Source organism: Streptomyces sp. SID12488, from assembly GCF_010548275.1.
Lineage (GTDB): Bacteria > Actinomycetota > Actinomycetes > Streptomycetales > Streptomycetaceae > Streptomyces.
Map to the genome: position 1 here is coordinate 1 of NZ_JAAGLT010000020.1, position 54,378 is coordinate 54,378.

The 54,378-nt window shown below is 69.8% G+C and carries 56 protein-coding genes and 3 pseudogenes (1 of these 59 only partly in view); 31 read left to right on the forward strand and 28 right to left on the reverse strand.

Annotated elements, in window-relative coordinates; translation table 11 throughout:
• Window positions 1–155 precede the first annotated feature (155 nt).
• From G3I56_RS26820 to G3I56_RS26830, 3 genes and pseudogenes are all read right to left on the reverse strand, one after another.
• Window positions 156–407 (reverse strand): annotated as a pseudogene (locus tag G3I56_RS26820) (alpha-1,4-glucan--maltose-1-phosphate maltosyltransferase); the annotation flags it as partial.
• A gap of 6 nt (window positions 408–413) precedes the next feature.
• Window positions 414–557, reverse strand: coding sequence for a maltotransferase domain-containing protein (locus G3I56_RS26825; RefSeq protein ID WP_164413251.1), 144 nt, complete (start codon window positions 555–557; stop codon window positions 414–416).
• 41 nt (window positions 558–598) lie between these two features.
• Entirely contained in the window at window positions 599–895 is a 297-nt protein-coding gene (locus G3I56_RS26830; RefSeq protein ID WP_164413253.1) for a DUF5133 domain-containing protein, read from the reverse strand.
• 260 nt (window positions 896–1,155) lie between these two features.
• Between G3I56_RS26830 and G3I56_RS26835 the strand changes: the two genes are divergently transcribed.
• Together G3I56_RS26835 and G3I56_RS26840 are read left to right on the forward strand one after the other, a co-directional pair.
• The gene (locus tag G3I56_RS26835; RefSeq protein WP_164413255.1) at window positions 1,156–1,659 is read left to right on the forward strand and encodes a pep a2; all 504 of its coding nucleotides are present in this window, start codon (window positions 1,156–1,158) and stop codon (window positions 1,657–1,659) included.
• A gap of 85 nt (window positions 1,660–1,744) precedes the next feature.
• A complete protein-coding gene (locus G3I56_RS26840) occupies window positions 1,745–2,257 on the forward strand; it encodes a hypothetical protein (protein WP_164413257.1) in 513 nt (170 codons plus the stop codon).
• Window positions 2,258–2,266: 9 nt separating this feature from the next.
• On the opposite strand, the gene G3I56_RS26845 is transcribed toward G3I56_RS26840, so the two are convergent.
• Together G3I56_RS26845 and G3I56_RS26850 are read right to left on the reverse strand one after the other, a co-directional pair.
• The gene (locus G3I56_RS26845; RefSeq protein WP_164413259.1) at window positions 2,267–3,082 is read right to left on the reverse strand and encodes a VOC family protein; all 816 of its coding nucleotides are present in this window, start codon (window positions 3,080–3,082) and stop codon (window positions 2,267–2,269) included.
• Between the two features lie 280 nt (window positions 3,083–3,362).
• A complete protein-coding gene (locus G3I56_RS26850; RefSeq protein WP_164413261.1) occupies window positions 3,363–4,223 on the reverse strand; it encodes a SigB/SigF/SigG family RNA polymerase sigma factor in 861 nt (286 codons plus the stop codon).
• Between the two features lie 599 nt (window positions 4,224–4,822).
• Here G3I56_RS26850 and G3I56_RS26855 point away from each other — a divergent pair.
• Window positions 4,823–5,380 (forward strand): hypothetical protein, encoded by a 558-nt coding sequence (locus G3I56_RS26855; protein WP_164413263.1) that lies wholly within the window; start codon window positions 4,823–4,825, stop codon window positions 5,378–5,380.
• A gap of 71 nt (window positions 5,381–5,451) precedes the next feature.
• Here G3I56_RS26855 and hemC read toward each other — a convergent pair whose 3' ends face one another.
• Entirely contained in the window at window positions 5,452–6,387 is a 936-nt protein-coding gene (gene hemC, locus G3I56_RS26860; protein ID WP_164413264.1) for a hydroxymethylbilane synthase, read from the reverse strand.
• 80 nt (window positions 6,388–6,467) lie between these two features.
• Here hemC and G3I56_RS26865 point away from each other — a divergent pair, with 80 nt between their 5' ends.
• Window positions 6,468–6,761, forward strand: a complete 294-nt coding sequence (locus G3I56_RS26865) for a hypothetical protein (RefSeq protein ID WP_164413265.1) — start codon at window positions 6,468–6,470, stop codon at window positions 6,759–6,761.
• Window positions 6,762–6,802: 41 nt separating this feature from the next.
• Window positions 6,803–6,970: a hypothetical protein gene (locus G3I56_RS26870; protein ID WP_164413266.1), complete on the forward strand. Its 168-nt coding sequence runs from the start codon at window positions 6,803–6,805 to the stop codon at window positions 6,968–6,970.
• A gap of 27 nt (window positions 6,971–6,997) precedes the next feature.
• Here the strand turns inward: G3I56_RS26870 and G3I56_RS26875 are convergent, their stop codons facing one another.
• Complete coding sequence (locus tag G3I56_RS26875) at window positions 6,998–8,032, reverse strand: zinc-binding dehydrogenase (protein ID WP_164413267.1); 1,035 nt, start codon at window positions 8,030–8,032, stop codon at window positions 6,998–7,000.
• Window positions 8,033–8,266: 234 nt separating this feature from the next.
• A complete protein-coding gene (locus G3I56_RS26880; RefSeq protein ID WP_164413268.1) occupies window positions 8,267–9,190 on the reverse strand; it encodes an SGNH/GDSL hydrolase family protein in 924 nt (307 codons plus the stop codon).
• A gap of 592 nt (window positions 9,191–9,782) precedes the next feature.
• Between G3I56_RS26880 and G3I56_RS26885 the strand changes: the two genes are divergently transcribed.
• The 3 genes from G3I56_RS26885 to G3I56_RS26895 all read left to right on the forward strand — a co-directional run bounded on the left by G3I56_RS26885 (window position 9,783) and on the right by G3I56_RS26895 (window position 11,848).
• Complete coding sequence (locus G3I56_RS26885; protein WP_203690768.1) at window positions 9,783–10,307, forward strand: MarR family transcriptional regulator; 525 nt, start codon at window positions 9,783–9,785, stop codon at window positions 10,305–10,307.
• A 173-nt stretch (window positions 10,308–10,480) separates the two neighbouring features.
• Window positions 10,481–11,140, forward strand: coding sequence for a response regulator transcription factor (locus tag G3I56_RS26890; RefSeq protein WP_343240057.1), 660 nt, complete (start codon window positions 10,481–10,483; stop codon window positions 11,138–11,140).
• 186 nt (window positions 11,141–11,326) lie between these two features.
• Complete coding sequence (locus G3I56_RS26895; RefSeq protein WP_164413270.1) at window positions 11,327–11,848, forward strand: MarR family transcriptional regulator; 522 nt, start codon at window positions 11,327–11,329, stop codon at window positions 11,846–11,848.
• A 45-nt stretch (window positions 11,849–11,893) separates the two neighbouring features.
• Here the strand turns inward: G3I56_RS26895 and G3I56_RS26900 are convergent, their stop codons facing one another.
• Both G3I56_RS26900 and G3I56_RS26905 read right to left on the reverse strand, forming a co-directional pair.
• Window positions 11,894–13,528 (reverse strand): trehalase family glycosidase, encoded by a 1,635-nt coding sequence (locus G3I56_RS26900; RefSeq protein ID WP_164413271.1) that lies wholly within the window; start codon window positions 13,526–13,528, stop codon window positions 11,894–11,896.
• Between the two features lie 139 nt (window positions 13,529–13,667).
• Window positions 13,668–14,441, reverse strand: a complete 774-nt coding sequence (locus tag G3I56_RS26905) for an SDR family oxidoreductase (protein WP_164413273.1) — start codon at window positions 14,439–14,441, stop codon at window positions 13,668–13,670.
• 123 nt (window positions 14,442–14,564) lie between these two features.
• Between G3I56_RS26905 and G3I56_RS26910 the strand changes: the two genes are divergently transcribed.
• The 4 genes from G3I56_RS26910 (at window position 14,565) to G3I56_RS26925 (ending at window position 18,697) form a co-directional block, all read left to right on the forward strand.
• Window positions 14,565–15,278 carry a TetR/AcrR family transcriptional regulator gene (locus G3I56_RS26910; RefSeq protein WP_164413275.1) on the forward strand — a complete coding sequence of 238 codons (714 nt, stop codon included), beginning with the start codon at window positions 14,565–14,567 and terminating at the stop codon, window positions 15,276–15,278.
• Window positions 15,279–15,362: 84 nt separating this feature from the next.
• Window positions 15,363–15,743, forward strand: coding sequence for a hypothetical protein (locus G3I56_RS26915; RefSeq protein ID WP_164413277.1), 381 nt, complete (start codon window positions 15,363–15,365; stop codon window positions 15,741–15,743).
• Window positions 15,740–16,204 carry a peroxiredoxin gene (locus tag G3I56_RS26920; RefSeq protein WP_164413279.1) on the forward strand — a complete coding sequence of 155 codons (465 nt, stop codon included), beginning with the start codon at window positions 15,740–15,742 and terminating at the stop codon, window positions 16,202–16,204. The genes G3I56_RS26915 and G3I56_RS26920 overlap by 4 nt, the downstream gene beginning before the upstream one ends.
• Window positions 16,205–16,327: 123 nt before the next feature.
• A complete protein-coding gene (locus G3I56_RS26925; protein ID WP_164413281.1) occupies window positions 16,328–18,697 on the forward strand; it encodes a SpoIIE family protein phosphatase in 2,370 nt (789 codons plus the stop codon).
• A gap of 30 nt (window positions 18,698–18,727) precedes the next feature.
• Here G3I56_RS26925 and G3I56_RS26930 read toward each other — a convergent pair whose 3' ends face one another.
• The 3 genes from G3I56_RS26930 to G3I56_RS26940 form a co-directional block, all read right to left on the reverse strand.
• Entirely contained in the window at window positions 18,728–19,162 is a 435-nt protein-coding gene (locus tag G3I56_RS26930; RefSeq protein ID WP_164413283.1) for a cupin domain-containing protein, read from the reverse strand.
• Between the two features lie 123 nt (window positions 19,163–19,285).
• Window positions 19,286–20,770 (reverse strand): MFS transporter, encoded by a 1,485-nt coding sequence (locus G3I56_RS26935; protein WP_164413284.1) that lies wholly within the window; start codon window positions 20,768–20,770, stop codon window positions 19,286–19,288.
• Window positions 20,771–20,888: 118 nt separating this feature from the next.
• Window positions 20,889–21,311, reverse strand: a complete 423-nt coding sequence (locus tag G3I56_RS26940; protein WP_164413286.1) for a DUF3291 domain-containing protein — start codon at window positions 21,309–21,311, stop codon at window positions 20,889–20,891.
• Window positions 21,312–21,420: 109 nt separating this feature from the next.
• Here G3I56_RS26940 and G3I56_RS26945 point away from each other — a divergent pair, with 109 nt between their 5' ends.
• The 4 genes from G3I56_RS26945 (at window position 21,421) to G3I56_RS26960 (ending at window position 25,090) form a co-directional block, all read left to right on the forward strand.
• Window positions 21,421–22,059 carry a MerR family transcriptional regulator gene (locus tag G3I56_RS26945; RefSeq protein ID WP_164413288.1) on the forward strand — a complete coding sequence of 213 codons (639 nt, stop codon included), beginning with the start codon at window positions 21,421–21,423 and terminating at the stop codon, window positions 22,057–22,059.
• Window positions 22,060–22,426: 367 nt separating this feature from the next.
• Window positions 22,427–23,479: a hypothetical protein gene (locus tag G3I56_RS26950; protein WP_164413290.1), complete on the forward strand. Its 1,053-nt coding sequence runs from the start codon at window positions 22,427–22,429 to the stop codon at window positions 23,477–23,479.
• Between the two features lie 113 nt (window positions 23,480–23,592).
• Window positions 23,593–24,183, forward strand: coding sequence for a TetR/AcrR family transcriptional regulator (locus G3I56_RS26955; RefSeq protein ID WP_164413292.1), 591 nt, complete (start codon window positions 23,593–23,595; stop codon window positions 24,181–24,183).
• Window positions 24,184–24,316: 133 nt separating this feature from the next.
• Window positions 24,317–25,090, forward strand: a complete 774-nt coding sequence (locus tag G3I56_RS26960; protein ID WP_239135122.1) for an IS6 family transposase — start codon at window positions 24,317–24,319, stop codon at window positions 25,088–25,090.
• A 52-nt stretch (window positions 25,091–25,142) separates the two neighbouring features.
• Here the strand turns inward: G3I56_RS26960 and G3I56_RS26965 are convergent, their stop codons facing one another.
• On the reverse strand, window positions 25,143–26,753 hold the full coding sequence (locus G3I56_RS26965; protein WP_164413294.1) for a CocE/NonD family hydrolase: 1,611 nt from the start codon (window positions 26,751–26,753) through the stop codon (window positions 25,143–25,145).
• Window positions 26,750–27,310 carry a TetR/AcrR family transcriptional regulator gene (locus G3I56_RS26970; RefSeq protein ID WP_239135113.1) on the reverse strand — a complete coding sequence of 187 codons (561 nt, stop codon included), beginning with the start codon at window positions 27,308–27,310 and terminating at the stop codon, window positions 26,750–26,752. Before G3I56_RS26970 ends, G3I56_RS26965 begins: the two co-directional genes overlap by 4 nt.
• Window positions 27,311–27,497: 187 nt before the next feature.
• On the opposite strand from G3I56_RS26970, the pseudogene G3I56_RS26975 reads away from it, so the two are divergent.
• From G3I56_RS26975 to G3I56_RS26985, 3 genes and pseudogenes are all read left to right on the forward strand, one after another.
• Window positions 27,498–27,916 (forward strand): annotated as a pseudogene (locus G3I56_RS26975) (transposase); the annotation flags it as partial.
• A 76-nt stretch (window positions 27,917–27,992) separates the two neighbouring features.
• The gene (locus G3I56_RS44800) at window positions 27,993–28,094 is read left to right on the forward strand and encodes a hypothetical protein (protein ID WP_343240058.1); all 102 of its coding nucleotides are present in this window, start codon (window positions 27,993–27,995) and stop codon (window positions 28,092–28,094) included.
• Between the two features lie 88 nt (window positions 28,095–28,182).
• A complete protein-coding gene (locus tag G3I56_RS26985; RefSeq protein ID WP_164413298.1) occupies window positions 28,183–28,698 on the forward strand; it encodes a hypothetical protein in 516 nt (171 codons plus the stop codon).
• A gap of 221 nt (window positions 28,699–28,919) precedes the next feature.
• Here the strand turns inward: G3I56_RS26985 and G3I56_RS26990 are convergent, their stop codons facing one another.
• Window positions 28,920–29,744, reverse strand: a complete 825-nt coding sequence (locus G3I56_RS26990) for a helix-turn-helix transcriptional regulator (protein ID WP_239135114.1) — start codon at window positions 29,742–29,744, stop codon at window positions 28,920–28,922.
• A gap of 205 nt (window positions 29,745–29,949) precedes the next feature.
• Here G3I56_RS26990 and G3I56_RS26995 point away from each other — a divergent pair, with 205 nt between their 5' ends.
• Window positions 29,950–30,738 carry an IclR family transcriptional regulator gene (locus G3I56_RS26995; RefSeq protein WP_164413302.1) on the forward strand — a complete coding sequence of 263 codons (789 nt, stop codon included), beginning with the start codon at window positions 29,950–29,952 and terminating at the stop codon, window positions 30,736–30,738.
• A 6-nt stretch (window positions 30,739–30,744) separates the two neighbouring features.
• Here the strand turns inward: G3I56_RS26995 and G3I56_RS27000 are convergent, their stop codons facing one another.
• Entirely contained in the window at window positions 30,745–31,374 is a 630-nt protein-coding gene (locus tag G3I56_RS27000) for a hypothetical protein (protein WP_239135115.1), read from the reverse strand.
• Between the two features lie 200 nt (window positions 31,375–31,574).
• On the opposite strand from G3I56_RS27000, the gene G3I56_RS27005 reads away from it, so the two are divergent.
• On the forward strand, window positions 31,575–32,576 hold the full coding sequence (locus G3I56_RS27005; RefSeq protein WP_164413304.1) for a TauD/TfdA family dioxygenase: 1,002 nt from the start codon (window positions 31,575–31,577) through the stop codon (window positions 32,574–32,576).
• Window positions 32,577–32,591: 15 nt separating this feature from the next.
• Here the strand turns inward: G3I56_RS27005 and G3I56_RS27010 are convergent, their stop codons facing one another.
• Genes G3I56_RS27010 through G3I56_RS27020 form a run of 3 tightly spaced genes read right to left on the reverse strand, consistent with a single transcriptional unit; the run spans window position 32,592 to window position 36,106 of the window.
• Complete coding sequence (locus tag G3I56_RS27010) at window positions 32,592–33,623, reverse strand: LLM class flavin-dependent oxidoreductase (RefSeq protein WP_164413305.1); 1,032 nt, start codon at window positions 33,621–33,623, stop codon at window positions 32,592–32,594.
• 30 nt (window positions 33,624–33,653) lie between these two features.
• Window positions 33,654–35,195 carry a metallophosphoesterase gene (locus G3I56_RS27015; RefSeq protein WP_164413307.1) on the reverse strand — a complete coding sequence of 514 codons (1,542 nt, stop codon included), beginning with the start codon at window positions 35,193–35,195 and terminating at the stop codon, window positions 33,654–33,656.
• A 20-nt stretch (window positions 35,196–35,215) separates the two neighbouring features.
• On the reverse strand, window positions 35,216–36,106 hold the full coding sequence (locus G3I56_RS27020; protein ID WP_164413309.1) for an MHYT domain-containing protein: 891 nt from the start codon (window positions 36,104–36,106) through the stop codon (window positions 35,216–35,218).
• Window positions 36,107–36,378: 272 nt separating this feature from the next.
• On the opposite strand from G3I56_RS27020, the gene G3I56_RS27025 reads away from it, so the two are divergent.
• The 3 genes from G3I56_RS27025 (at window position 36,379) to G3I56_RS27035 (ending at window position 40,654) form a co-directional block, all read left to right on the forward strand.
• The gene (locus tag G3I56_RS27025; protein WP_164413311.1) at window positions 36,379–37,500 is read left to right on the forward strand and encodes a substrate-binding domain-containing protein; all 1,122 of its coding nucleotides are present in this window, start codon (window positions 36,379–36,381) and stop codon (window positions 37,498–37,500) included.
• A 197-nt stretch (window positions 37,501–37,697) separates the two neighbouring features.
• A complete protein-coding gene (locus G3I56_RS27030; protein ID WP_203690772.1) occupies window positions 37,698–38,729 on the forward strand; it encodes a hydroxyacid dehydrogenase in 1,032 nt (343 codons plus the stop codon).
• A complete protein-coding gene (locus G3I56_RS27035; RefSeq protein WP_164413313.1) occupies window positions 38,726–40,654 on the forward strand; it encodes a DUF2264 domain-containing protein in 1,929 nt (642 codons plus the stop codon). The genes G3I56_RS27030 and G3I56_RS27035 overlap by 4 nt, the downstream gene beginning before the upstream one ends.
• 86 nt (window positions 40,655–40,740) lie before the next feature.
• Here the strand turns inward: G3I56_RS27035 and G3I56_RS27040 are convergent, their stop codons facing one another.
• Window positions 40,741–40,947: a hypothetical protein gene (locus G3I56_RS27040; RefSeq protein WP_164312011.1), complete on the reverse strand. Its 207-nt coding sequence runs from the start codon at window positions 40,945–40,947 to the stop codon at window positions 40,741–40,743.
• Between the two features lie 82 nt (window positions 40,948–41,029).
• Complete coding sequence (locus tag G3I56_RS27045) at window positions 41,030–41,650, reverse strand: L-threonylcarbamoyladenylate synthase (RefSeq protein WP_164413315.1); 621 nt, start codon at window positions 41,648–41,650, stop codon at window positions 41,030–41,032.
• 166 nt (window positions 41,651–41,816) lie between these two features.
• Between G3I56_RS27045 and G3I56_RS27050 the strand changes: the two genes are divergently transcribed.
• From G3I56_RS27050 to G3I56_RS27060, 3 genes and pseudogenes are all read left to right on the forward strand, one after another.
• Window positions 41,817–42,179: a DUF6479 family protein gene (locus G3I56_RS27050; RefSeq protein ID WP_203690774.1), complete on the forward strand. Its 363-nt coding sequence runs from the start codon at window positions 41,817–41,819 to the stop codon at window positions 42,177–42,179.
• Between the two features lie 45 nt (window positions 42,180–42,224).
• Window positions 42,225–43,052: a methyltransferase domain-containing protein gene (locus G3I56_RS27055; protein ID WP_164413316.1), complete on the forward strand. Its 828-nt coding sequence runs from the start codon at window positions 42,225–42,227 to the stop codon at window positions 43,050–43,052.
• Window positions 43,053–43,152: 100 nt separating this feature from the next.
• Window positions 43,153–43,781 (forward strand): annotated as a pseudogene (locus G3I56_RS27060) (DUF6629 family protein).
• 48 nt (window positions 43,782–43,829) lie between these two features.
• Here G3I56_RS27060 and G3I56_RS27065 read toward each other — a convergent pair.
• Both G3I56_RS27065 and G3I56_RS27070 read right to left on the reverse strand, forming a co-directional pair.
• Window positions 43,830–45,434, reverse strand: coding sequence for a cation acetate symporter (locus tag G3I56_RS27065; RefSeq protein WP_164413318.1), 1,605 nt, complete (start codon window positions 45,432–45,434; stop codon window positions 43,830–43,832).
• Window positions 45,428–45,787: a DUF485 domain-containing protein gene (locus G3I56_RS27070; RefSeq protein WP_343240066.1), complete on the reverse strand. Its 360-nt coding sequence runs from the start codon at window positions 45,785–45,787 to the stop codon at window positions 45,428–45,430. The genes G3I56_RS27065 and G3I56_RS27070 overlap by 7 nt, the downstream gene beginning before the upstream one ends.
• A 520-nt stretch (window positions 45,788–46,307) precedes the next feature.
• On the opposite strand from G3I56_RS27070, the gene G3I56_RS27075 reads away from it, so the two are divergent.
• On the forward strand, window positions 46,308–46,649 hold the full coding sequence (locus G3I56_RS27075; RefSeq protein WP_164413320.1) for a YkvA family protein: 342 nt from the start codon (window positions 46,308–46,310) through the stop codon (window positions 46,647–46,649).
• A 69-nt stretch (window positions 46,650–46,718) separates the two neighbouring features.
• Here the strand turns inward: G3I56_RS27075 and G3I56_RS27080 are convergent, their stop codons facing one another.
• A complete protein-coding gene (locus G3I56_RS27080) occupies window positions 46,719–48,083 on the reverse strand; it encodes an FAD-dependent oxidoreductase (protein ID WP_164413322.1) in 1,365 nt (454 codons plus the stop codon).
• A 250-nt stretch (window positions 48,084–48,333) separates the two neighbouring features.
• Between G3I56_RS27080 and G3I56_RS27085 the strand changes: the two genes are divergently transcribed.
• Window positions 48,334–50,388: a DUF1996 domain-containing protein gene (locus G3I56_RS27085; protein ID WP_343240059.1), complete on the forward strand. Its 2,055-nt coding sequence runs from the start codon at window positions 48,334–48,336 to the stop codon at window positions 50,386–50,388.
• 19 nt (window positions 50,389–50,407) lie between these two features.
• On the opposite strand, the gene G3I56_RS27090 is transcribed toward G3I56_RS27085, so the two are convergent.
• A complete protein-coding gene (locus tag G3I56_RS27090) occupies window positions 50,408–50,698 on the reverse strand; it encodes a zinc-ribbon domain-containing protein (RefSeq protein ID WP_164413326.1) in 291 nt (96 codons plus the stop codon).
• Between the two features lie 104 nt (window positions 50,699–50,802).
• Between G3I56_RS27090 and G3I56_RS27095 the strand changes: the two genes are divergently transcribed.
• Window positions 50,803–51,846 carry an isopenicillin N synthase family oxygenase gene (locus tag G3I56_RS27095; protein ID WP_164413328.1) on the forward strand — a complete coding sequence of 348 codons (1,044 nt, stop codon included), beginning with the start codon at window positions 50,803–50,805 and terminating at the stop codon, window positions 51,844–51,846.
• A 180-nt stretch (window positions 51,847–52,026) separates the two neighbouring features.
• Here G3I56_RS27095 and G3I56_RS27100 read toward each other — a convergent pair whose 3' ends face one another.
• Window positions 52,027–52,896, reverse strand: a complete 870-nt coding sequence (locus G3I56_RS27100) for a LuxR C-terminal-related transcriptional regulator (protein WP_203690778.1) — start codon at window positions 52,894–52,896, stop codon at window positions 52,027–52,029.
• Between the two features lie 60 nt (window positions 52,897–52,956).
• Window positions 52,957–53,460, reverse strand: coding sequence for a nuclear transport factor 2 family protein (locus tag G3I56_RS27105; RefSeq protein WP_164413330.1), 504 nt, complete (start codon window positions 53,458–53,460; stop codon window positions 52,957–52,959).
• Window positions 53,461–53,838: 378 nt separating this feature from the next.
• On the opposite strand from G3I56_RS27105, the gene G3I56_RS27110 reads away from it, so the two are divergent.
• Window positions 53,839–54,378, forward strand: partial view of a LuxR C-terminal-related transcriptional regulator gene (locus G3I56_RS27110; RefSeq protein WP_343240060.1) — the 5' portion only. 342 nt of this gene lie beyond the right edge of the window; the window shows 540 of its 882 coding nt (coding positions 1–540); it begins with the start codon at window positions 53,839–53,841; its stop codon lies off the right edge, out of view.

Here is a 54,378-nt window from a genome sequence, read left to right on the forward strand (position 1 = left end):
GGCCCTTGAGGTCACCGATTCCGTCGCCGTTGCTGTCCTGGAAGGAACGGACGAGGACCTCGTAGAAGACGGCGCGTTTGAACCACTCGGGGTCCCGGTCCTTGGCGGGAGTGTCCTCGAAGGTGTCAGGGACGGGATCGTTGACGGTCACGGTGTTACTGGCCTCCAGTTGGATACCGCAGCAGGTGAAAGACGTGCGCGGGCGCCCTGCCCGGCTCCGGACGTATGTAGTTGGTGCGGCCCCAGCGGTACGTTTCGCCGCTCGGTTCGTCACGCATCAGTTCGTCACGCACCTCAAGGGAATGCCCCTCGTCTTCCCGCCTGCCCAGGCCGAGTTGCGGCATGTCCAACGAGACCGTGGCTTCCTGGGTGTGGTGAGGGGCGAGGTTCACGACCACCAGCACCGTGTGGCGTCATGGCCCTCGCACCTCGCGGAAGACCGTCGCGGTGACCTGGAAGGTCTCTCCCGCGACGGCCTTGGCCGGGCGTCTGCCGTTCTCGACGGCCGGGCGCACATCCCGTACCGGGATGCGGCCGATGGCCGGGGTCGGGCTCATGGGGCTCACCTCTGCCGTGTACGGGGTCGGAGCGGGCGGCGCTATCCCCCCGCTGTGGAGCGCTGGACGGCGGGGGAGGTGTGCCCGGTGAAACGGTCCCCGTGTGCCCAGCCGGCCTGCTCCCGGAGGTAGGCGACCAGGCTCGTACGGAGATAGCGTTCGGCGGCGTGCACGGCCTCCCGTGCGCACCGTTTCCCCATCAGGACGCACAGGGTGTAGCCCGAGTCCTCGAAACTGTCCCGCGCCGAACGGTCGGACGGGGACGCGAGCATGACGCGCTCCCACGCCCGGTACCTGTTCAGCTGTCGGGCGACCTCGGCTTTGGCGGGCAACAGCATGGCGCTGGTCCCCTTCCTCGTGACTCACTGCTTCTGCGCTTCTACGGCGAGACCTTCACTCATGGTGCACGCGCGAAGACCCACCGTCCTGTTGGGTCTTCAACCATCACTCCCGGTGCCCGTGGTGCTCGTGTTGCACGAATGGACTAGCGCCCCCACTCTGGAGTGACTCAGAAGCGAACAGTGCTCACGCTTCGCGTTCGGGGCCCGGCCCCGCAGAGCGTGGAGGAACGTGGGCCCGCCGTGAGGAGCCAACGAAGATGAAGACCGCAGAGTCCTGCTACTACCACCTCGACGTGGAGGTCTGTCCCGAACGGGTCGGGCAGGTGGGCCGCATCCTGGCCGCCCACCTCCGGCTCTGGGACCTCGAGCACCTCGCCGGATCCGTCTGCCACGGCACCGAAGTGCTGTTGCGTGCCATCGACGAGCACGCGACCGACAAGCAGGCGGTGATCGAGATGTGGTGGAACGGCCAGCACCTCATCACCGCCATCGCCGAGAACGACCGTGACCTGCGCCTCGACCAGGAACTCGGCAACTGTCTGGCGTGGATCGCCGCGGTGAGCGACGGCTGGGGCTGCTGTGTCACCGGCACCGGCGCCAAGGTCATCTGGTTCTCGCGCCGGGCCCGCGCCTGCGAAGGCCTGCCCCTGCTCCCGGCCCCGCCCGGACCGACCCTGCGAGAGGTACGCCAACTGCCCCGAGAGGGACCGGCTTTCGCCGGTCCGGAGAACAGGGCGGCGGACGTTCTTGTGAACGCGTAGGGGCGCGCGGTACTTCCGGACTCTGTCCGGGCATAGTGGAGTTGGCATCCTGCTACGGGGGCGGGGTGGGTGCAGGGGGAACACCGTGTTCAGGTATGTCCACTACGAAGTGACGTGCGCGATCCTCGCGGTCTGCGCGGCAGCCGTGAGTGCGGGGGTGGTTTTCGGGGTGCAGGGCGCTCCCGAGGCGCCGCGAGGTGTCGCGCATGCGGTCGCCTTCGGTCTGCTGCTCCTGGTGTGCGCCGCGGGGTTCGGAGTTCTGAGCGTCTCCCGGCTGAAGTGGTTCGGAGAGGGCCAGGACTTCGACAGGGCGGTACCGCTGGAGGAGACCGGCGCGGTCCTGCCGACGCAGGGCGAGCAGTACCGCAGCTGCGTCAACGTGTACCTCTTCGTCTTCCTGGTGGCATATGCGCTGGGCGGCGGGCTGTTGTGGGAGCGCAGTCTGGCCCTCTCGCCGCTGTTCCTCGGGGCGGTGTGGCTGGCCCGCGGGTGGCGGGTCGCCCGCTGGGAGCGGTGCCACGGCCTGCTGCTCTGGAGCGGCCGGGCCCGCGCCCGGCTTCCGGAAGGCGACCAGCACCTGTACTCGTCGGTCCGATAGCCGACGGGCTCAGCGCGGGAGACGCGACGTCACTGTGAACTGCGCCCCGTCCGGGTCGCGCAGCACCGCCTCGTACGGCACGGAACCTGAGTCGTACCGCAGAACGCTGCCGCCGCTGTTCTGCGCGGCCTTGACGCAGGCGGCCACGTCCTCGACCGCGAAGTGCACCTGCCAGTGCGGCCGGATCGTGGGGTCGGGAGCCGCCTCCAGCGCCCCCGAGACGATACGGGCCACGACGTCGCCCCGGCTGCGCAGCACGACCTCGTTGCCCTCGTAGCGGACCTGGCAGCTGCCGGGCCGGTCCGAGGCCCACTCCAGGATCTCGCCGTAGAAGATGGCCGCGTCGAACGCGTCGCGGGTGTGCAGTCGCACGAAGGTCGGCGCCGCCCGTCGCCAGGCCTCCCAGCCGGTGAGCAGCTCACCCTCCCAGATCCCGAAGATGGCTCCGTCGCGGTCGGCCAACAGGGCTGCCCGGCCGGGCGGGAAGGAGAGCGGCCCGACCGCCGCCGTACCTCCGCGCTCGCGGACCCGGGCGACCGCGTCGTCCGCGCTCGGCACGGCGAAGTACGGGGTCCAGGCGACCACCATCTGCCATACGGAGGCCACCGCGGCGATCCCCGCGACCGGTGTACCGTCCACCAGCGCGACCCGGAATCGGTCGCCCAGGCGGGCCGAACGCCATCTCCAGCCCAGTACGGCGCTGTAGAACGCCTCGGTGGCCCGTGTGTCGCGGCTGGTGAGGCTCACCCAGCAGGGGGCGCCGAACACGGAACGGGTCGAGGAGACGACGTCCGTCGCGCCGCTGGAGTGTGTCGGGTGGTTCATGGCACTCGTGTCCTGACTTCGTCGACCGGCAGGTACCGGTCGGGCACCAGTCTCCGACCGAACCCCGTCCCGGTGCCTGTCGAGTACCCCGATCGGGTCTGTTGGCACCTGGTGAGTGCCGCATTGGCGTAGCGCGGAGATGATTCCGGACCGGGATCGTGAGGGGGGAATGCCGGCCGAAATGCGTGCCGAACCGAAATTCGTCCGGACCGTCACGGACCCGCTCGGATTCCGGGCGGCGAACCGAACTCACAGGGCTGGCGCGGACTTGTCCGGGCCTTCAGCACGCGTCGGCGAGCATTTCCTCAAGCTGTGCACGGCTCTTCCCGGAGTGTTCGGCGTACGGCTCGGTGGACGATTCCTCGTCGAGCTCCTCGCGGATGCGTGCGCAGCAGGTGGTGAGCAGCCGGGAGACGTGCATCTGCGAGATGCCGAGCTGCGACGCGATCCGGCTCTGCGTCATCCCGCCGAAGAACCGCAGGTAGAGGATGGTCCGCTCGCGTTCGGGCAGAGCCCGCAGACAGGGGCTGACGGCAGTGCGGTCGACGACCAGGTCGAAGCCGGGGTCGGTCTTGCCGACGGTCTCTGTGAGCGCGTACCTGTCGGTGCGTGGCAGCTCCGCCTCCAGCGACAGCACGGAGAAGCACTCCAGGGCCTCCATGCCGGTACGCACCTCGCTCTCGCTCAGTTGTGCGTAGGCGGCGATCTCGGCGACGGTCGGTGGCCGTCCCGAGATGGTGGCGGACAGTTCCTTGGAGGCGTTGCGCACCCGATTGCGCAGGTCCTGGACTCGGCGCGGCACATGCAGCGCCCACAGATGGTCGCGGAAGTGGCGCTTGATCTCTCCGGTGACGGTCGGTACGGCGTAGGCCTCGAAGGCGACGCCGCGCTCGGGGTCGTAGTGGTCGACAGCCTTGACGAGACCGACGGCCGCGACCTGGTAGAGGTCCTCCAGAGCCTCGCCGCGTCCCCGGAAGCGGACTGCGATCCGCTCCGACATGGGCAACCAGGCCCGTATGACGTCGTCCCGGAGTGCCTGGCGTTGCGGTCCTTCGGGCAGTCGGGCGAGCCGCTCGAAGTCGGCGGCCGTGTCGGGGGCGTCGTCATGCGGATGTTGCTTCGTTCTGGTGGCGACAAGCATCGCGCGCACCTTCCTCACAAACTGGTGCCGGATGGACAGACACCGGGGGAGGGGTGCGCTCACGGACCGGACGGAGATCGGCCGAGACCCGGCGAACCGGCTCCCACGGGCGTGCCTCCAGTCCGAAGCACTACCGGACGAATTCCCGTTCCAGGTGACATGGAAACAAATCGACATAAAAAGTGACTCGCTGTCCCCCGTTGGTCGCCACGCGAATTCACCACATGGAACATGCTGCATACATTCTCTTGACTCCCTCCATTCCTTCCTCATGGTTTTCTACCTCTGGCGCAGAGCTCTATCCGGTCAGTGTGCCGTCGACTTCGGGGTCCTGTTGTTCGCCGCCGTCCTCAGTGTCGTGGCAGCCTCCTCGCCCCTCGGCACGCCGGCCCGCGGAACGACGGTCACTGCCATGCACCGGAACGTGATGTGCGGCACGCGTCCACCTGGTGTGGAACGGCCCTTCGGCGGATTTCCGCTGCACACCGCTTGATCAGTGATCAAGGGGACGAATTCGCTGGCCACAGCGCATTCCGCTCATTTGACTGTGCGCCCGGCGCAAGGATAGGAAGCAGCCATCCGAGGTCGAGAGGTGGACTGTGCACGAGCCGAACGTGGTCGGGGACTGGCACGAGTACGACGAGCATGCCGGCCTGCGTGTCCGCGTGCACCGTCTGGTCGCGGCCGAACCGCCGCGCGGGCGCGACGACGCAGCCGAGGGACTGACCTACTTCAGTCTCCGGGTGACGGTCGAGAACCGCGGCGGCCGGCATTTCGGCGTCCACCTGGAGGACGGCCAGATCGACATCCGGCTCGGCCCCGACGGCGAGGGCGCCTTCATCGACTGGCGGAACTCGCAGTTCATCGAGGGCTTCGACGTCCACCCGCTGCGCCGCGCCACGGCCGTCCTGTACGCGGCCGGCCCGGAATCGTCCCTCGCGCAGGTGGACGTACAGATCCAGCTGCGGGTCGAGGAGGAGTGGGCCGACCGGCACCTCTGGGTGGGCGGGATCGGCCTGCCCGAGGACCTCACCGGCACCGGCGCGCACCACGGCACGGCCCGGGACGGGGTGGCCCACCAGGCGAGCGACTTCCTCAAGGAACAGCGGGACCTCAGGGAGCAGCGGGACCAGAAGGGTCAGACGGAACCCAGCTGAGCGACCGACCGAACCTACCCGGCGCGCTGACAACGCTGCCGCCGGACGGGCCCGGCTTCCGACCCCGGTTCTCAGTGCGCGATGTTGTCGATCAGCTCGCGCGCGCCCTGCCGCAGCAGCGCCACCGCCACAGACGTACCGAGCGTGGCCGGGTCGAGGCGTCCCGCCCATTCGTGGGCGTTGAGCTGGACCTTGCCGTCCGGAGTGAACACGCAGGCGCGCAGGGAGAGTTCACCGTTGCGGGACACCGTCGCGTACCCGGCGATCGGGCTGTTGCAGTGCCCCTGGAGAACGTGCAGGAACATGCGCTCGGCCGTCGCCTCCCGATGCGTGTCCGGGTCACCGAGGCCGCTGACCGCGTCGATCAGCTCGGTGTCGCCCTCACGGCACTGGAGGGCGAGGATGCCCGCGCCGATCGGCGGCATCATCGTCTCGGGGGAGAGGATCTCGCTGACCACGTCCATCCGGCCGATGCGCTCCAGACCGGACACGGCGAGGAGCAGCGCGTCGGCCTCACCGGCCGCGAGCTTCTCCAGCCGCCGGTTGGCGTTGCCACGGAACGGCACGCACTCCAGATGCGGGTGGGACGCGGCCAGTTGGGCGATCCGGCGCACCGAGGACGTTCCGATCCGGGTGCCGTCCGGCAACTCGTCGAGGGTGCGGCCACCGGGGTGGATCAGGGCGTCACGGATGTCGTCCCGCTTGAGGAACGCGGCGAACATCGTGCCCGCGGGGAGCGGCCGGTCGGCCGGTACGTCCTTGACGCAGTGCACCGCCAGATCGGCCTCACCGGCCAGCAGCGCGGCGTCGACCTCCTTGGTGAACGCACCCTTGCCCTCGACCTGGGACAGATCACCCATCCACTTGTCACCGGTCGTCTTCACGGGGACGACCTCGGTGCGCACCTGCGGATGTACGACGGCCAGTTCGGCGCGCACCCGTTCCACCTGGGCCAGTGCCATGGGCGAGTCGCGGGAGACGATACGGATCATTTCAGGGACGGACATGCCGACACGATAGACCCTCCGGAGCCCCCTCCCAGCCCGAACCGGGTCCTTCGCCCGAGGAGTTCGCACCCGGCGCGGAGGTGACCAGGCGCCCCGCCGCCGGGCCCACGGCAGGTGCGGCTGCCGGCCCGCGAGGCGGGAAGGACGCGAAGGCGAAGGTCCGTGCCATGGCCCCGGCACCGATGCCCACGACCACCCGGAACCCGTTCTCGGAGGGCGGCGGCACACCGCCGAACGGGGTGGTCGTCCGGGCCGGTACGACGCCTGCCGCCGCGCCGGACACCGCCGTACCCATGGACCGCGTGAGCGTGTTGAGGCTGCTCGCGGCGACCGTCGCCGAGACCCGGTACCGGTACCGGGTCTCGGCGGCATGACGGCGAGGGCGTCATCGCGCCGAACGACCTCGCCAACGGTGATGCCGACGGATTCCCGGACCCCGACCACATGGGCTGGACCGGAGGTCGTCCACGGCACGCTGTATCGCCGGCTCCTGGCCCTGCGCAGGGCCACTGACGTGGAAAGCATCGTGTCCACGCACGACGGGGCGGCGTACGGGGTCCACGAGTTGTCCGTCGAGTGGTGACCTCGGGACCCCGCCCGCTTGCTCGTCCTACTCGTCGAAGGTGACGACGACCTTCTCGGCGGCTCCGGGGGTGAGAGCGAGGTCGAAGGCGGTGCCGACGTCACCGAAGGGGACGCGGTGGCTGATGAGCTTGGCGAAGGTCTCGTGGTGTTCGACGAGTTCGGGGGTGACCTCGAAGATCTCCGTGGGGTAGCCCTGGGAGGCGATCAGGGTGAGCTCGCTGCGGAGCATGCCGCCGAGGTCGATCTGGTCGGACTTCTTCTGTACAGCGACCATGACGAGCTTGGCGCCCCACTTGGCGGAGTCGACGGTGGTGTTGAAGACGGCGGGGACACCGGCGGCGTCGATGTAGATGTCGGTGCCGGGGCGGGGCTGGCCGAGGGCGTTGGCGGCCTGGCCGTGGAGTTCCGTCAACCGCTCCGTCACGTTCTCGGTACGGGAGTTGATGACGGCGTCGGCGCCGATGGCGAGGGCGGTCTCGAGGCGCTCGGGGATGACGTCGGCGACGACGACGTGCTTGACGCCGCGCAGCTTGAGCCAGATGGTGGCGCCGAGACCGATGGGTCCGGCCCCGAAGACGATGACGGTGTCCTCGGAAGTGGCTTCGGAGCGGTTGACGCAGTGCCGGGCGACCGCCATGGGTTCGTTCAGTGAGGCGACGTCGAAGGGGACGGTGTCGGGGAAGACGGCGACCGTCCTGCCGACCTCGCAGTCGTCGAGGAGCAGGTACTGGCTCATCGCGCCGTGTGCGCCGCCGCAGCCGATGATGCCCGACGACACGCCCTGCGGGTTGACGACGACGCGATCGCCGACCTTCAAGTCCCTCACCTCCGCGCCGAGTTCAATGATCTCACCGGCGGGTTCATGGCCCAGCGGGATGGCGCGCATGGTGCCGTCGGCGGTCGGCATGCCGCCGAGGTGGAGGAAGAAGGTGTCCGTGCCGCAGATGCCGCAGGCACGGACACGCATGAGGGCGTCCTTGGGGCCGGTTACGGGGCGTTCGACGTCGACGACCTGGACCTTGTCCTTCGCGGTGTGTACGGACTTCATCGTGGTGACCATGAGTAACTCGCCTTCTGTGTAATGGAGTTGGTGTGTCTGTGCGTGGGGGCTGTGTGGGGCGGCCGGTGTTCAGGCCGCGGTTGGTGTCCGGGGTGGCGTCGATCCGGACGTCGGGGGCACTGTCTGCCCCGGGTGATCGCGTCGGCCCGGATGCCCTGCTTCCGGTATGCCACGCCCGGTTTCCCGGCACCTGGGCGTCTCGCGGTACTTGTCCGCTTCATGAGACATGAGTGCTCATCCCGCGGCCTTCAGGGCGCGCAGCACGGCGTCGGCCATACCGCGCTCACCTCGCTCGTTGGGGTGAACGGGGGCCGCGTCCGCCGCCGGCATCAGGGGTTCGATCCAGCGGGTGTCCCGAGCCGCGCAGGCGTCACGGCCGATGGACGGCCCATAGGTGTCGACGTACACCGCCCCGGCGGCCTCGGCCCGCTTCCGCAGCGTGCTGTTGAGCTGCCGCTCCTTGGTGTCGAGGAACCGAACGTCCCCGGGAGCGAGGGTCATGTCGTCGTCGCAGCTCTTCCCCTCGGACGGCAGGATCGCCGGATAGCCGACGACGTACACCTCGGCCCGCGGTGCCCGGCGCTTCACCTCGGCGAGCGCGTCGGTCAGCCGCTTGCCCGCCGCGTCGATCCGCCGCGCCACCTTGTCGGCGCCGTCGGAGACGTACTCCCCGTGGCAGGGCGCGTCGTTCCCGGTGAACCTGCCGCTGCCGGTCAGCCGGTAGACGACGCCCTTCTTGACGCACTCCTGGACCGTGGCGGCGAAACCGATGTCGTTGCCTCCTACGCCGATCGTGACCAGTCCGGTCCTCGCGGTGAGCGCGGACAGCTGGGCCGGGTTGACGCCGTTGTCCGTGGACTGGGCCGAGGAGAGGTCGGCGATCTTCGCTCCGCTGCAACTCATGTCGCGGAAGTCGGCCGTTTCCAGGGCCAGTTGCCGCGCGACCAGAGAGGGGTAGTTCCGGTCGGAGCGGTCGCAGCCCGCAGGGGTCGTGGCCTGGGCGGGAATCCCCGGGCCCGAGGTGTAGGAGTCGCCCAGCGCCACGTACGGGCCCGGCGGCGGCGCCGAGTCGTCGTCGCCGCGTCCGACGGTGATCACGGTGACCAGCACGCCGCACGCGACCGCCCCGGCCAGTCCGGCTCGTACATAGGTCCTCATAGGGGTGTCCTGCCTTCCGTCTCCTGAGGCCGGCCCGGCCGGCACTGCTCGCTTCGGGGGCGCATGGCCCGGGGGACGGTGGGGGGCGGTGAGCGGGACGGTCTCGGTGGCGCTGTCGGCCTCGCACGCCGGGGAGTGGGCCGGTGGGTGCCCAGTGGTCACGAGGAGTCGCCGTCGAACCGGGTGGGATGTCCTCGGACTCGGCGCCGGACGGGGGGAGTTGTCCGACGCCGAGCCCGAGGGGCGCGCCGGTCCCCGTCCCCACGGGTTCGGCGCGCCGGGGCCTCCTCCGCTCAAGGCGGCCCCGGTCTGGGTGCCCGCGGCTCTTCGCCGCGGGCTTCGGTGACCTGGGCGGTCACCGGGGACGGTGGTCAGGTGGTGCGGGTCATGGGAACTCCTGCGGTTGTGGCGCGAGGGGCCAGTCGGGTGGCAGGGGGGTATTGCCGACGGTGACGGACTGCGTTTTGCTTGAGTCAGGCAAGCACATGTGAATTACTTGAGTCAAGCAAGCTAATGCCGGGCGGCGTCGAGCCCGGAAGGGGGGTGGGTCATTTTGCTTGAGTCACGCAAGCAGAATGTTAGGGTGGCGGGTATGCCTACACCACCGTCAGCGGAAGTCCTCGCTTCGGCGGGGACGAACGTGGCCGAGATCGATCGGAATCTCAACCGGATCGCTCACCTGGCGTACCACGCCAGGCAGCACGGGCGGCTGCGGGAACTGGCCGGCGTCCCCCTGGAGCGCTCCGCCGTGGTGCTCCTGCGGCAGATCGCCGACTCCGAGCCCCTGCGCCCGGGGGAGCTGGCGAACCTGCTGGCGGTGGAGGCCTCGCACGTCACCCGCCAGGTGCAGCAGCTCCAGAAGGCCGGTTACGTCACCCGCGTGCCGGACCCCGACGACCGCCGAGCGCAGCGCATCCGGCTCACCCCGGCGGGCGCCGAGGCGGTCGTGCGTATCCGCGAGGTCAGTTGCCGCAGCATGAGTGGGGCCCTGGAGGGGTGGTCGCCCCATGAGCTCCGGCGCCTGACCGCGTTCGTGGACCGCATGGTCGACGACGTGCTCGCCGCCATCGACGCGGCCGACGGCCGTGAGGTGGCCGTGTCCCAGCACATTCCCTGACCGCACCGGGCGCGTAGCGTGCCCCCACTCGCCATGTCGTCCGATGTTGTCGGACGGTCGGCCGTGGTGGCTCGCGCAGCCGTTGAGACGTGAAGCGTGGATCTCATACGAACGGTCTTCCCGAGGCTGGCATCTGCGAGAAACCGGCGCAGGTCCAGGGTCGTGGGCAACACGTGCTGGTCATCGTCGGTGATCCCGTGACCGCCGAACTGCTCTCGACGGCACTCGAGGTGGCGGGCTATCTGGTCTCCACGGCGTGCTCCGGGGCCGAGGCGCTGACCCGGCTCGGGGGCTTCCGGTTCGACCTGGTGGTGCTCGATCTCGCGCTGCCGGACCTGGATGTGCTGGCGCGGCGGCATCGTGTCACCGGTGAACGCCCGGCGGTTCTCTTCCTGGCCGCGCCCGACGCCCTGGGCGCGTTGCTGTCGGCGATGGGCCCGGTCGGGCGGGACTACGTGACCACGCCGTTCCGCATCGCCGAAGTCCTGGTCCGCGTACAGGTGTTGCTGCGCGACTTGAACCCCGCACAGCAGCCGAGGGCACTGTCGTACGGCGAGTTGGCACTGGACGACTCCACCTGTGAGGCGCGCCGCGGTCCGCGCCCGCTCGATCTGACTCCGGCGGAGTACCGGCTGCTGCGCCACCTGCTGGTCAACTCCGGGAAGGTGCTGTCGAAGGAACAGATCGCCCGGCATGTCTGGGGTGAGTACCGGGGCGGCAACGCGATCGAGCAACTCGTCTCCAGGCTGCGCCGCAAGGTGAACCAGGAGACGCCGGCGCTGATCCACACCCGTCGGGGGTTCGGCTACTGGCTCGGCGCCACCGCCCTGTGAGCAGGGGCGGTTCACGGCCGGTCCGCACCGCTCCTCATGTGCGCGGCACTCCTCGATCCACCCGACCGTGAACGCGGTGAGGAACACCGGCATGAGCGTCCGAGGCCCCGGTCGGCCGGGAGAGCGGCGGTGTCTTCGCCGGCGGAATTTACTTGAGTTACGCAACGAGATGGTAAACTTGAGGGTATGTCCACACCGCCACCCAAGACCACTCCCGCCCCGAAGGATGTGGCAGAGATCGAGCGAGCTCTCACCCGCATCTCCTATCTGCTCAGCCGTGCCCGGCAGCACGACCGCCTGATGGCGATCGCCGGGGTCCCGCTCGACCGGGCCGCCACCGCGCTCCTTCGCCAGATCGCCGACTCCGAACCGATGCGCCCGGGCGAACTCGCCAACCGGCTCGCGGTGGAGGCCTCCCATGTCACCCGCCAGGTGCAGCAGCTCCAGAAGGCCGGTTACGTCACCCGCGTACCCGACCCCGACGACCGTCGCGCCCAGCGCATCGAGCTGACCGCTACGGGCGAGGTTGCCGTCGAGCGCGTCCGGGAGGCGAGCCGCCGCGGTATGCAGATGGCTCTCGGCGGCTGGTCCGCCGAGGAACTTCAGCAGCTCGCCGGCCTGTTCCACCGCATGGTCGACGACTTCCTCGCCTACTCCCTCGAGGACGACGCCGAGGCGGGCGTCGTCGAGCCCCTCCCCAACGTCTGACGCAGCACCTCGCGCCGTTTCGCACCGCGCCCGCGGTGCGATCGGTCACTCCCCGTCGAGCACCAGCTCGACCGTGTGCCGGCCGGGGTCGGCCGCGGCGAGAACCGGGGCGCCCGGCCGGCCGTCCACCGTGCAGGAGCGCACCCGGTTCCCCGCGCCGGTCAGCGCGATGTCCAGGGTCAGACGCCGCCAGCGCAGCCCGCGCAGCCGGACCGGCCCCCATCGCCGAGGCAGGCACGGTCTCAGCCGCACCGCGTCCGCCGAGTGCTCCAGGCCGACCAGACCCTCGTGGACGAGGCGCAGATACGCGGTCGCCGACCAGGTCTGGTGCGGCTGCGAGACGAAGTGCTCGGCTCTGCCGCTCGCGCCGCTCTGCCAGCCCCCGTCGGCCTTCCCGCTCACCGAGTCGTACACCTCGTAGAAACCGCCCCCGCTGCCGGTGACGAGGTCCGCGAAGGTCTCGACGGCCCGCGCGAACGGTTCGGTCCGGCCGGCGCCGGCTGCGGCCAGCCCGTACAGGCCGTGCACCATCGGCCAGACCATCACGTTGTGCCGCCCGGGACGGCCGGCGCCGAACCGCGCGAAATGCGGCCAGACATTGACGATGCCGTGCGGCTGCCAGTGGGCGCTGTCCAGGATCTGCCGCGCCCGCTGCCCGTCGGCCACGCCGAGCAGCAGCGCGAGAGCGAGCCCGGCGCCCTCCTGTGAGGTGTCGACCCGGCCCGCGAACGGACCGCCACCGTGCACGAGATACGCGTACGTGCCCGCGTCCGGCTGCCACAGATGCCGGTCGACCGCGACCCGCAGCCGCTCGGCCGCCGCACGCCATGACGTCGCCTCCGCAGGCTTGCCCAGTGCGTCGGCCATGGCCGCCAGGGCCGACCGGGCGCCGTAGTACAGGCAGTTCGTCGACAGGCACAGCAGCTCCGCCGCGTGCGGATGGTCGAGAACGAAGGAAGAGCGGACGCCCTCGGTCGAGGGTGGATCGGGATATCCGGAGATCCCGTCGTTCATGAACCCCGGCCCCCGGAAGAGCCCGTACTCCCCGTTGAAACTGTGTGTCTCGCGCGCCTCCATGGTGTGGACGGCCGTCTCGTGCGCCTTGGCCAGGAAGTCCCGGTCACCGGTGACGAGGTAGTGGTGCCAGGCGGCCACGATCCATACGACCTGGTCCCACCACTGGTTGTCCTGCTGCACGACCAGTCCGCCCGGCCCCCGGTCCACCACCGACCAGAGGGTGTTGCGCCCGAGGTCCGGCGCCAGCAGGGAGGCCGCGCTCCATGCGTTGACAGCCGCGTCCCTGGTCCAACGCTGCGGCGTCGGATAGCCGGCCCCGGCTCGTACGAGGGTGCCGGGTGGGTCTGTGAGCAGCCCGGCCTTGTCGTAGACCGCCGGATCCGCCGCGATGGTGTTGCGGTCGACCACGTCCGTCAGCGCGGACGCGTAGAGCTTGCCCAGCCGATGCTGGGTGGCCGGGTCGTCGAAGGTGAGTGACGGCATGCTGATCCCGATCGTGGGGGCCACGGCACGGGCGGTTGCCGGGGCCGGGGCTGGGGCGGCGCCGACGCCGGCCGCGGTGAGCGCCGTACCGCTCGCGGCCTTCAGAAACCCCCGTCGGCGGACCGGGCCTCCTTTGTCGTCCCGGTCATCGGTGTCCTGCTCCGCAGCCGCCTTGCTCATTCTTCGCCGCTCCCTTTCCACGCCCGCGAACCGTGTGTCTCCCGGAGCCTGGAGTAACGACGGCACCGCCCGGTCGGTGACGCGGCGGCGTGAGGGGACCGGTGTCAGAGAGTGCTCGTGGGTGGCCGCTCGCGGCGGATCAGGCGATTCCTCCGTTGGCCCGCAGTACCTGGCCGTTGACCCAGTGGCCGGTCGGGCCGACCAGGAAGGACACGACCGAGGCGATGTCCTGCGGAGTGCCCAGGCGTTCCAGCGGGGGCTGGGCGGCCAGGCGGGCGACGGTCTCCTCGTCCTTCCCGTCGAGGAACAGGTCGGTGGCCGTCGGTCCGGGTGCGACGGCGTTGACGGTGATGTCCCGGCCGCGCACCTCCCGGGCGAGGATCAGTGTGAGGGCCTCGACCGCGCCCTTGCTGGCCGCGTAGGCGCCGTAGCCCGGGAAGGACAGCCCGAGGACCGACGTGGAGAAGTTGACGAGTGCTCCCCCCGGCCGCAGTCGGCGCGCCGCTTCCCGGTCGACGACGAACGTGCCCCGGATGTTGGTGCGGTGGAGGGCGTCGAGCTCGTCCAGGTCGAGTTCGGCTATCGGGGACAGTGCTATCCGGCCGGCCGCGTGGACGACGGCGTCGACACCGCCGTACGTGCTCTCCGCGAGGTCGAACAGGGCGCTCACGTCGGCCTCCTCGGCGACATCGGCGCGGGCGGAGAGGGCGGTGCCACCGGCGGCCTCGATGGTGCGTACGGTGTCCTCGGCGGCCTCCTTGTTGCCGGCGTAGCCGACCACCACGGCGAATCCGTCGGCGGCGAGCTGCTGGGCCACCTGGCGTCCTATGCCGCGCGAGCCGCCGGTGACTATCGCGACGCGCGGGCCGGTGCGGGGAGTACCGGACGGGGTGGTGCTGATCTGAGTGGTCATGACGGATCCCTTCGCCATCCTGACGTAGCGACGCTACGGTCGATTCGTATCGACGGTAGCATCGAATCGTAGCGATGTTAAGAGGCGCTCGTAACGTCGCTACGAATGTCGTACCGTGAAGGCATGGATGCGAGAGAGAAGATCCTGGACGCCGCCACGGAGCTGCTGGCCCGGGCGTCGGCCGCCGATGTGTCGACGCGCGCTGTGTGCGAGGCCGCCGGTGTGGGGGCGCCGATGCTCTACCGGCTCTTCGGCGACAAGGCCGGGCTGCTGGCCGCCGTGGTCGACCGGGGATTCGAGCAGTACCTCGCGTCCAAGCGCGCCGCCCGGCCCACCGCCGACCCGGTCGCCGACCTCAAGCGAGGCTGGGACAACCACATGCGTTTCGCGCTGGACCATCCGAACCACTACCGCCTGATGTACTCGCCCGAGCTCACCACGCCCCCCGCCGCCGCGAAGGAGGCCCACGACCTGCTGCACGGCGTGCTGGAGCGGTGTGCGGCGGCCGGGCTGCTGAGCGTCCCCCCGGAGGCCGCCACCCGGGTCGTCATGGCGGCGAACGTCGGCGCGGCCCTGTCGATGCTCACCAGGCCGGAGCAGTACCCCGACATCCGGTTCGCCGCTCGTCTGCGCGACTCCGTGATCGAATCCGTCACCCGCCCCGCCGGCGCCGGTGAACCGCGCGACACCGGCCGGGGGAGCGCCGTACCGGCGGCGGCGGCCACCCTCGCGGCCCGGCTGCGTGCCGAGCCCCCGCAACTGCTCACCACGGTCGAGGCGGCCCTCCTCCAGCAGTGGCTGGGCACGCTCGCGGACTCCGGCGAGCCCACGGACTGACCATGGGCGACAGTCGAACACCCACCTCTCGAACTGGATTTACCGTCCAGTAGGATCGCCCGGCACACCATCCGAGGAGGAAGCGTGCCCCGGTCCCAACGCTCACCCCTGCTGCTCGCCGGTCTGCTGGCCGCCGCGGGCGTCACCCACTTCGTCGCGCCCCGCACGTTCGACGCGATCGTGCCGCGCGGACTGCCGGGCACGCCCAGGACCTGGACGTACGCCAGTGGCGCCGCCGAACTCGCGCTGGCGGCCGGGGTGGCGCTGCCGCGTACCCGGCGGGTCGCCGCGCTGGCCACGGCGGGCTTCTTCGTCGGAGTGTTCCCGGCCAACGTGAAGATGGCCGTCGACTGGCGCAACCGGCCCGCCGCCCTCCGGGCCGGGGCCATCGGGCGGCTGCCGCTACAGGTGCCGCTCGTCCTGTGGGCACGCAGTGTCGCGAAGAACGGAGAGGGCCGGTCATGACAAAGGTGAACGTCGGCGACAAGATCGAGGACTTCGAGCTGCCCGACGAGAGCGGAGCGCCCCGTCGGCTGTCCGAACTGCTCGCTGACGGGCCGATCGTCCTCTTCTTCTATCCCGCGGCCCTGACCCCCGGCTGCACGGCCGAGGCCTGCCACTTCCGCGACCTGGCCGCCGAGTTCGCCGCCGTCGGCGCGCGGCCGGTCGGAATCAGCGGGGACTCGGTCGACCGCCAGCAGGAGTTCGCGCAGAGCCACACGCTCGGCATGCCGCTCCTGTCGGACGCCGACGGAACGGTCCGTGAGCTGTTCGGTGTCAAGCGCGGGTTCTCGATGATGCCCACCAAACGGGTCACTTTCGTGATAGCCGAGGACCGGACGGTCCTGGAGGTCGTGACGAGCGAGCTGCGGATGAACACCCACGCGGACCGTGCCCTCGCCGCACTCCGCGCCCACAAGGGCTGACCTTCCCTTCCGGTCGTTCCCTGCCCGTCCGCCGCCTCTTCGTGGGGCGGTGGGCGGGGTTCGCCGTGCCGGGGTGCGCCATCGGGGTTGATGCCCCGGGGCCCAGGGACCATCCTGGGGCGTATGAAACAAGTCGCCGCCGCGGTGATCATCGATGCCCGAGGCATGGTGACGGGATGGAGCGAGGGTGCCCGGCGGTTGACGGGGCACGCGGCCGAGGCCGTCGTGGGACGCCCGGCCGCCGAACTCCTCGCCGAGGACCCGCCGCCGACGGCGATGACGGATGCGGCCTGCGTGGTCGCACTCCGCCACCGGGACGGCCACCGCGTCGAACTCACCGTCAGCGCGTGCGCCGTCCTGGGCGAGGACGGCGAGGCGCGAGGATTCGTGGTCACCGCCATCCCCGAACCGGCGGAGCCCGGGCCGCGGACGGTCGCACAGGGGCCCACCTCGCTGGAACGGGCCATCCGGCAGGCCTCCGTGTCGATGTCCGCCTTCGACACGAACCAGCGCTACACGTGGCTCAACGACGCGGCCTGCGACCTGATGGGGGTCGAGGAAGAGGCCCTGATCGGGCAGTTCTACGGGGACGCGAACATCGTGCCCGACGACCGGATCAACCAGGGCTTCCTGCTCAACCTGCGCGAGGTCACCCGTACGGGTGCCCCCGTCCGCTACGAGACCTTCGGCAAGGACGCGGACGACGGCCGGGAACACGCCTGGAGCCTCGAGATGTGGCCGGTGCGCGACGACCTGGGCGCCGTTGTCTCGGTGGGCATCGCCGCGTTCGACAGCAGTGAACAGCACTGGGCGCGGCGGCGGCTCGCCCTGCTCAACGAGGCGGCCGCAGGCATCGGGACCACCCTGGACGTCGTCCGCACCGCCGAGGAACTCGTCGAACTCGTCGTGCCCCGGTTCGCCGACTTCGTCAGCGTCGACCTGCTCGACTGGGTGCTCGGCGCGGACGAACCCACGCCCGCACAGGCCGACGAGGTCGTACTGCACCGGGTCGCCCACGGTTCCGTCACCGAGGGCACGCCCGAGGCCGTCATTCCGCTGGGTGCGAAGGACACCTACCCGCCGTTCACCCCGCCCGTGCGGGCGATCGCGGAGGGCCGGGCGGTGCTCGGGCGGGCCGGCGAGCGGGCGTTCGACGAGTGGGTGGCGGAGCGCAACGCCCGCGAACCAGTCGGCCGTCCGTACCGCAAGGGCGTCCACTCCATGGTCACCGTGCCGCTGCGGGCCCGCGGCACCACGCTGGGCGTCGCGGTCTTCCTGCGCATCGGCCGCCCCGACCCCTACACCGAGGACGATGTGGTCCTCGCCGAGGAACTGACCAGCCGCGCCGCCATCTGCGTCGACAACGCCCGCCGGTTCGCCCGTGAACGCACGACCGCGCTGGCTCTCCAGCACAGCCTGCTGCCCCGGGGACTGCCCGGACAGGCGGCCGTCGAGGTCGCCCACCGCTATCTGCCCTGCGGATCGGTGGCCGGCATCGGTGGCGACTGGTTCGACGTCATCCCGCTGTCCGGCAGTCGGGTCGCTCTCTGCGTCGGCGACGTCGTCGGGCACGGCATCCAGTCCTCCGCGACCATGGGACGGCTCCGTACGGCCGTACGGACCCTCGCGGACGTCGATCTTCCTCCGGACGAACTCCTCACCCACCTCGACGACCTGGTCACCCACCTCGCCGACGAGGAGGACGGTGCCGATGTCGCCGAACTGGGCGCCACCTGCCTCTACGCCGTCTACGACCCGGTCTCGCGCCGGCTCACCCTCGCCTCCGCCGGACACCCGCCACCGGTCGTCGTACCGCCCGGCGGCGTCGCCGAGCTGATCGAGGTGGCGGCGGGCCCGCCGCTCGGCGTCGGCGGCCTGCCCTTCGAGGCGACCGAGCTGAAACTGCCCGAGGGCTCACTCCTCGCCCTCTACACCGACGGGCTGATCGAGGACCGCGACCGGGACATCGACCACGCCACCGCCGAACTCTGCCGCGCGCTGAACCTGCCCGACGCGTCGCTCGACGCCGTGTGCGACGCGGTGCTCAAGGCCGTACTGCCCGAGCAGCCCGGCGACGACGTGGCCCTGCTGCTCGCCCGTACGCGCGCGCTGGGCGCCGGGCGGGTGGCCGCCTGGGACGTTCCGCCGGATCCCGCGCACGTGGCCGTCACCCGCCAGGCCGCCATGGAACAACTGGCCGCCTGGGGACTGGAGGAGGAGGCCTTCGTCACCGAACTCGTCGTCAGTGAACTGGTCACCAACGCCATCCGGTACGGCGAACCGCCCATCCAGCTCCGGCTGATCCGCGACCGCGCGCTCATCGTCGAGGTCTCCGACGGCAGCTCCACCTCACCGCACCTGCGCCGCGCGCACGTGTACGACGAGGGCGGCCGTGGCCTGCTGCTCGTCGCCCAGCTCACCCAGCGCTGGGGCAGCCGCCAGACGGGTACGGGCAAGACGATCTGGGCGGAGCAGCCGCTGCCGGCGGAGTGATCCGGACGACCGGACCGGTTCAGCGACCGGTCACTGGAAGTCGCACCCGGGGTTCGGCGCGTCCTCAGAGAAGGGCGAGCCGTGCGGCAGCACGTACAGGACGTCGAGTACGACGGGTGTGCTGCCGAGATTGCGGCCGATGTGGATGTTCCCGGGGCCGGCCGGCTCGCTGATGGCGCTGCCCTGCGGATACAAGCCGTCGGACTCGCAGGTGGAGTCGAAGTGGCTGAGGGTGCCCTGCTTGACGAGGCCGTAGAGGGGACCGTCGTGGTAGTGCCAGCCGGTGGCCTGGCCTGCGGGGATGGTGATCTCCCGCAGGGTGTAGTCGGTGTCGCCGATGGTGGTCCGGGCGAGTATTCGGCCCGACACTCCCGGCCCGGGCGGCGTCGCGTGGGCCGTGCCGCAGGCGAGGACCGCGGTGACCGTGACGGCTCCGGCCGTGGCGGTGCGAAGCAGGTTGCGCATGGTGGGGGTCCCCTCGACGGCGAGAGCGTGAGCGTGTTCTGAGCAGGTCAACGTGATTTTAGGGGGCGCGGTGGGCGGCGGAAAGAGGAGCAGCCATCGGCTCCGGGTGGCTCGGGGCGGGGTTCAGGCTCGCTCGGCCACTGCCTCGGCCAGGATCTCCGTGTCCGCCGTGCCGTCTGTTTCCGGCCGGGGCCGGTGCGGAACGCCCAGCGCGCACACCGCGCCCGCGAACACCACGACCACGCCGACCCACACCGCCGGGTGCAGCCCGTCCACGAACCGCTGCGGTGACCCCGTACCGCCGTGCGCCACGAACACCGTGCTCAGTACGGCGATGCCGAGCGCCCCGCCGATCTCCCGCACGGTGGTGTTGGCGCCGGACGCCTTGCCCGCGTGCTCGCGACTGACCGAGCCCAGCACGACCGCCGCCGTCGGCGCGAACACGAAGCCCATGCCGATACCGGCCACGATCATCGGACCGGCCAGGGACGAGTACGCGGTGTCGGTGTCCGCGACCAGGTTGATCCAGCCGAGCCCGACGCCCTGGAGGAAGAGGCCCAGCGCCATCAGCCGGCCGCCGCCCACCTTGTCGGTGAGTAGGCCCGCCACGGGCGCGACGAACATCGGCATCAGCGTCCAGGCCAGCGTGCGGACCCCGGCCTCAAGCGGTGAGCGCGGCGGCACGATCTGGAGGTACTGGGCGAGCAGGAAGAGGGACCCGAAGACACCGAAGTACATGGCTGCCGAGACGAAGTTGGTGAGGGTGAACGCCCGCACCTTGTAGAAGGACAGCGGCAGCATCGGCTGCGGGACCCGGGCCTCCCAGGTGACGAACACGGCCAGCAGCACCGCGCTCGCGGCGAACGCGCCGAGGACCTCGGCCGAAGTCCAGCCGTCCGTCTCGCCGTTGACGATGCCCCACACCAGTGCGAACAGGCCGGCGGCGGCCAGCACCATGCCGACCAGGTCGAGACCGGCTCCCGACAGTCTGCTCTCGCGGAGCGTCAGCAGGATCAGCGGCACGGCGACGATGCCCACCGGAACGTTGATCCAGAAGATCCACCGCCAGTCCAACCCCTCGACCACCGCACCGCCCACCACGGGGCCCATCGCGACGGCCAGGCCGCTCACACCCGACCACAGGCCGAGCGCCGGCCCGCGCAGCCGATCCGGCACGGCCTGCGAGAGCAGGGTCAGCGACAGCGGCATCACGGCCGCGGCGCCGAAACCCTGCACGGCACGGAACGTGATCAGCTGCGCGCTGCTGTCGGCGAGACCACAGCCGACCGAGGCCAGCGTGAAGACGACGACGCCGACCACGAAGACCGTGCGTCTGCCGAACCGGTCACCGAGCGCGGCCCCCGTCATCAGCAGACAGGCGAAACTGAGGACGTACGCGTTGACGAACCACTGGAGCTGCTGGGTGTTCGCCTCCAGGTCGACGGCCAGCGTGTGCAGGGCGGTCGAGACGACCAGGTTGTCGAGCGCGACCATGAACATGGGCACGCTGCACGCGACGATCGTGACCCACAGAGGCACACGCCGGTCCGTGACCGGCGGCGCGACGGCCGTGTCCTGCACGACCGGATTCTCATCGGACAGAGTCATGGCGGGGGAGTCTCCTCGGGCAGTGGATGGGCCAGTGAGCCAGTGAGCCAGTGAGCCAGTGAGCCAGTGAGCCAGTGGTCCGACGGTGCGGCGGAGCGGCAGAAGAGGCCGGGCGCGGTCAACCGGTCGGTGAGCCGCCGTCGGCGTCCGCGCGCTCCTGGGCGGCCAGCCGGTCGCGCGTGTCCGACCAGTCGATGGGCAGGCCCGCCGCCGGCGCCTCCCAGAAGGTGAAGACCGATCGGCTCATCGTGGAGCGCAGGCCGGTCATGACCGACTTGTGGGGCTCGGCCCTTGCGTACGAGTAGAGGGCCTGCTTGTCCTCCCAGGCCGACAGCGTCCAGAACGTTCGCTTCAGTGGCTCGGCGATCAGCGAGGCGCCGTACGCGCCGGGCGCGCTCTTCACCTGCTTCCACGCGGCGAGGGAACGCAGGAAGAAGCGGGGGACGTCGCGCAGGGAGCGGACTTCCAGGCGGGAGGCCATGACGAACGCCGTCGCGTCCGGAGCGGGCTCGTTGACAGTGGTCCAGGGCAGGGTGGGCATAGCTGTGGCCTTCTTCTGAGAGGCAGGGCGGAGCAGAGGCCTTATTGGATACCTCTACTATCCATGTTAGACAGTGGAGGTATCCAATGACCAGAGCGGAGCCCGACCGATGCGTATGTCCGAGCTGAGCCGCCGCAGTGGTGTCTCTGTCACGACGATCAAGTACTACCTCCGCGAAGGTCTCCTCCCGGCCGGCCGCCAACTGTCGGCGACGCAGGCCGAGTACGACGAGAACCACCTGCGCAGACTCCGGCTGATCCGCGTGCTGATCGGCGTACGCGGCCTGTCCGTCAGTACCACCCGTGAGGTGCTGGGCGCGCTCGCCGGGCACACCGCCGACACCCATCGCCTCCTGGGGCTCACACTCGGGGCGATCCGGCTGGCCGACGAGGCCGAGACGGACTCCCCGGAACCGGCCGAAGTGGACGCGCTGATCGAGGAGTTGGGCTGGGACGTGCACAAGTCCGCCCCCGCCCGTGTCACCCTGGCCGACACCCTCGCCTCACTGCGCACCCTGGGCTCACCGCTGGACCGGCGGGCGCTCCTGTCGTACGCCCGGCTGGCCGAGGAGACGGCGGTCCTCGACCTCGATCAACTGGACGGAATCGAGGCCCCGTTGGAGGTCGCCGAGCGCGCGCTCCTGATCACCGTCCTCCTGGAGCCCGCCCTCATGGCGCTGCGGCGCATGGCCCAGCAGAACGAGTCGGCTCGGCGGTACGCGGACGGGGCGGACCGGGCGGCCGACTGACCCGGCACGACGGCCGCGCTCCTCGGCTGGGCAGGCCGCCAGGCCATTGACCGTCGGGCGGTACCAGAGGGGCGTCGCATCCAGCTCGAAACCGCGGGCGGCAGAGAACGACCCGTCAGTCACGGCAGCTGTAGTTCGTGACTCGTGGGGTCCTGATCATGTTGTGGTTGCCGCGGTGATCTTGTTCCGGCGACGGTAGGCGGTCGCCTGGTGCTGGTGATGGCGGCGCGACCTCGACCAGGGAGGCGGCCGGCAGCAGACGAGTCGGGCTGTACGCCGGATTTGCCGTCTCACCCGCTAACCCGTTCCTTACAGTCTGTAAAGTAACTTACAGATGTAAAGTAAGTCGAACGAAAGGGAGGCCATCGTGCCGATCGTCAAGCACGTACACCCCCGGGGGCACTTCCTCCAGATGCTCTCGGGCGCTCACCAGCCCACCGTCGAGGACGTTCTGTCGGACCGGTCGTATTACGGCCTGCCCCCGGGGGCGACGTTCGTCTACGGTCGTCTCGACGACGAACAGGGCGAGATCTACGAGGTGTGCCGCAGCGTCAACCGCAACTCTCACCAGGCCGACGGCCTCGGGGGAGGCGTCCCACGGCTGTTGCTCTTCCAGTCCACGCTCATCGACGACACGACCCTGCGCTACGACATGGAGCGCATGCAGGCGGCGGCGTCCGCCGAGGGCGCCGTCGGCGTCCGGGAGGGCGAGGAGGCGGTCTGGCGGCAGGCCGCCGGCGTTCCTGGGCGGCCCTTCGAAGTCCGGTACGGACTCGATTCCTTCACCTGGCGCGAGGAGGGTCTGTTCGAGCTCACCGGCACCCCGATCAACCCTGGCCTGCACTGGTACCTGCCCGGTCGTGACTACGGCACCTACTACGTCTCCCAGTTCGTGGAGGTGACAGGAATCGTGCTCGGACGCCCGGTGCGCGGGATGCTCGCCTTCGACCAGGTCTACATGCACGAGGAGGGCACCCTCTACAGGGACAAGGACCTGGTCATGGAGAACGAGGGCCACCTGCTCTGGTACACCTGGGCCACACGGTACAAGGACGGCTCCTTCGAGGGCGGGCACTTCATCGTGGGCCACGACCGGCTGGGATTCGGTGTGGTCACCGACGGCAAGCAGGTCCTGGCGACACAGGACGTCGATGTCCGCGTCTACCAGCAGGACGGCACCCCGTTTGCCGAGCAGATCGCGCTGAATGTCGACGGGCAGCAGTGGGAGTTCCTCCGTCATCCGAAGGGCAGCATGCCTGACATGGTGGAGCACGGGCAGCCGCCGACCCCGCAGCAGGAGGGCAGGTTCCGCCGCGTCGGCGACACCCGTGAACCTGCGACCTGGTTCGCCTGGGGCGAGACCGAACCCAAGCACGGCGCCTTCCGCGGCGACCCGGTGTCCAAGAGCCCGCTGGCCTGACCGGTGCGGGCGGCCGGGGTTCCCCGGCCGCCCGCGCTCCTCGCACTGCCGGCGCCGCGTGAAGTCCCTGAACTGGTGCGCAGCTAGACTGCTCCCCGGAATGAGGGTCGATCATGATAAGGCGGAAAGGCGTCAGCGATATCAGCAAGGAATCGAGAGTTGATCCGCGAGTAACCCGCACCCGGGAACTACTGGTCGACGCCGTGATCCACTTGCTCCAGAATACGGGCACGGATTCGCGGACCCTTTCGATCAGTGAGATCACCGCCGCGGCGCGTCTCAGCCGACCGACCTTCTACCAGCACTACTCCGGCCCGGAGGAGTTGATCGCCGAGGCCGTCCAGCGTCGGCTGCAGATGCGTGTTGAACAAGGAATGACGGAGGAGTCCCCGGGCGAGGACGTGCCGTCGACCCTGCTGGATCTGCTGCGGGAGCTCAATCGTCATCGCTGGATGTACGGGCGAATCATCCGAGGAGACGGACAATTCGGCCAGGGGCGTCAGGCCGTGGTGGATCATACGGCTGCATATTTCAGTCAGCTCAGCCACGAGCCGGAGACCCGTCTCTTCCTGGCCGGCGGTCTTCTTGCAGTACTGACGCCCTGGATGCAGTCTCGGGAACAGGCGCCGGAAACAGAAGTCGTGGCCGTCGCAGACCGCCTGTGGACACTCATCCGGCGCACCACGGCCACGCCGGAGCAATGAATCAGGCCGCCCGACAGTAGGGGCGCTGTTCCTGGGTCCGGGGCCAGGGCGGCACTGTCACGTTGGCTGACCGGTGGGATGATCTCCTGGTTGATCGGCGCCCAGGGAAGGGTCGTCCGTAGGGAGCGCGTCGCTGCCGTACAAAGGGCACCGGTACCCGGTCGAGGTCATCTCCCCCTGTGTGTGGCTGAACCACCGCTTCCCGCTCAGCTTCCGCGAGGTCGAGGAGCTCATGCTCGAGCGCGGCGTGAGCGTCTCCTACGAGACGGTGCGCCGCTGGTGCGCCAAGTTCGGGCCGGCCTACGCCAACGTGCTGCGCCGTCGGCAGCCCCGGCCCGGGGACAGGTGGCACCTGGACGAGTTCTTCGTCAAGATCAACGGGCGGTTGCAGTACCGGTGGGGGGCCGTCGTCCAGAACGGCAACGTCCTGGACATCCTGATGCGGAACCGGCGGGACACCGTCGCAGCCAGGCGTTTCTTCCGCAGGCTGATGAAGAGGCCGGGTGCGGTGCCGCGGGTGGTCGTCACCGACGAGCTCTGCTCCTACGGCGCCGCCCACCGCGAGGTCATGCCCTGCGTCGAGCACCGCCCGTCGACGTACCTGAACAACCGGGCGGCGAACAGCCATCAGCCGACCCGGCAGCGTGAACGCGCGAAGCAGGGATTCCGCTCCGTGGGCGGGGCCCAGCGGTTCCTGTCCGCGTTCAGCGGTATCTCGCCCCACTTCCGGCCCCGCCGCCATCTGACGCCCGCCCACGACTACCGAGCCGATATGACCGTCCGCTTCGCCCTCTGGGAGCAGATCACCGGCGTCACCGCCTTGCCACCGCGGCCTGAGCACAAGGCCGGCTTCCAAGCCCACCCTGCCCCGACGCGCCGTCAGGCAGTCACGCAGCCAACAACGTGACCACGCCCTCCCGTTACCTCGTCGAAGGCGCCGGGTGAGGTGACGCTGGGACTCAGTGGCGTTCCCGGACCGGCAGGATGATCGCCGAGGGGTGTGCCGGGTCGTGGTGGACGGACTGGTCGGCGGCCCGGAGTGTGGTCGCGGTGGCGAGGGGTTCGCCGGTGCCGGGGTTGCGGGCATAGCGGGGGAAGGCGCCGCTGGAGACCTGGACCCGGATGCGGTGCCCTTGCTTGAAGCGGTACGCAGTCGGCCACAGGGAAACGGTGGCGCAGGTGAGTTCGTCGGCGTCGGTCAGGCTGGTCAGGCCGTCGCAGATGTTGTGCGAGCGGCCGTCGGGGTCCACATCGCACAGTCGGACGAAGACGTCCGCGTGCGGCAGGCTGGAGCGGAACCAGATCTCGGCGCTGACCTCGCCGACGATTTCGACGTCCTCGTCAAGGGTGGGCGTGGTGTAGGTGAGGACATCGGGGCGGGCTTCCAGGGCGCTGTTGTCGACACGGCCGCAGTCCTTGACCGTGCGTGCTCCACCGACTGCCGGGGTGGGGTCGGCCGGATCGTAACGGTACTGGTCGGGTGCCGACTCCTCGGGCTGATCTGCCAAGAGCGCGCCGTGGGCACCGAGATGGAACGGCCGTGGCGAGTAGCCGCTCGGCGGCCAGGACTCGAAGTCGCGCCAGGTGTCCTCGCCCATCATGTACAGCCGGACCGGCGCGCGGTGGGGCGGCTCCTCACCGCGCGCGTGGGGGAGGCCGAACTCCACGGCCTCGTTGACGAGGGCGTTGGTGAACTCCGCGTGCGTCCACGGCCCGATCGTCAGCCGTGCCGGGCGTCCGGCCTGTTGCAGAACCTGGAAGTCACGCAGCTGACCGGGCAGGAAGACGTCGTACCAGCCGCCGATGGAACTGACCGGCACGGTCACGTCGGCCACCCGGTCCCGGTGATCGAAGCCGGTCCAGCGCGGGGATCGGGCGTCGTGGGCGAGGATGTCCTGGATGTAGTCGGACCGGTGGCCGAGGGCTGCGATGTCGGCCTGGTTCAACGGGAGCGTGTACAGCGCGCGGGCGGTCTTCTTGGCCTGGGCCGGCTTGCGGAGCAACGCCAGGGGCAGTTCCTGGGTGGCCACCAGCACACCCCAGCCGAACGGCGTCTCCAGCGACATGCCGTCCTCGCGGAGAAACTCCAGCGACAGCGCCGACTCGGTCACCTGCGGGATCATCGCCTTGACCTGTGAGGGCAGGCGGTCGGCGACAGCCCACTGGCTGTATCCCAGGTAGCTCAGGCCGACAAGGACGATCGCGTCACCGAACCAGGGCTGCTTGACCGTCCAGTCGAGGGTCGCCAGGCCGTCCTCGCGCTCCTGTCGCTTCGGGTCGAGCGTCCCGCCTGAGCCGAAGCCGCCGCGGGTGCTCTGGATCAGCACCTGGTACCCGCGTTCGGCCAGTGGCCGGGCCAGAATCGTGCCGACGACGCCGGCCCGCCCGTAGGGGGAGCGGAAGACGGCTGTCGGCAGCCCCTCGCCACCGCTCTTGGGCGCCCACCGGTCGGCCAGCAGGTCGACTCCGTCGGGCATCGGGACCCGAAGATCCCGCTCGACGACCAGGTCCCGGGTCGGCGGCGCGGCCAGCTTCAGCCGGCGCTGGACGAGGTGACTGAGCAGGCTCATCGGGGGGTCTCCAGGTCTGGTGTGCCGGGGGTGGGGCTCAGGGTGGCGATGAGGACCGACAGCATGCGCATGAGTCGATCGGTGAATGCCTGGGGTTCCAGCGGCTCCGCGCCGTCCACGATCCAGGTCGTGAAGAAGGCCGATCCCGCGCCGGCCAGGCACGTGGCGAGATCCTCGACGATCTGCGGGTCGAGCCGGTCGCCGAACATCTGCTGGACGTGCTGCCGGTTGACCGGCAGCAGCAGCCGGATCAGCCCCCGGTCCAGCGCGAACCCGCACGATCCAGTCAACAGGGCCCTGTAGAAAACCCGGTGGTCGGCGAAGTGCCGCGCCGTGGCCAGCGTCTGCTCGCGCGCGATCGTCCCGGGCGCGGCGTCGGCGAGTTGTGGCAGCAGCTCACGGCGCGCGAGATCGAGACCTGCCTCCAGCAGCAGGACATCGCGGTCGCCGAAGTGCTGATAGACGACCCGCCGGCTCACGTCCGCTGCCTCGGCGATGTCCGAAAGCGGGACGGCCGCCGTTCCCCGCTCAGTGACCAGCTCGACTGCGGCTCGCATGAGTGCAGCCCTCGACCGGCGTACGCGCCGGTCCAGAACGGGAGACTGTGCCTCTGACTGCGTCTGCATACCTAGATAATGCACAGGTGTGCAAAAAAGAACAAGTGTCCCTTAGTGATGCCTGACGCAATGAGGTGGATTGCTCCTGGTTGTGGTGTCCGGGGCGGGAGTTGAGGTTCGGTCCGGTGTGGGGGCGTCGCCGTGGATCGTGTCGGATGAACTGTGGGATCACCGGGAGCCGCTGCTGCCGCAGGGTGAGCGCAGGTTCCGGTATCCGGGTCGCAAGCCGTTGCCGGAGTGGGTCGTGCTGTGCGGGATCTTGGTGTCCGTACGGCACACCGGGATCCAGTGGGAGTACCTGCCGCAGGATCTCGGTTTCGATTCGGGCATGACGTGTTGGCGGCGGCTGCGGGACTTGAATGAGACCGGCGTGTGGCAGCGGCTGCACAAGGTCCTGCTGGCCGAGTTGAACGCGGCCTCACGGCTGGACCGGTCCCGCTGTGTGGTCGACTCCTCCCACCTCAGGGCGCTGTAAGGGGGAGCCGCACGGGCCCATCGCCGGTCGACCGTGGCCGGGGCGGCTCGAAGCATCACCTGATCACCGACGGGCACGGCACTTCGCTCGCGGCTGGGTCCGCTGGATGCCGGTCGGGTAGCCGACCTGCGCCTGTACTTCGACTCGGTGCCCGACCCGCGCTCCCGGCGGGGCCGGTGGTACTCGCTGACCGCCATCCTGCTGGTGCGTACCTGCGCGGCCGCCTCGGGAGCGAGGAGCATCGACTGAAGCGGATGCCCCGGTGGGCCTGGATGCGGTTGAGGACCGGCAACGGCACCAAGGCAAGCGGCTGTACGACTGGGCGACGATCGACGTGATGGCTGACGACGCCCCTCCCGGCCAGGCCGACGGACACAGCCAGGTCCTGATCCGGCGTCACCGCCGCACCGGCACCCTCTCCTTCTACCGCACCTGGCACCCTGACCCGCAACCGATATCGGTACTGGTCAGCGCGGTCTGCCGCCGATGGCGAGTCGAGGAGGACCTCCAAGGGGCGAAGGGCCTCGCTCACCTCGACACCGGCCAGGTCACCTGCTGGACCTCTTGGCACCGCTGGAGTCTGATGGCGATGATCGCCTACGCCCTCCTCGCTGTCGGAGCCCTCCACGAGCCACGGTCCAACCCCACCGACCCCAACGGCGAGATAGCCATGGTGCCCGTCAGCCCCCGCGAACTCCTCACCCTGCTCCGCGTCTTCGCGCTGCCTCGACCTCGCCAGGACACCGATCCCACGCACGCCCTGCACTGGTCGAGGTGGCGCCGCCATCACCAGCACCAGGCGACCGCCTGCCACCGTCGCTGGAACGAGATCACCGCGGTAGCCACAACATGATCAGGAACCCCCACGAGTCACGAACTACAGCTGCCGTGTCAGTAGAAGGGTGTTCGGGAGTGGCCGTCCGAAGCTCGCAAGCCACGGTCTTGCCGGCTCACCGATTTTTGGACAACCACTCTTCCGGAGAGCCGAAAGAAGTCGTGGTTTGCGGGCGTGGAACACGAGGCAGAATATTTTTCCGGCAGGTGGAGTTCTGGCCGGTAACCGCGGCGGTGACGCTAATTCGGCGAATCGTCGCCGCGCCGGAATGCGCCGGGCGGCACATTCACCCGTCGCACGAAGAACTTGCCGAAGTTCGTGACTTCGGTGAACCCGAGCTGGCGGGCGATGGTCCCGACCGGCAGATCCGTGTGGACCAGCAGACGCTTCGCCTCCAGGGCGACGCGGGCGTCGATCAGGTCCTTGGTGGAGCTGCCGGCGACGATGCGACAGGCCCGCGACAGGGTGCGGGGCGTGCAGTTGAGCGCGGCGGCGTAGTCCTCGACCAGCCGGGTCGCGCGGTAGGAGGACTCCAGCTCGCGCCGGAATCGCAGGAACAACTCCCCGTTCTCACCGGAAGGGGTGTCGGCCTCCCGGTGATCATTGTGCTGGCTGCGGCACATCTGGTCGATGTGCATCAGGGCGACAGCCAGCAGATGCTTGAGGATGTCCTCGCCGAGGCCCTGGTCGGGCCGCTCGAACTCCTCCTGTATCAGGGCGAGCACCCGCTGGAAGCGGGCCAGTTCGTCGTCTCTGAGCTGCCAGTGACAGGGGCGCAATGAGTCGTCGAGCATTCCCATCTGGGCGCGCAGCCGCAGTGGGAAGGTCTCGGTGAACATGACGAGGCGGGCGTCCATGTTCGTCACCGACGCGAACTGGATCACCTGGTTCGGCCGGATCCACAGCAGGGAGCCCACCCGGCACGAGTAGCGCGTGGAGTCGATCGTGAAGTGTCCGCTTCCCGACCCGATCAGCATGATCTGGTGGTAGGCGAGCCGGTGGGGAGTGGTGGTGAAGTCCATGGAGACCGTCGCACGCACCTCGCTGAGCGAGGTCACGGCCATACCGATTCCGGGTCTGCAGTGGGGGATGTCGGGGATCACGGGGATCGGTAGCGAAACGAAATCGACCATGAGCGTTCCGGAATCGACCTTTCTCAAGCTCCTTCAAAAATCAATGATAGGTGTGGCCGCCCGTTGCCAGATCACTTCTGGCGCATGCACGAGTAACCGTCCCCACATGATGTGCAGGTGAAGGGAAGTTGACGGGATGACCACCCACTCCGGCGCCCCCAAGCGCTCGGTTGTCGACCGGACGCTCAGCATCCTCGGCGTCTTCGACCGCGACAACCGCATCCTTACGCTGAGCGACATCAGCCGGCGATCCGGACTTCCGGTCGCCACGGTCCATCGCATCGTCAACAAGCTCCATGGCTGGGGCGCACTGGAACGAGGAGAGGAAGGCGGTTACAGCATCGGCCTGAAACTGTGGGAGACAGCCACGCTGGCCCCCCGTTACTCGGGCCTGGCCGAGGCCGCGCAGCCCCACCTCGTGGAACTCCACGGCCGGTCCGGCGGCGCGGCGGTCCTCGTTCTGCGTGACGGAACGGAGAGCGTCTGCCTGTCCTTTCTCTCCAACGACTTCGGTCTCACGGCCTATTGGGGCGATCCCGGCTGCCGGCTCCCCCTGCACGTCACCGCGGCGGGCCTGGTCCTGCTGGCGAACGCGGGTGCCGTTCTGCAGGACGAGATCTGTGCCGGTCCGTTGCGCGCGTACACCGCCGCCACCGTCACCGACGGGACCACGCTGAGGAATCACCTGAGCCAGATAAGGCGCGAAGGTTACGCGATGGGGTGCGGCACCCTGCGCGAGGGCCGGGGAGCGATCGCAGCCCCGGTGCGCAACGCGAGCGGCACGGTGGTGGCGGCGGTGGGCGTCGTGGGTCCCCTGAACATGCTCCAGCCGTCCCGACTGGCCCCGCTGGTCATGGCCACGGCCGAGGCGGTCTCCCAGCAGGACCGGACGGAAGGGTGGCGAATGGCGGGGGTGAGCGCGTAGCCCGCCCTACCTCACGTACGCCGTCCCGCCCCCGGCCGCCAGCGCCGCAGCGATCCGCCGATGGGCCCGCAGTCGTTCCGGTTCCGGTACCGGGGGCAGGAGTTCCTCCCACAGGGCGAGGAACATGCCGCGCAACTGGGTCAGGCCGGCGGGGCGGGCCAGCAGCCAGAAGTGGAGGTGGGCGCCGCCGTCGCCCCACCGGTTGACGTGCACCCGTGCGACGCCGTCCACAGCCAGGACGGCCCGCTCGGCGCGCTGCAGCAGCGGACCCAGCTCGGCCGACCGGGCGGCGGGCAGGTCACCCAGGTCGTAGTGACCGCGCGGCTGGAGCAGCACGACGGCGGGCAGCCGCAGTTCGCCGACCGCGTCCAACCGCCAGTGGTCGTCCGCCCAGAGCGCGTCCGTCACGGGCTTGCGGCAGACCACGCAGTCCTCGGTCCCGGCCTCGCCGTCTCGATCCGGCTCGGGCAGCACGGGAGGCAGCAACGGCTTGATCCGCAGCTCCCCTTCGAACGGCTCGAAGGGGAAGGTCTCCCAGGCGGTGACCGGGTCCGCGGGCATCGGCAGCCGCTCCCCGGCAGGCAACCGTCGGACGAAGGCACTGGGCTCGGGGACATCGGACGCGTCAGTGGTCATCGTCGCAGTCTTCCAGCCGCGCCCGCCGTACTGAAGCCCCGCAGAGAGCCCTCCGGGGAGCCTCGCGAGCAGCCGCGACGGACCCGCCAGGCCTGACGTACCGGGCGTCCTGCGAGGCGCGCCGCCCGGTCGCCACGCCCGCCGAATACTGGCACGCTCACCAGCGAGACCGACACGACGGACCCACGATCGGAGCGTGCATGACGACGGACCGGGCCACGAACGGTGAAGTGCCGCCGACCGCCAAGGAGTTGGGGGAGGCGAACGCCGCCGGAGTGGAGGTGCGGCCCGTCGCGGGGCACATCGGCGCAGAGATCTCGGGAGTCGACCTGAGCGAGCCCCTCGACAGCGCCGTGGTCGCCGCGATCAGGGCGGCGCTCCTGCGCTGGAAGGTGGTGTTCCTCCGCGGCCAGCGGCTGGACCACGCCGGGCACATCGCCTTCGCGCGCCGGTTCGGCGAGCCGGTCGTCCTCGGACGGCGAGGTGGCGCCTCACCGGCGGACTTCCCCGAGATCGAGACGACCGCCGACCGGCTGGAGCTGGGCGGACGCTACGGCATGGAGCACGCCGAGTGGCTGGAGCGGCGCCGCCATTCGCTGCTGCGCGGCTGGCACTGCGACCACGGCGCCCGTATCGACCCGCCCGCCGCGACCATCCTGCGCGCCGAGACCGTACCGCCGTACGGAGGTGACACCACCTGGTCCAACCTGGCTGCCGCGTACGCCGGACTCTCCGCGCCCGTACGGGAGTTCGTGGACGGCCTCAGGGCCGAGCACCGGCTCGGCGTCGGCTACCAGGCGCGGCCCGGCGACGACGCGTACCTCCGGCATCTGCTGGACCACCAGACCGCCTCGGTGCACCCGCTGGTGCGGGTCCACCCGGAGACCGGTGAGCGGGTGCTGTTCGTCAACGGCTACTACCTGGAGCAGATCGTGGACGTCTCCCGGGCGGAGAGCCGCCTGCTCCTGGAGATGCTCCTGGAACAGGCGACCAGGCCCGAGTACACGGTCCGGTTCCGCTGGGAGCCCGGCAGCGTCGCCTTCTGGGACAACCGGGCCACCATCCACCTCGCTCCCAGCGACAACGCCCACCTCGGCCACCCCCGGGTCATGCACCGGGTGATGCTGACCGGCGACATCCCGGCCGGAGTGGACGGCAGGCGGTCGGAGGCGATCACCGGCACCGAACCCGGGCGATGGTGAGATCCCGCAGGGCCTTCAGCCGGTGGCCGGCCGCCAGCCCAGTGCGGGGCCGAGACGGGTCGCGATGTCCGTGAGGATCTGGACGTAGTCCTCGTGGCCGAAGGTGAACGGCAGGGCGAAGGCCACTTCGTCGATCTCCTGGAACGCGACGTGCGCGTACAGGCGTTCGGCGATCTCGGCCGACGTGCCGACGAGGTCCGGCGCGAACATCAGCCGCGCCGGACCCTGCGGGGCCGCTGTCCGCGGCAGCCGCTTCGCCGCGTACTCCTCGTACTTCGCGCGCTGTTCGGGCGAGGCGCTGTCGGTGGGGATCACGACGAGACCCTGGGAGACCCGGGCCCGGTCGCCGTCCGGGTGCGCCGCACGGAAGGCCCGGACGCCCGCGAGCTGGACCTCGGCGAAGTCCGGCGACTCCTCGTCCCCCTCGGCCTTGACGACACTGCTGGTCAGGAAGTTCATACTGTGCTCACCGGCCCACCGCGCCGACCGCACGCTCCCGCCGCCGTACCACAGCCGGCTTCCGAGCCCCGGGGAATGGGGCTGCACCCGGTCGGAGAACACCTCGAACCCCTGCACCCCGCTGAAGTCGCTGGCCGCCTTCCCACGTACGTGGTCCAGCAGCCGCTCGACCCGCTGGTAGCTGAAGTCCTCGACGTCCGCCGTGTCGGGGTACAGGGCGCCCTTGACGTGGTCGTAGTTCATCGGCGGGCCCACACTCAGGCCCGGGTTGAGCCGGCCACCGGAGAGGATGTCGACGGTCGCCCAGTCCTCCGCCAGGCGCAACGGGTTCTCCCAGCCCACAGGGGTGACCGCGGTGCCCAGTTCGATTCGACGGGTGCGCTGCGAGGCCGCCGCGAGTACGGCCACGGGGGAGGAGATCCCGTACTGGAGATGGCGGTGACGCAGCCACGCGCTGTCGAAGCCCAGCCGCTCACCGAGTTCGATGATCTCCAGCGTCGACTCGTGCCCCGCCCGCGGATCGTCCCCGTCGAACAGCCCGATGGTGAGAAAGCCCAGTTTGCGCAGTGGCTGTGAGGGGGTCGGCACGGGCTCCTCCAACGATCGTCGTACGGACGTTCACGCTTCGCCGATTGTGCCAGGGGGCAGGATCAGCGGAATGACCACCTCGTCCTCGACCGGCGGATCCAGCTCCTGCCTGAGCTTGCCGGTCGCGGAGAAGCAGCGCAGCCGGATCGCCTCCGGGGACACGTCGACGCGCAGGAAGCTCTTGAAGAACGGCGGGCTGTACGTCGCCGAACCGGGTGAGAACAACTGTGTGTACGCCTTCCGGACCGGGAGCCGCAGGCGCCGGGCGCGGTCGGGACGGCGGGCCGTGCCCAGCAGACCGGCGACCAGCCGGATGCGCCAGGTGAGCCGGACGGGTTCGTCCGGGGCGCGCGTCGGACGCATGCCCAGGCGCTCGGCGATCACGGCCGCCGCCTCGGCCTCGGTGAGGGTGAAGAAGCGGCGCAGGTGCAGCCGGCGGCCGTAGATCCGGCTGTAGAAGGCCAGCGAGTCGCCGCGCAGGGGATAGCAGCGGAAGTCGTCCTCGGTGACGTCGGCGACCGAGACGCGCTCGATGGTGTGGGTGGCGTGCATGAAGGCACCGCCGCCGCCCGAGACCACATACTGGATGGTCCGGCCGTGCACGCCCACCGGATAGCGCTGGTAGTTGTGGATGTCGCCGCCTATCGCGGCCACGAAGTTCCGCTCCGGATCGCGCACCAGGTCGTCGACCGTGCCGCCGCCCTCGATCGCACAGGGGTGGTGCTCGCCGTCCACGTACAAGGGGGAGCCGGTGACGAGGATCTTCGGGACCGGACCCGAGGAGACCTCTCGCAGCCAGCGGCCCTGCTCGGCGTCCAGCGTCCCCAGCAGACCGGTGTCGATGCCTATGACGCGTACCGGTCCGGCGTCGATCGCCCAGTACGGGCCGGGCTGGGTGGCCTGTTGGGCGGAGGCCGAGCGCAACTTGCTTGCCTCGGCCAGGCGTTGTTCGTCGACGGCGCTCGGCCTGTGCCACAGGAGCGAGCGCAGCCAGGCGGGGGTGAGCGGGCGGGGCGCGGGGGCCGCCGGGAGGGGTGGGGCGTTGCAGAAGACGCGCATGAACCCGTTCAGGTCCTCGTACCAGTCGTGGTTGCCCGGTATCGCGTAGATGGGCGCCGGGTAGTCCTGGTAGGGGCGGAAGAACTTGGTGCCGTAGTCGTCGGTCGCCCCGACGGGGTAGATCACGTCACTGGCGAGCACGGTGAACGCCGTGTCCTGACTTACCGTCAGAAAGCCTGGGACAACGGCGTACTGGGGTGCGTCACCCTCGCCCGTGTCACCGATGACCATGAAGGAGAAGCGGTCCGGATCGCCGCGCCGGATCACCTTGTCGGCGGGAGCGCCCGCGACTGTCCGCTGTTCGGCCCAGCGGCTTCGGGTACGGCCCGTGGGGTCGCCGAACCAGGAGGCCAGCACGCCGTTGCGGGCGGGCCACAGCGTCCGGGGGTTGACCCATGACAGCTTCTCGACCCGACGAGGCATCAACTCCCGGTAGGAGCCCGGGTTTTCGAGGCCCCAGCCGGCGCCCTCCGGGGTGTCGCGGGAGGAGTGAGTCCGTGAAGAGTCAACCATCGGGGCACCGTAGCAATGTCCTACAGGCGAAGATCCGTGCGGGTCGGGGCGGACGTCCGCTGCCGGCCGGGAGAACGCCGTCCCGTGTCCGGGGCCGCCGACTGCTGCGGTATCTGCGGTATCTGGCGTGTCTGCCGCGTGGGCTGCTGCCGGGGGCCCTTCGCGCCCCACTCCCCGTCGCCCAGCACCAGCAGCGGGTCGAACATCACCACGACCGCGGCGAGCAGCAGGAAGATGATGGGGCCGATCAGCATCGGCAGCAGCAGCGAGGTCGGTGAGTCGCCGGCCCAGGTGTTGCCGGATGTCTCGTGCAGATGCACGCTGACGGCGGCCATGCCCGTGTAGTGCATACCGCTGACGGCCACACCCATCACCAGACTCGCCCCGAGGCTGGTCAGGAAGCCCCGGATGGAGACGGCCGCCCACAGCGCGGCGGTCGCGGCGACGATGGCGATCACCACGGAGAGCCCCACGGTCACCGCGTCGTAGCCGATCGTCCCGTTCAGATGGAGCGCCGCCATACCGAGGTAGTGCATCGCGGCGACACCGAGACCGGTCACGATGCCCGCAGCGGAGAGCGCCGTGGGCGTGGCGCCCCGGTAGCCGACGACGAAGACACCGATACCGACGACGACGATCGCGACGGCGAGGCTGGTGACCGTCAGCCCGATGTCGTAGCGGACCGCGGTCTCCTCGACCTGGAACCCGATCATCGCGATGAAGTGCATGGTCCAGATTCCGCACCCGATGGCCGCCGCCCCCAGCGCCAGCCAACCCGGCTTCCACGAGTCCTCGTTGAGCAGCGTTCTGACCACGCAGCGCAGCCCCAGGGCGCTTCCCAGGCAGGCCATGATGTAGGCGGCGACAGGTGTGACGAATCCGTAACTGAATCCGTCAATTGTTCCTTGCATATGCCAAATCCCCCCGAGGTGCAACTTGTTGAGGGGTGAAAGTCTCGCCTCAAGTGCGAGGAATACAAGCAGTTACCGCGAGTACTCGGTGAAATTCATTTGAACGATGGTCAAGATCGGTCGATAAGGGATGGAATTCGGCCGGAATCCTTGGTTCCGATTGCGGTGCTGCCGTTTGGTCTGCTGATCGCTATGCTGCGCGGCAAAGCGTTCAAACGAACACTTCGGTGTACGGGTACGCCGGTGCACCCGGACGTGAGGGAGTGAACGGCATGCGCGAGCCGGTCGAACTGAGGCGGCAGCGGATCCTGGCCGCTGTGCAGGCGCGCGGCGCGGTCCGGGTGGCCGATCTCGCCGCCGAGCTGGAGGTCTCGGTGGTCACCGTCCGCCGGGACGTGGAGGAACTCGCCCGCGAGGGCAGGCTCCGGCGCGGCCATGGCGTCGCCCGCTCCACCCTCCCGGTGCCGGACGACCGGCCCGAACCGGTCACCGCGTCCGGGGACGGCGACACCGTCGTCCTGGTGGTACCCGCCCGCCACTCCTACCTCTACGAGACCCTGCACGGCGCCCGCCCTGTCCTGGAGGAGGCCGGAGTGCGCATCGCCCTGCACATCGCCCCGCAGGTCGCGGGTGCCGAACAGCCCCTAGTGGAGCGGGCGTTGGCGGACGGTGCCCGGGGTGTGCTGATCGCCCCCCGCTGGCGCACCCTCGCCGCCGAGGAGGCCGACGCGAAGTGGCTGTGCGGGCTCGGCGTACCGACCGTCCTGATGGAGCGCAGGCCACGTCCCGGCAGCGCACTGCACGCCCTGGACTCCGTCTGCTCCGACCACTGGTACGGCGCCCATCTCGCGGTGGAACACCTGATCGCCCTCGGCCACCGCAGGATCGTCTTCGCCACCCGCGACGACAGCCCCACCGCGCGGGCCCTGCGTGCCGCCCTCACCGGGATCGCCGGAGCCCATCCGGAACTCGACGCCTGGACTCTCACCCTCAGCTCGCCGGACGCGGGCCCCGACCGTACGGCCGGCGCGGACCGTCCGGCCGTCGACCTCCCCGGCGTCCTGCGCGAGCTGGGCGCCACGGCGTGCGTGCTGCACGGCGACGTGGACGCGCTGATGCTGGTCCAGGAACTGGCAGCGCACGGAGTCCGGGTTCCGGAGGACTGCTCGGTCGTCGCGTACGACGACGTCGTGGCCGCCCTCGGCAGTACCCCCCTCACCGCCGTGTCCCCGCCGAAGGGTGAAGTCGGCCGGGCCGCCGCCGAACTGCTCCTGCACCGGCTGAGGGACGTGCGCGGCAGTGGCTCAGGACCGGCGCGGCGGATCGAACTGCTGCCGGAACTGAAGGTGCGCGGGTCGACGCGGGCGCTGACCTCCCCGGCGTCGATGCACTGAGTGCCGTGAGCGTTTGACCGCTTTGGTTTCTTCTGATCGCTCTCTTGACCGTTTCCCTTGAGTCGATCAGGATTCCCGTATGCGGAACCACGGCCAGAGGAAGCCGTCGGTCCGTGTGGGGCGGTCCGACCGCCGGTTCCGTCGAACAGCGGCTCGTGCAGTGGATCTACCGACCGTCAAGGAGTAGCGGACCTCGTATGACCATGTCCTCGCCGGGCCCGGGCTTCCGCCCACGTGCCGCCCTCGCCATGTCCCCGGACGCCGCGGCCGCCGTCCTCGACCCCGCCTCGCTGACGGCTCTCGCCGCTGTCTGCGACCTCGCCCCGCTCCCGGTCCTCGACGACTTCGGCACCGACCGCGCACGCGAGATCCTCGCCCACGTCGACCTGCTCGTCACCGGCTGGGGCTGCCCCGTACTGGACGCCGACGCCCTCGCGGCGGCGCCCCGGCTGCGGGCGGTCGTGCACACGGCGGGCAGTGTCCGGCCGCATGTCACCGACGCCTGCTGGGAGCGCGGCATCGAGGTGTCGTCCGCCGCCGCGGCCAACGCCCTGCCGGTCGCCGAGTACACCCTCGCCATGATCCTGCTCACCGGTAAACAGGTCCTGGAACGGGCGCACGCCTACGCCACCACCCACACCCGCGACAACTGGCTGCGCACCTCCCACGCGATCGGCAACTACCGCCGGACCGTCGGCATCGTCTCCGCCTCCCTGATCGGCCGCCGAGTCATCGAACTGCTGCGCCCCCACGACTTCGACATCCTCCTGTACGACCCCTTCGTCACCGACGCCGATGTGGCCGAACTCGGCGTGGAGCGCGTCGAGTTGGACGCGCTGTTCGCCCGCTCCGACACGGTCAGTCTGCACACCCCCCTGCTGCCGACCACCGTGGGCCTCGTGAGCCGCGCCCTGCTCGACGCCATGCGCCCCGGCGCCGTGTTCATCAACACCGCCCGGGGCGGCGTCGTCGACCAGGACGCCCTCACCGACGCCGTCCGGGAGCGCCGCATCCGCGCAGTGCTCGACGTCACCGACCCCGAAGTCCTGCCGCCCGACCACTCGTTGTGGAACTGCCCCGACGCACTCCTCACCCCCCACCTGGCCGGATCCCAGGGCAACGAGTGGCGGCGCCTGGCCGACCTCGCCGTCGCCGAGACGGAGAACTGGGCATCCGGCGCGGGATTCCGCCATCCCGTACGACGCGAAAGGCTGGCCTTCCTCGCATGAGCAGCACGACCCGTATCAGCAGCAGGGGCATCCCCTTCGAATTCCCGCCCGAGGACCGCGAGTTGAGCCCCCGCACCGGCTACACCCGCGCCCACTGGGAGGCTGTGGCGGACGGGCTGCTGGCTGCCGCGTGGCGCTGGAGCACCCCTGGCGGAGCCCTGCTCGACCTGCCCGGCGTCCCGTCGCGTTCGGGCGTACGCTCCGACGGCCTCGAAGGCTACGCCCGCACCTTCCTCGCCGCCGCCTTCCGGGTGGCGGGCGCGGGCGGCGACGACCCGCACGGCTGGCTCGACCGGTACGCCCAGGGCCTCACGGCGGGCACCCTGACGCCCGGGCGCACGGACACCGAGTCCTGGCCGCTCATCCTCGACCACGACGTACAGGGCCAGCCGATGGTCGAGTCGGCCTCCGTGGCCCTAGGCCTCAGACTGACGGCGCCCTGGCTGTGGAAACGGCTCGACTCCGCCGTACAGGACCGGGCGGAGGACTGGCTGCGCGGCTCGCTGCGGCACTCGCCCGCCCCGAACAACTGGTACCTCTTCCCCTACACGGTCGCCGGTTTCCTGGAGTCCGTGGGGCGCGGTGACGCCGAGACGGCCAGGGCACGCGAGCGGGCCCTGGAACTCATGGAGACCTGGTACCGGGGCGACGGCTGGTACGCGGACGGCGACGGCCGGGCCTTCGACCACTACAACGGCTGGGCCCTGCACCTGTACCCGGTCCTCGACGCCCACCTGGGAGACGACCACGGACTGTCCGCCCACTACGGCCCCCGCCTGCGCGAACACCTCGACGGCTTCGCGCTGATGTTCGGCGGGGACGGCGCACCGATCCACTTCGGCCGCTCCCTCTCGTACCGCTTCGCCGCCTCCGCCGCCGTCGGCCTGGGCGCCCTCACCGGCCACACCCCCCTCACCCCGGGGACGAGCCGACGTCTGATCAGCGGCAGCCTGCGCCACTTCGTGGACCGGGGCGCCCTGGCCGAGGACGGCCTGCTGACCCTCGGCTGGCACGGCCCCCACCAGGCGACCCTGCAGACCTACTCGGGCCCGGCGTCCCCGTACTGGGCCTCGAAGGCCTTCGTCTCCCTGCTCGCCCCCGCAGACTCCCCGTTGTGGACGGCACGCGAGGAACCGGCGCCGGTCGAGGAGGGCGACCGGGTGCTCGCGCTGCCCGCACCGGGGCTGCTGGTGCAGTCGACCCGCGCGGACGGGATCGTACGGCTGCACAACCACGGCAGCGACCACGTCCGCCCGCACGAGGGCGAGACGGCGGCCGAAGGTGATCCGCACTACGGCCGCCAGGCCTACTCGACCCACTCCGGCCCGACGGCCCCCGGCAACATCGCCGACAACCACCTGTCCGTGGAGATCGGCGGCCGGGGCAGCGTGCGCCGCCGTATCCACCCGCTGGGCGCGGGCCACGGGGACGGCTGGGGCTGGGCCGCGTCCTGGCACCGCCCCGTCTTCACCGCCGGGCCGCCCATGGTGCCGGGGCTGAAGGTGGAGAGCGTCACGGTGGTACGAGGCCGCCACGAACTGCGCGTCCACCGCGTGACCGGCGCCCCGGCCGGCGCACGCGTCACACACACGGGCTGGGCGACCGGCCCCGAGGAGGAGGTGACGTCGGCGCTGCACGGCCTGTACGGCTGGACTCCCGAGGCCGAGGAGGCGCGCGCCCCGCAGGGCACCGCCTACACCCGCTGGGCCCTCGTCCCACGCCTGACCGGCGAGACGTCCGGCACCTCACTGCACGTGGCCCTGGCGGTCCTCACGGCCGACCCGCAGCCGCTCGTGCCCGAGCGGGTGGTCGCGGGCGTGGAAGTGTTCGGAGGCATGGCGGTCGAGGTGCACTGGGCCGAGGACGGGACCTGTACCCGGATCGCCTTCGAGCCGGTGACCGTGCAGCACGACGCGCCCCGATAGGGGCGCGGGGCTGTGCCGATCTGCGGCTGCGCCGAGAGTGGGGGAGCGACAAGCACCCACCTGCCCGCAGCCGACGAACGGCATCGTCACGGCAACAACTTGTCCATCGCCGCAGTACCCTCCTCCGCCAGCTTCCGCTCCGCCCACGCCAGGCTGCGCGGAGTGAGGTCACGGCCCGTCGCGAGCACCAGATCCTCGGCCGACGCGCCGTGCTCGGCACCGGTGTGCAACAGGACGTCGGGGGTGGTGGTGTCGTCGGAGGGAGAGGGCGAATCGGAGTGCTGGATCGGCATGACGTCTCCTTGCTCGACCGGACCTCCTACCACCATGCACAGCCCACGCCCTGATCGCACCCCGCACCGCGCCCGGGAGCCGTCACTCGAACCGTGACGTGTCTCCCGCGCCCCGGCGTACGATCTCGGCCTCGCCGCTGGAGAAGTCGATGACGGTTGTCGGCTCCGTGCCGCAGTCCCCGGAGTCGACGACCGCGTCCACGACATGGTCGAGCCGTTCCTTGATCTCCCAGCCCTGAGTCAGCGGCTCCTTCTCGTCGGGGAGCAGCAGCGTGCTGGACAGCAGCGGTTCGCCCAGCTCGGCCAGCAGGGCCTGCACGACCGCGTGGTCGGGGATGCGCACGCCGACGGTCTTCTTCTTCGGGTGCAGCAGCTTGCGCGGCACCTCGCGCGTCGCCGGGAGAATGAACGTGTAGCTGCCCGGCGTGGACGCCTTCACGGCCCGGAACACGTCGTTGTCGACCTGCACGAACTGGCCGAGCTGCGCGAAGTTCTGGCACACGAGAGTGAAGTGGTGACGGTCGTCGAGCTGCCGGATCGACCGGATGCGGTCGATGCCGTCACGGCTGCCGAGCTGGCACCCCAGCGCGAAGCAGGAGTCCGTCGGATAGGCGATCAGCGCGCCGGAGCGGATGCTGTCGGTGACCTGACTGATCGTGCGGGGCTGGGGGTTGTCGGGATGGACGTCGAAGTACCTTGCCATCCGTCGAGCTTATGCCGTCGCGTCACCGAACCCGCGCAGTCCCGTACCAGTGCCCGGTCGGCGGGGCTCCGCCGTACCCCCGTGCCCGCGTCCCTCCGGTGGCCGGGTGGCGGCTGGCGCAGGTGGGGGTGTGCGTAGTCGGACGGTTCCGGGGCACTCGGCGACCATGAACACGGCAGAAGCAGCAGCAGAGGCGGGACAGGTACTCGCCGCATCGAGCAACGTACTCAATGTGATCGCCGCCTTCGCCGGTGGCCTGATCGTGGTGGCCCTGCTGATCTGGGCCGTCCGGCTGGGAGTGAAGACCAAGGAGGCGGAGTCGCCTCCGCCCAGGCCCGAGGAGCAGCCGAGGCTGCCGGAGACCGGGCCGGTGCACGAGCAGCGGGAGATGCGCGAGCCCAACGAGGTGCCGCGCACCTCTGGGGAGGAGGTGCGGATCGATCCGCACAACCTCGATTCCTCCGGCTCGAAACGCGGTGAGGACCAGAGCCGCCCGCGTTGGTCGCCCGGCGGCTCCGGTCGGAAGTGACCTTTCTGGTGGTCCGTGCGTGACCCGGCTCATAGAGTGGGCCGGATGGGGGAGACACCAGACACACGGCCCACCTCGGAGTTCCACGCACGCAACTTCCCCACGGCGGACGTCGGACGGCTCGTGGCGGGTCTGGACGCGCAGGACGGGGCCGACGGCGTACGACGGCTGCGTTCCTGGGCGCAGAGCGCGCTGAACCCGCGTCCGGGCGAACACGTGATCGACGTGGGCAGTGGCACGGGCTCGCAGACCCTGGCCCTGGCGGCGGCTGTGGCCCCGGCCGGTGACGCTGTGGGCATCGAGGCGAACCCGGCGCTGCGCGAGGTCGCCGAGCGACGGGCGGCGGCGGCCGGCAGCACGGCCCGCTTCCTGGACGGTGACGCGCTCGCCCTCCCGCTGCCCGACGCCACGGTGGACGTGGTCTGGTGCGAGCGGGTCCTGCAACACCTGTCCGAACCGGACAAGGCCGTCGGTGACATCGCGAGGGTCCTGCGCCCCGGCGGACGTGTGGTGCTCATCGACTCGGACTGGGCGACCGCCCTCCTGCACCCCGGTGATCCCGACACGGTGGCCGCCCTGATGGCGGGAACCCTGGCCGCGGCGGCCAACCCGTACTCGGGACGCCGGCTTCCGGACCAGTTGTCCGCCGCGGGGCTGGTGATCGACGACCAGGGCTCGCAGGCGCTGATCCAGGACAACCAGGCGGTGCCCTGGCCCCTGGTCCGCATGATGGGCGAGTCGACCGTGCGGCGCGGACTGATGACCGAGGAGCAGCGCGACCGTCTGTACGCGGTGCTGACCGAGGCCGCGGAGCGGAGCGCGCTGCACATGTCGGTGACGATGTTCGCCGTGGTGGCGCACCGCCCCGTCTGACCTGCCCCCGGGGTGGCGTCGGCGCCCGGCATGCGGCCGGAGTCGGGTCGTGGTCCGCTGTGAGGCCGAGGCCTGAGACGACGGACCCTGTGGCGGCGTGATGTGCTGGAGTGCGACGGCTGATCTGGTGGCGGGCGTGGGCATCGCCGCCGTGGGCGTGGCGAGCGTGACGGCGGTGGCCCGGGCGGGCCGAGGCCGCGATCTGCCACTGGCCGCGTTGCCGTTGCTCCTGGGGCCCACCAGATCCTCGAGTCCCTGGTCTGGCGCGCGGGCGGCGGAACCGGCCCGGCAACCATGGTCTGGGCCGCCATCGCCCTCCCGCTGCTTGCCCTGTGGGTGCCGGCGGCCGTCCTGTGCGCGGCACCCAGGAGAGTGAGACACCGCCTCCTGCTGCCGCTGGCCGTGGGCATCGCGACCAGCACGGCATTCGCGCACAACCTGGCGACCCACCGGGTGACGGCGGACATCCGCGGCCACACGGTCGGGTACGGCATCCAGCTGTCCCACTCCGGACCGCTCATCACGGGCTATCTGCTCGCCACGGTCGGCTCCCTGCTGCTCTCCGGTGACCGCCGTCTGATGCTGTTCGGGATCCTGGCCGGGGCGGGCGCGCCGCTGCGCTGGGCGCTGTGGCGACTGGAGTTCATGTCGACCTGGTGCGCCCTCGCCGCGCTCTGCTCCCTGGTCCTGCTGGGCTGGGCACGCGGACGCCCGCTGCCAGGGCACTGACGCGGCCGGTCCCCGGGGGAGCCGGCCGAGCCATGGGAGCCGTACGCCCTACTCGGTGTAGGCCCCGGCTCCGACGAGCGCGCGGACCTCGAACTCCTCGTACGAGGAGGTCTCCTGACGGTGTGTCAGGACAGTGCCGAGCCAGCCGAGGAGGAAGCCCGCCGGGATGGAGACGATGCCGGGGTTCTGCAGCGGGAACCAGGCGAAGTCCGCCGACGGATAGATGGAGGAGGAGGTCGACGAGACCACCGGCGAGAACACGACCAGAAGCACCGAGCAGACCAGCCCGCCGCACAGGCTGAGCAGCGCGCCCCGGGAGTTGAAGCGGCGCCAGAACAGGCTGTAGAGGAGCGTGGGCAGCAGAGCGGACGCGGCGATGGCGAAGGCGAGGAAGGCGAGCGTCGAGACGTTGGTCTCCCACGACAGCAGGGCCAGTGCCATCCCCAGCATGCCGATGAGCACCGCCGCCAGCCGGGCCGCGCCCAGTTCCTCGGCCTGGGTGGCGCGTCCCTTGCGGATGACCTCGCCGTACAGGTCGTGGGCGAGGGACGAGGCCGCGGCGAGGGTGAGACCGGCCGCGACCGCGAGCAGCGTGACGAAGGCCAGGCAGGACAGGAGCGCGGTGAGTATCCCGCCGCCGATGGACTGCGCGAGCAGCAGGACGGCCGCGTCGCCCTTCGGGTCGGTGTCGATGATGGACTCGCGGCCCACGAGAGCGGTGGCGCCCAGGCCTAGGATGCCGGCGGCCAGACAGACGAAGCCGACCAGACCCGCTGCCCACACGACCGAGGAGCGCAGGACGTTGGTGGAGCGCGGGGCGAGCAGCCGCATCATCACGTGGGGGAGTGCGGCGAGGCCGAGCACGATGGCCAACTGGAGGCTGAGGAAGTCGAGTTTGCTGGTGGTGCTCGCGCCGTAGCGCAGACCGGGCTCCAGGAACCGCTGGCCGAGGCCGCTGTTCTCGGTGGCTGCTTCCAGCAGCGCGTCGAGGTTCCAGTCGAAGCGGTGCAGCACCATGACGGCCGTGACGGCGACGCCGGATATGAGCATCACGGCCTTGACGATCTGGATGAACGTGGCGCCGGGCATACCCCCGAGCGAGGCGTACACGATGACGATGGTGCCGATGACGACGACGCACAAGGTGCGGGTGGTGGTGCTGGGCACGCCGGTGAACTGGGTCAACAGGGCGACGCTGCCGACGAGTTGGGCCACCAGGTAGAGGCAGCAGATGGTCAGGGTGCAGATGGAGAGCGCGAGCCGGACCGCCCGTCCACCCTGGGGCAGCCGCAGCGCGAGGGTGTCCCCGAGGGTGAACCTGCCGGAGTTGCGTAGCGGTTCGGCGATCACCAGGATCACCATCATCCAGGCGACCGTGGTGCCGCACAGGTACAACAGCCCGTCGTAGCCGGTGAGGGCGACCAGTCCGGTACTGCCCAGCAGGGTCGCGGCCGAGAGGTAGTCCCCGCACATCGCCAGCCCGTTGCGCAGCGGCGACATCTCCCGGTTGCCGAGATAGAACTCGGCGACCTCGTCGCGCTGCGGGGCGATCAGCAGCGCGGCGAACAGCGTGACCACGACGACCGACAGGAACAGTACGAAGGTCAGTTGCCGACTGAACGGGTCGACGACTCCGGCACCGATGGTCACCACCTGCGGTACTCCCTCGTGCTCTGCGGACGGGCGCCGGCCCGCTCGGCGGGACGGCGCTGTCCGGTCCGAGACTGTTCCAACTGGTCGCGCAGCCCCCGGGCGACCGGATCGAAGCTGGTGCGCATGCGCAATACGTAGCGCCAGGCGGTCACCACCATCACCAGGAACTGCCCCAGTCCGAGCGCGAGTCCGAGGGTGAAATGACCGGCGAGTGGCTGATTCATGATGCCGGGTGCGAAGTTCGACAACAGGACGTACAGGAGGAATCCGCCGACGGAGAGTGCTGTCGACACCGCCGCGAAGCGGCGATACCCCTTGCGCATTGACTGAAATTCAGGATGGCTGTGTATCACCCGTTCCGGCGTGGGTTCGGGGTACGTCGGGCCGTATGCGGGCGGCTCGTCCGGCCGCGTGAAATAATTGGACACAAACGCACCTTCTTCGCTGCATTATGTCGCGCATCCAACTCTTCCGAGCCGTCGGTCAGCCAGCTCACCAGGGGTGACGGAAAAGGCCGGAGTCACGTTCTTGTGCGGGCTTGGCGGGCGAATCGTGAATCCGGACGTATTGCCGAGTGAATGGGTGACGGCGGGTCAGGAAGCGGATTATGGCAGCGGCGCTCCGGAACAATCAACGGGCTGTGGACCACTGTTGAGTACTGGCTCATTCGCGCTCCTCGCGGGCGCTTTGTCGTCCGGCGCAACCTGCGGAAATTCGCCGCGGCTGGACCAGGTCCGTACTGTCCCCAGCTCGGACTGTCTCAAATGCGCCGTGCCGGAAAGGTGGGGAGGCCGCGGTGTGGAGACGTGGTGAAGGGGAAGCCGAGGGGTAGGAAGGTCGGAGCAGAGGCACACACGGAACAGCGGAGGGGTGATGGATTCCACCACGACAGTGATTGTGATCGTCGCGGTCCTGGCAGCGGCCGCGCTGGCCGTGGCGGGCACCCTGATGGTCCGGCTGGTCCGCACCCGCCGGGACCTGCGCCGCGCGGGGCTGCCGACGGGCTCGCGCTGGGTCTTCTGGGGGGCGGTCGCCTACCTGGTGCTCCCGACCGACCTCGTGCCCGATCCCGTCTACCTCGACGACATCGGCGTACTTCTGCTGGCCCTGCGCAGCATGCGCAACCAGGCGCGGGAGTTCGGCCTCGGAGGGCAGTCCGAATCCGTTGCGACCGGCGGCCCGGATCCAGTCGGCCGCCTGGACAAATCCAGGTGAGGGACGAGGACGACGAAGGCTCGGCTCGCGGCACCCGCGAGTCGAGCCCTGTCGCTGTTGCGGACCTGCTTACGCCTCGCTGGCCCGGAGCATGTCCTCACGCTCGACGAGCTTCACCCGCTCGCGTCCCTGGGGCTCTCCCAGGGCCTTCTCCGCGGCGTCCAGCCGGTGCCAGCCCTCCCACGTGGTGAAGCGGACGTCCCGCTCGCCGAGAAACGCGTCCACCGCCTCGGGGGCGGGCGAAGCCGGTTCGGGCAGTCGGCCGTTCGCGTAGTCGTCCAGGAGGTTGGCGACGGTCTCGTTGGCGTCACCCTTCGTGTGCCCGATGAGCCCGACGGGGCCGCGCCGGATCCAGCCGGTGACGTACATCGACGCGAGGTGCTCGCCGGTCTCCTCGATCACCCGGCCGCCCTGATCGGGGACGGTGCCCGACTCGACGTCCCAGGGCAGCTTGGGCAGCTTGTCGGACAGGTAGCCCACGGCACGGTAGACCGCGCTCACGTCCCAGTCCTTGAAGGCGCCGGTGCCCTTGACGTTGCCGGTGCCGTCGAGAGTGGTCCGTTCCGTACGCAGACCGACGACCTCGCCGTCCTCGCCGAGGATCTCGGTGGGTGACTCGAAGAAGTGCAGGAACAGTTTGTGCGGCCGGTCGCCGATGTCGCGGATGGCCCAGTTCTCCAGCGTCTTGGCGACCATGTCGGCCTGCTTGTTGCCGCGCCGGGTCGCGATCGAGCCGTCGTCGTAGTCGATGTCCTCGGGGTCGACGATGACCTCGATGTTGGGGGAGTGGTCCAGCTCGCGCAGCTCCATCGGGCTGAACTTGGCCTGCGCCGGGCCACGGCGGCCGAAGACGTGGACTTCGAGCGCCTTGTTGGCCTTGAGCCCTTCGTGGACGTTCGGCGGGATCTCGGTCGGCAGCAGTTCGTCCGCCGTCTTGCCGAGAATCCGCGCCACGTCGAGCGCGACGTTGCCGACTCCGAGGACCGCGACCTTCTCCGCGTCGAGGGGCCACGTACGCGGAACATCCGGGTGTCCGTCGTACCAGGAGACGAAGTCGGCGGCCCCGTACGAGCCGTTCAACTCGACTCCGGGTATGTCGAGGGCCCGGTCGGCCGTGGCTCCCGTGGAGAAGATCACCGCGTCGTAGAAGGCGCGCAGATCGTCCAGGTTGATGTCGCCCGGGTAGTCGACATTGCCGAAGAGACGGATCTGCGGCTTGTCGAGCACCTGGTGCAGGGCCGTGATGATGCCCTTGATGCGGGGGTGGTCGGGGGCGACGCCGTACCGGATCAGACCGAACGGGGCCGGCATCCGCTCGAACAGGTCGATGGACACGCCGGGCTCCGCGGCCACTGCGGACTTCAGCAACGCGTCGGCGGCGTAGATCCCGGCGGGGCCGGCTCCGACAATGGCCACCCGCAGAGGGCGAGGCATGATCAGGTTCCCTTCGAGCGAGGACAAGAGATCTTCGAAGGAAGCCTAAACTAAGGCAAGCCTAAGCTGGTACGGGGGTCCGGGTTATGAGCCCATAAACTGGACTTATGGGTCTGTGGGACCCTCCTGGACACCGTGTTTTCTTAGAGGTTCGTATGAATCCGTGTGGCGCTTGAACGCCCGTGAGTCCGGCTGCGTATGGGACTGGGGACATTTCCATGTCGAATCGGCCATGATGCGGAGTACTTCCGTGGGACGTAACACGCGCAGACGCCCAACAGGCCCCCGCCGCGCCACCTTTGCGGCGATCGCCCTGATGCTGGGCGGAGGTGGACTGGTCGTGGGGAACGTGTACGCCTCGGCCACCGAAGGAGGTCAGAGGGGCGACTCGGCTCAGCGGAGCGGGACCGACCGGACACTGTCCTCGGGAGCCGCCACGATCGACTGCCCCGATGTCGGCGACCAGTTGGCGTTCGTGCCGGACGAGGCCCGGTCGGAGGTCGACGGCGAACTCGCCGCCCTGGACCAGCAGATAGCCGAGGCCTATCAGCGGCTGCAGGAGTCGACGCAGGCGATGCAGCAGGACAGCGGCTTCGCCGACTCGGCGATCATGAACCCGCTGAAGGAGAAGCGGGCCGCGACCATCGAGCGCATCGCCATCGCCATCGACCGGGTGGGAGACCGCCCGCAGGGCATCGAGGACCTGGCGGCCTGCGAGTTCCGTGCCTCCGGCAATCAGACCGGGGAGTGGCAGGACCAGAACGGCGACCAGAACGGCGACAACCAGGACGGTCAGGGCAACCAGGACGGTCAAGACGGTCAGGACCAGGGTGATGGTCAGGGCGATGACCAGGGCGGCCAGGAGGACCAGCAGAGCGGCAACGGTGGCCAGGCCGGGAACGGGCCGGTCGCCGGCGACTTCGCGGACATCACCACGGTCCAGCCCAACGCGCAGTTCCCGTCCCCGGAGAACAACGCCTCCCGTGGCACCTTCGCCACCAGCTGCGGTGTGAACGCGAACGGCCTGTTCAACTCGGACAACGTCATCGTGGCCCCCGGCGTCTCCAACGGCGCACACCACTTCCACGACTACGTCGGCAACCAGTCCAACGACGCTTTCGCGAGCAACGACGACCTGGCCGCGGCGCAGACCAGTTGCGTGGACCAGGGCGACAGATCCTCCTACTTCTGGCCCGTCCTGCGCCTGCAGAACGGTGCGCAGGAACAGGACGCCCAGTCTCCCGGCGGCGGTATCGAAGGCAACGCCGGTGAGATCGTCACGCCCTCGCAGGTCACGATGACGTTCGTGGGCAACCCGCGCGGCCAGGTCGTGGCCATGCCCAAGCTGCTGCGCATCATCACCGGCGACGCTAAGGCGTTCGTCAACGGCAACGCCAACGTCAACGCCTCCTGGAGCTGCACCGGGTTCGAGGACCGGCAGCTCAAGGACAAGTACCCGCTGTGCCCCCAGGGCAGCGACGTCGTGCGCACGTTCAGGTTCCAGAGCTGCTGGGACGGCAGGAACATCGACAGCGCCAACCACCGCACCCACGTGGCGTTCGCCGACGCCGCCGGAAACTGTGCGAACGACTTCCAGGCGATTCCGCAGCTGGTGCAGCGCATCGTCTACGACGTCGACGCGCCGAGCCTCCAGGACGGCGGCCGTACGGTGCCACTGTTCGCGGTCGACTCCTTCCCCGAGCAGCTGCACAAGCCGGTCACGGACCACGGCGACTTCATCAACGTCTTCGACGAGGACCTGATGCGGGAGATGGTCGACTGCATCAACACCGGCCGGCAGTGCGGCGCCGGCTCCTCGAACGGCGAGGACCCGGGAAACAGCCCCGCGCCGACTCCCGACCCGCCGTCCGGTGGGACCGACGAGCCGACCGCCGACCCCACGGTCACCCCGGGCGACGACGAGACCCCGGAGCCCTCGGACTCCCCTTCGTCTCCCCCCTCGTCCCTCCCGAGTACACAGGCACCGGACCCGGCGAGCACCCCTCCCACCAAGGAGCCCGTCGAAGCTGAGCCCAAGGCCTACACGTCGCCGCCGGCCACCCAGCGAGCCGAGTCGGCCGCGTCGCCGACCGACGACGCCGACGGCCAGGCAGGCGGCGCGGCGACCGCGGACGAAGGAAACGGCAACGGCAACGGTGACGTCTCCGTCCCGCAGACCGAACCGCAGGCCGTCACAGGAGATCTCGCCGACACGGGAACCCAGCTGTGGCCGGCCGGGATCGGAGCGGTTCTCCTGATCGCCGGCTTCCTGATGCTGCGCCGCATCCGGCAGGCATCACGATGACGACCCCGGGAGCCTCTGCTCAGGGCCGGTAGGACTGCTGCGGCGGCGTGTCGGTCCGGCCGCCGGATCCGGCACCGCCGTCGACGCCCCGCATCTGCTCCGCCTGTTCCCTGGTCACCTTCTGCTCCGCACCGCAGAAGGTGCACTGGGTCGTGTACTTCGTCGAGAAGGGGAACAGGGGCACGAAGAACAGGGTGAACTTGGTGACGCGCTTCCGGAGCGCGTGCGCGGAGGGATTCCCGCACTGGCCGCACACCAGCGTGAGTATCGCGAGCTGGTAGAGGTATCCCTTGGTGCCGAAAATGATCACGTTGCAAGTCCTGTCGTCGGTGCGTCGGTGCGTCTGTTCGATTGTCGGTCCGGCCCCCTCAGAAGGGGGTAGTGGATTATGCACTTCCGGTTCATGGTGGGCGCATGACCGAACTGCGGACCTTCCCACTGCCCCCGACCGTCGAAGGCAGCGACGCCGACCGGTTACTCGGTCAGGCGCTCGTCGCCGCCTGGCAGGTCGACGGTATCTTCCAGATCCAGGCCACTCCCGACCAGGATGCTGCCATCGGACGAGCCCTGGACGCGTCCAGAGCCTTCGTCGGCCTCCCGCTCAAGGAGAAGGCCCAGTTCGTCTCCGACCTCACCTACAGCGGATATGCCGCGTCCTGTGAGGAGGAGACGGCCGGGGAGAAGGACGGTTCGGAGCTCTTCACCGTCTGTCCCGACATCCCCGAGGACGACCCCCGCTTCCTCGACAGGTGGCCGTGTCACGGCCCCACCCCCTGGCCGTCCGTCGAGTACGCCGCAGCCATGAAGGACTACATGGTCGTCGTCGGAGACATCGGCCACCGGCTGCTCCAGCTGACCGCGCTGGGTCTCGGCCTGGACGACATGGAGCACTTCACGCGGCTCACCAACGACGGCTGGCATCACATGAGGGTGCTGCGCTTCCCGGCGGCCGACACCACCTCCGAGCACGGTATCGGCTCCCACACCGACTACGGTCTCCTCGTCATAGAGGTCCAGGACGAGGTCGGCGGCCTCTACATCCGGCCGCCCGTCCCCGGCGAGACCCGCGGTCGCAACTGGCTGCCCGGCGAGTCCATGGCCGGGCGCCACGAGAACGAGGACCCCTGGACCTTCGTCCCCCCGACACCCTCGGTCTTCACCGTCTTCCCCGGCGACATCATGCAGTTCATCACCGGCGGAACCCTCCTCTCGACCCCGAACAAGGTGCGCCTGGCCGACCGTGAGCGATTCACCGTGGCGTACATCCACGAGCCGTCGTTCCAGGCCGTCGCCCGCCCCCTGGACGCACCCGAGGCGGACGACTTCATCCATTACGGCACGCACTTCACCAACATGCTCATGCGCTGCTGTCCCGACCACTGGACCACCGCGCGCATCGAGCGGGAAGACCGGCTCGCCGTTCTTGAGCGGCTCCGCAAGGAAGCCCTCAACTCTTGAACCGTGTCTGCCACATGCCAGAAGTTCCGGCGAATTCTGAAGCCGTCCAGCCGCCACCGGGCGGCCCCCCAGGCGGCTGGGCGGCTCCAGAATGTGCCGGAACTCGGAAACCGCTCTTTCTTTTCCCTGGATTTCTGTCCTGATGTTGCTCTCGCGTTGTTCTCATGGGAATTTCCGCTCTCAGGGCAGTAAACCCAGGCGGCGGGCGGTCATGACCGCCTCCAGGCGCGAATGGCATCCCAGCCTCCGCATCGCGCTGCGCAGATAGCTTTTCACCGTTTCGGCCCGAAGACCGAGTTCATTCGCCACGTCGGTGTTGGTACGCCCGAGGGCGACGCACGACAGGACGTCGAGTTCTCGCGACGAGAGGACCGGGGCGCCGGAGTTCCGGGAGGCCGGTGCTCCGGCGTCGGCCAGCCTGTCGCTCAGCGCGGCGACCCTGTCGCGCAGGTCGCTGTCCGTGAGGTGCTGGGCGAGAACCCGCAGTTCGGCGTACGCCTCGCGAATCGTCTCCCACCGGGTGGACGCCGGCTCCGGTGCGCGGTCGGCGGCCACCCCGGGCTCGTCGAGGCGGCCGAGGCGGCGCGTCACCTCGTCGCGCACCGCCAGGTTCTGTTCCAGAGCGCGAGCGGTGTCCATGACGGCGTCGACAGTCCGGTCGCCAAGACCGACGGACTGGCGCACCGCGCCGTACATCACCGCCCGTACCGTCCGGTTCACCACGACGGGGGCCGCCACGACGGCACGAATGCCCTCGGCGGCGACCATCAGGTCGTAGTGATGGCTGATCCGCTTGGAGTTCGCGTAGTCGTTGACCGCGATGGGGCGGTGCAGAGCCACCGCCTTGCCGCCCAGTCCCATGCCGAACCCGAGGGTCAAGCCCATGAGGGCTCTGGTCGAGTTCCCGGCGAACTCGGTGAGCTGGGCGTGTCGCCCTCTGGTCACGACGCCGCCGAAGGTGAGATCCACGCCGGTGGTGTGACGTAACGAGTCGATGGCCCGCCTGAGTTGGCGGTCGTCGTCCGAAACGGGGAGTGGTTTCGCTGTCATACGTTTTCCTCGGTCTGCGCGGGAGCCCGGTCTGCTCCCGACATGTGTTGCTGTGCGGGGTCAGCGGCCGATGGGGAGCGACAGGACGCGGTCCTCGGTCCAGTCGACGGTCAGTTCCCGGCGGGTGAAGCGCCAGACCCCCCTCGCACGCCGGTAGGAGTCGCGGTAGCGCATGGAACGCACGCGCAGTCTGGCGGCCTCGGCATCGTCGGCGTACATCTCGTGCGCGAGGCAGTCGGTCTCTCCCGAGGCGCTGTCCCCGGCCAGCCGGACCGTGTGGCTGCCGACGAAGTGCGTGGTGACGACGCACGGCGCCAACACGGACAGTTCGCCGGCCCAGCCGTCCCGCCCGTCGAGGACGAGGGGCGGACGGCCGGTGCCTGTCGGGAAGTTCAGCACCAGTTCGCCGTCCTCGTCGAACAGTGAGGCGAACAGCTTCGGGTTCTGCCGGTCCAGGGCGGACGCGTAGGTGTCGACGAGCCGGCGCAGGTCCTGCCGGTCCTGGGCTCCGTCCTGCCAACCGGCGTTCTTCTCAGGTGAGTTGCTCGGATCGGTAGGTGTCACATGTACCGCCAGACGGATGTGGGGGGAGAGAGTGTTTCCGCGACGCCGAGGTCAGCTGCCGATGGTCTGCGAACGGGCTCGGAGCCGCCGGGCGCGCAGGGGGTGGCGCGCTGCCCTGGTGACGGGTCATACGGCTGTACATCCCGTTCCTTCGACCGGGAAGCGGCTTTCTACTGGCACCACCATGGGGCAAACCGTGCCGACCAGCTACCCCCGGATGAGGGGATTCCGTATGCGGCCTGTCACTCCGGTTGGAACTGACGATCAGTCAATTTGGTTTTGGTACAAGGCTCTTGACGTCGAAGGGTGCTTGCAGAACTGTTCTCCTGGCGACGGGTGAGTAGCCCCTCGGCGCACAGGGAGGGGCATGGAGCTGCGGTGAGGCAAGGAGTCGACCCGGTCGTGTTTCCGGCGGAGGACAGTGCGGAGGCCGCCGCTGCCCGTGCCGCGGTGCTGGCGCTGCGCAGGGACAGCGGGATGCCTGTCGCGGGTGCGGCCTGGGTCGTCGGCCCGAAGTTGCTGCAGATCGGAGAGACCAGCGGCATGAAGTCGCCGTGCCGCAGAGGGTTCCCCGTGCCGGCGGGCGCCGGACTGATCGGGCAGGTGCTGACGACACGTCGGCTCGCCGCGGTGAGCGACTACCGGTCGGCCCAGCAGATCAGCCATGAGTACGACTCCTTCGTCGCGGCGGAGGGGGTGCGGGCGATGGCAGCGGCACCCGTGATCGTGGGTACCACGGTACGAGCCGCGCTCTTCGTGGGGTCGCGTGAAGCCGTACGGCTGGGTGACCGCGTACTGACCGCGGTGACCGCGGCGGCACGCGACCTGGAGCAGTTCCTCGCGACCCGCGACCACACGCACCGGCTCCTCTCGGAGGACCGGGCCGCACGAAGCCCTGCCGCGCCCCGTGACGCGGTG

What these genes read in the sequence shown, in the direction of transcription:
- G3I56_RS26825 (WP_164413251.1), bottom strand. Translation starts at nt 557, where the DNA reads ATGAGCCCGACCCCGGCCATCGGCCGCATCCCGGTACGGGATGTGCGC.
- G3I56_RS26830 (WP_164413253.1), bottom strand. Translation starts at nt 895, where the DNA reads ATGCTGTTGCCCGCCAAAGCCGAGGTCGCCCGACAGCTGAACAGGTAC.
- G3I56_RS26835 (WP_164413255.1), top strand. Translation starts at nt 1,156, where the DNA reads ATGAAGACCGCAGAGTCCTGCTACTACCACCTCGACGTGGAGGTCTGT.
- G3I56_RS26845 (WP_164413259.1), bottom strand. Translation starts at nt 3,082, where the DNA reads ATGAACCACCCGACACACTCCAGCGGCGCGACGGACGTCGTCTCCTCG.
- G3I56_RS26850 (WP_164413261.1), bottom strand. Translation starts at nt 4,223, where the DNA reads ATGCTTGTCGCCACCAGAACGAAGCAACATCCGCATGACGACGCCCCC.
- hemC (WP_164413264.1), bottom strand. Translation starts at nt 6,387, where the DNA reads ATGTCCGTCCCTGAAATGATCCGTATCGTCTCCCGCGACTCGCCCATG.
- G3I56_RS26870 (WP_164413266.1), top strand. Translation starts at nt 6,803, where the DNA reads ATGCCGACGGATTCCCGGACCCCGACCACATGGGCTGGACCGGAGGTC.
- G3I56_RS26875 (WP_164413267.1), bottom strand. Translation starts at nt 8,032, where the DNA reads ATGGTCACCACGATGAAGTCCGTACACACCGCGAAGGACAAGGTCCAG.
- G3I56_RS26880 (WP_164413268.1), bottom strand. Translation starts at nt 9,190, where the DNA reads ATGAGGACCTATGTACGAGCCGGACTGGCCGGGGCGGTCGCGTGCGGC.
- G3I56_RS26885 (WP_203690768.1), top strand. Translation starts at nt 9,783, where the DNA reads ATGCCTACACCACCGTCAGCGGAAGTCCTCGCTTCGGCGGGGACGAAC.
- G3I56_RS26895 (WP_164413270.1), top strand. Translation starts at nt 11,327, where the DNA reads ATGTCCACACCGCCACCCAAGACCACTCCCGCCCCGAAGGATGTGGCA.
- G3I56_RS26900 (WP_164413271.1), bottom strand. Translation starts at nt 13,528, where the DNA reads ATGAGCAAGGCGGCTGCGGAGCAGGACACCGATGACCGGGACGACAAA.
- G3I56_RS26905 (WP_164413273.1), bottom strand. Translation starts at nt 14,441, where the DNA reads ATGACCACTCAGATCAGCACCACCCCGTCCGGTACTCCCCGCACCGGC.
- G3I56_RS26910 (WP_164413275.1), top strand. Translation starts at nt 14,565, where the DNA reads ATGGATGCGAGAGAGAAGATCCTGGACGCCGCCACGGAGCTGCTGGCC.
- G3I56_RS26920 (WP_164413279.1), top strand. Translation starts at nt 15,740, where the DNA reads ATGACAAAGGTGAACGTCGGCGACAAGATCGAGGACTTCGAGCTGCCC.
- G3I56_RS26925 (WP_164413281.1), top strand. Translation starts at nt 16,328, where the DNA reads ATGAAACAAGTCGCCGCCGCGGTGATCATCGATGCCCGAGGCATGGTG.
- G3I56_RS26930 (WP_164413283.1), bottom strand. Translation starts at nt 19,162, where the DNA reads ATGCGCAACCTGCTTCGCACCGCCACGGCCGGAGCCGTCACGGTCACC.
- G3I56_RS26935 (WP_164413284.1), bottom strand. Translation starts at nt 20,770, where the DNA reads ATGACTCTGTCCGATGAGAATCCGGTCGTGCAGGACACGGCCGTCGCG.
- G3I56_RS26940 (WP_164413286.1), bottom strand. Translation starts at nt 21,311, where the DNA reads ATGCCCACCCTGCCCTGGACCACTGTCAACGAGCCCGCTCCGGACGCG.
- G3I56_RS26945 (WP_164413288.1), top strand. Translation starts at nt 21,421, where the DNA reads ATGCGTATGTCCGAGCTGAGCCGCCGCAGTGGTGTCTCTGTCACGACG.
- G3I56_RS26955 (WP_164413292.1), top strand. Translation starts at nt 23,593, where the DNA reads ATGATAAGGCGGAAAGGCGTCAGCGATATCAGCAAGGAATCGAGAGTT.
- G3I56_RS26965 (WP_164413294.1), bottom strand. Translation starts at nt 26,753, where the DNA reads ATGAGCCTGCTCAGTCACCTCGTCCAGCGCCGGCTGAAGCTGGCCGCG.
- G3I56_RS26970 (WP_239135113.1), bottom strand. Translation starts at nt 27,310, where the DNA reads ATGCGAGCCGCAGTCGAGCTGGTCACTGAGCGGGGAACGGCGGCCGTC.
- G3I56_RS26985 (WP_164413298.1), top strand. Translation starts at nt 28,183, where the DNA reads ATGGCTGACGACGCCCCTCCCGGCCAGGCCGACGGACACAGCCAGGTC.
- G3I56_RS26990 (WP_239135114.1), bottom strand. Translation starts at nt 29,744, where the DNA reads ATGGCCGTGACCTCGCTCAGCGAGGTGCGTGCGACGGTCTCCATGGAC.
- G3I56_RS26995 (WP_164413302.1), top strand. Translation starts at nt 29,950, where the DNA reads ATGACCACCCACTCCGGCGCCCCCAAGCGCTCGGTTGTCGACCGGACG.
- G3I56_RS27000 (WP_239135115.1), bottom strand. Translation starts at nt 31,374, where the DNA reads ATGACCACTGACGCGTCCGATGTCCCCGAGCCCAGTGCCTTCGTCCGA.
- G3I56_RS27005 (WP_164413304.1), top strand. Translation starts at nt 31,575, where the DNA reads ATGACGACGGACCGGGCCACGAACGGTGAAGTGCCGCCGACCGCCAAG.
- G3I56_RS27015 (WP_164413307.1), bottom strand. Translation starts at nt 35,195, where the DNA reads ATGGTTGACTCTTCACGGACTCACTCCTCCCGCGACACCCCGGAGGGC.
- G3I56_RS27020 (WP_164413309.1), bottom strand. Translation starts at nt 36,106, where the DNA reads ATGCAAGGAACAATTGACGGATTCAGTTACGGATTCGTCACACCTGTC.
- G3I56_RS27025 (WP_164413311.1), top strand. Translation starts at nt 36,379, where the DNA reads ATGCGCGAGCCGGTCGAACTGAGGCGGCAGCGGATCCTGGCCGCTGTG.
- G3I56_RS27030 (WP_203690772.1), top strand. Translation starts at nt 37,698, where the DNA reads ATGACCATGTCCTCGCCGGGCCCGGGCTTCCGCCCACGTGCCGCCCTC.
- G3I56_RS27035 (WP_164413313.1), top strand. Translation starts at nt 38,726, where the DNA reads ATGAGCAGCACGACCCGTATCAGCAGCAGGGGCATCCCCTTCGAATTC.
- G3I56_RS27040 (WP_164312011.1), bottom strand. Translation starts at nt 40,947, where the DNA reads ATGCCGATCCAGCACTCCGATTCGCCCTCTCCCTCCGACGACACCACC.
- G3I56_RS27045 (WP_164413315.1), bottom strand. Translation starts at nt 41,650, where the DNA reads ATGGCAAGGTACTTCGACGTCCATCCCGACAACCCCCAGCCCCGCACG.
- G3I56_RS27050 (WP_203690774.1), top strand. Translation starts at nt 41,817, where the DNA reads ATGAACACGGCAGAAGCAGCAGCAGAGGCGGGACAGGTACTCGCCGCA.
- G3I56_RS27055 (WP_164413316.1), top strand. Translation starts at nt 42,225, where the DNA reads ATGGGGGAGACACCAGACACACGGCCCACCTCGGAGTTCCACGCACGC.
- G3I56_RS27075 (WP_164413320.1), top strand. Translation starts at nt 46,308, where the DNA reads ATGGATTCCACCACGACAGTGATTGTGATCGTCGCGGTCCTGGCAGCG.
- G3I56_RS27080 (WP_164413322.1), bottom strand. Translation starts at nt 48,083, where the DNA reads ATGCCTCGCCCTCTGCGGGTGGCCATTGTCGGAGCCGGCCCCGCCGGG.
- G3I56_RS27095 (WP_164413328.1), top strand. Translation starts at nt 50,803, where the DNA reads ATGACCGAACTGCGGACCTTCCCACTGCCCCCGACCGTCGAAGGCAGC.
- G3I56_RS27100 (WP_203690778.1), bottom strand. Translation starts at nt 52,896, where the DNA reads ATGACAGCGAAACCACTCCCCGTTTCGGACGACGACCGCCAACTCAGG.